Raw genomic sequence first — 56843 nt, 5'->3', positions numbered from 1 at the left:
CCATCACTCGCCAGTTGGTATTGGCGATGGACGGTGAAATCAGCCTGCAAAGCGCGCCGGGGCAGGGTTCCTGCTTTAGCGTGACGCTGCCGGTGCGCGTCATGGCGCAGGTGCAGAGCGAGCCCGACACTGAGGCTCCGCTGCGAAGTGGCGAAGGCCCGGCGGTGTTGATTGTCGAGGACGACAGCAACTTCGCCTCGGTGCTCGCCGACGAGGCGCATGCCCACGGCTTTTCCAGCGTGCATTGCCGCAGTGGCGTGCAGGCGCTCAACCTGTTGCAAGGCGAGCGCTTCAGTGCGGTGATCCTCGATATCCTGCTGCCGGATATCAGTGGCTGGCAGCTGTTCCGTCGCCTGCGCGGGCAAGCCAACCACCGCAGCACGCCGGTGCATATCATCTCCTGCGTGCCGCAGCCGATGGATTGGAACGACGATGGCACGCGCTACCTGGTCAAGCCGATCCAGCGTGCGGACCTGGAACAGGTCTTCGTCGATTTGCAGCAACTCGGGCAGGTGCCGGCGCAGAGCCTGTTACTGGTGGAGGATGTCGAGGTCGAGCGCGAGCACTACCGCAATCACCTGCAGCAGCTGGGGTTCACCGTGCAGGCCTGTGCGCGTGCTGACGAAGCGCATCAGGCCTATGCCCAGGGCGCGTTCAACGCGTTGGTGATCGACCTCGACTTGCCCGATCAGGATGGTTTCGAGCTGTTGGAAAGCCTCGACCGACATCGCCCGCTGAACGGCACGCGGGTGGTGATCAATACCGGGGTCGACGTGACCCGCCAGGCCTTGCAGCGACTGCGCCGCTACAGCGCGGTGGTGGTGCACAAGCATGGCGAGGACATGCAGGAGCTGAGCGAGGCGGTGCAGGGGTTTCTCGGTGGCGTGCGCGGTCCGGAGCAGAGCCTGGCGACACCGCGAGCGGAGAACCCGCTGGAAGGCCGGCGCGTGCTGCTGGTGGATGACGATGTGCGCAATGTCTACGCCCTGACCGCGCTGCTCGATGAGGTGGGGCTGCACATCACCCCGGCCAAGGATGGTCTGGAAGCCATCGACTGTTACCTGCGCGAACCCTTCGACCTGATCCTGATGGACATGGCCATGCCCAATATGGACGGCTATACCGCCACCGGGCTGCTCAAGACCAAGCACGGTTGCAATGTCCCGATCATCGCCCTGACCGCGTATGCGATGAAGGGCGATCGGGAAAAATGCATCACCGCCGGTGCCGACGATTACCTGGCCAAGCCTGTCAGCCGCGATGCCCTGCTGGGCATGCTGGTGCGCTGGCTGGCCAGCGCCGATACACCATCGCGTTCGGCCGCGGGCTCCGGCCTCACGCAGTAGTTTTACCCTGGCCTGCTAACCTGAACCACAACAGGAGCCGTCAGCGCGGCCGCCAGGGACAAGGGAGAGCTCAATGGCACACCTGCAGACGAAGGTCGAGCCCAGTACACAGATTCTTCTGGTAGTGGATGATCGCGCGGAAAACCTTGAAGCCATGGAAGCGCTGCTGGAACAGGGCGACTGGCAGCTGCGTTGCGTCGACTCTGGCGAGGCGGCCTTGCAATGCCTGCTCGAAGAGGATGTCGGCCTGGTGTTGCTGGATGTACAGATGCCGCGCATGGATGGCTTCGAGGTGGCGCGGCTGATGCGTGGCAACCCGCGTACCCGTTACACCCCGATCATCTTCGTTTCCGCCATCGCGCAAACCCAGGACGCGGTACTCAAGGGCTACGCCACCGGCGCGGTGGACTTCATGCTCAAGCCGTTCGACCCCAGCGTCTTGCGCCACAAGATTCATGCCCTGCTCGAGCACGAACGCCATCGCAGCGAGCTGCTGCAACTGACCCAGCAGCTGGATTCGGCGCGCGCCTTCAATGCCTCGGTACTGGACAACGCCGCGGAGGGCATCATGGTGGTCGGCGAGGACGGCCGCATCAACTTCGCCAACCCGGCCATGGCGCGCATGCTGCAGGGTTCGCTGAGTGATCTGGAGGGCAGCGAGATGCTGTCCTACCTGGTCAATCCGCAGGTGACCTGCGAGTGGCGAATGTCCGAGTTCTATCGGCACTGGCGGCGGCATGAGGCCTATCGCCTGCATGACGCCAACCTGCGCACGCTCAATGGCGGCCAGGTGCCGGTGGCCTTGTCCTGTTCGCCTTTGCCGCGCCTGCAACATGCCATGGTGATCATGGCCCTGGATATGTCGGCGGTGCGCGACCTGCATCAGCAGTTGGAGTCGCAGGCGATTACCGATTCCCTGACCGGCCTGCTCAACCGTCGCGGTTTCTACCAAGCACTGGATTCGGCGCTGGCGCGGATCGATCGCAGCGGCCAGCGCATGGCGGTGTTGTACCTCGATCTGGATGGTTTCAAGCGCATCAACGACTCGCTCGGCCATGATGCCGGCGACCGTCTGTTGATACTGGTGGGCGAGCAGCTCAAGACCAGCTTGCGCCCATACGACAGCCTGGCGCGCATTGGCGGTGATGAGTTCACCGCCTTGCTCGACAGCCTGGAGCACCCCGAAGATGCCGCGCGCATCGCCGAAAAGCTGATCGAGCAGGTGTCGGTCAGGCACACCCTTGATGGCGTCGATGTGACCCTGGGCGCGAGTGTCGGCATCGCCTGCTTCCCCGAGTGCGGGCAAACCGTGGAGGGCTTGCTGCGGGCGGCGGATATGGCCATGTACGAGGCCAAGCGCGCGGGCCGCCAGCAATATCGCTTCTTCTCCTCGGAAATGAACGGTCGCGCCCGCTCGCGCCTGATGCTCGAGGAAAGCCTGCGCAGCGCCATCGAGAACGACGACTTCGTGCTGGTCTATCAGCCGCAGATCTACCTCGAAAGCGGTCGCCTGCGCGGCTTCGAGGCCTTGTTGCGCTGGCAGCACCGGGTTGCCGGTACCGTTGCGCCGGGGGTGTTTATCCCGCTGCTGGAAGAGACGCGGCTGATCAACCGCCTGGGCAGTTGGATCTTCCAGGCCGGCGTCGAGCAGTGCCGGCAGATGAGCCAGCAGTTTGGTGCCGAACTGGTGCTCAGCCTGAATGTCAGCCCGGTGCAATTCGGTATGCCGCAGCTGGTCGAGGACCTGCGCCGGGTGCTCGAAACACACCAGTTGAACCCGCAGCAGCTGGAGGTGGAGGTCACCGAAAGTGCGCTGATGCAGGATCTGGAAACCAGCCAGGAACAACTTCGCCAGCTGCGCCAGTTGGGGGTGAAAATCGCCATCGATGACTTCGGCACCGGTTACTCGTCACTGGCCTACCTGCGCCATTTCGAGCTGGATACGCTGAAGATCGACCGCCTGTTTATTGCCAATATGCTCGACTCGCCACGCGACGCCGCCGTGGTCAGCACCATCATCGACCTGGGGCGCAACCTGGGCCTGGAAGTGATCGCCGAAGGGGTGGAGACCATGGCCCAGCGCGATTGGCTGGCGCAGCACAACTGCGCCATCATGCAGGGCTTTCTGGTCGCACCGGGGCTCAGCGCCGAGCAGGTCAAAAGCTTTCCCGCGCAGCTGGATTGGCACAACCTGCCGCGCAATGAAAAGCCCGCCGGTTAGGCGGGCTTGAGCCGAGGCGTCTGGCGGCGCTTCAGCGCGCCGGGAAGCGCCGCTTCAACTCATCGAGCTCGGCATCCTTGTCCAGCCACAGTTGGTTGACCCACTGCTGGAACTGCAGGCGGTAGGCTTCGTCCTGGTCGTAGTTGCCGCCGATAAATTCCTGGGGAATTTCCAGTTCCTGAACGCGCACCACCACCTGGGTGATCAGCCCGCACAGCAGATCCCAGAAGCCCGGGTTGCCTTGTGGGTAGTGGATGGTGACGTTGATGATGCTGTGCAGTTGCTCGCCCATGGCATCCAGCACAAAGGCAATGCCTCCGGCCTTGGGCTTGAGCAGGTGCTTGAACGGCGATTGCTGCTGCGCATGCTTGGCCGGCGACAGGCGCGTGCCTTCGAGGAAGTTGAACACCGACACCGGGTTGGTCTTGTAGCGCGCGCAGGCCTTGCGCGTGGTGGCCAGATCCTGGCCGCGCTTTTCCGGGTGCTTGGCCAGGTATTCCTTGCTGAAACGCTTCATAAAGGGGAATTCCAGCGCCCACCAGCACAGGCCGATCACCGGTACCCAGATCAGCTCGCGCTTGAGAAAGAACTTTAGAAAAGGAGCGCGCCGGTTGAGCTGGTATTGCAGCACCAGAATATCCACCCAGCTCTGATGGTTGCTGGTCACCAGGTAAGAGTGCTGTTTATCGAAGCCCTTGAGCCCTTCAACGTCCCACTCGATATGGCCGACCCAGTCCATCCAGAACTTGTTGGTGGAAATCCAGGCTTCGGCACTCGCGTGCATCAAAAAGCGCAGCAGGCGGTGCACCGCCGGTATGGGTAGCAGCAGTTTCAGCAGGGCGAAGATAAACAGCGGCCAACACCAGAACAGGGTGTTGAGTGCCAATATCAGGCTTGTGAGCAGGCCACGAAGCGGGGCGGGCAGAAAGTGCATAGGGGGCAGATGCCTCCAGAAGGTGGGCGCTTGGCCCGGCTTAATCTATGCCTGTGGTTTGCCACCACAGATCGGTCGGTGCACAGGTTAACGTCTGTGCACTGAACTGCAACCCTTTCGAAACGCTGGTGATCGCCGTGGATCGCCACATTTTGCCGCTATTCGCCGGGTCGGGTCGGTTTGAGCCGGCCCAGCGGCGCGGCTTACTCGGGCAGATCGGCCGCCTGAATCGCGGTCAGGGCGATGGTGTAGACGATGTCATCGACCAGCGCGCCGCGTGACAGGTCATTCACCGGCTTGCGCAAACCTTGCAGCATCGGCCCGACGCTGACGCAATCGGCGCTGCGCTGCACCGCCTTGTAGGTGGTGTTGCCGGTGTTCAGGTCGGGGAAGATAAATACCGTGGCGCGACCGGCCACCGGGCTGTTGGGGGCCTTCTGCTTGCCGACGCTTTCGATCGCGGCGGCGTCGTATTGCAGCGGGCCGTCGAGCAGCAGTTGCGGGTTGCTCGCCTTGGCCAGGCGGGTGGCTTCGCGGACCTTTTCTACTTCCTCGCCACTGCCGGAGTCGCCGGTGGAGTAGCTGAGCATCGCCACTCGCGGAATGATGCCGAAGGCGCTGGCCGAATTGGCGCTTTGCAGGGCGATTTCTGCCAGCTCCACCGCAGTTGGGTCGGGGTTTACCGCACAGTCGCCGTACACCAGCACCTGATCCGGCAGCAGCATAAAGAAGATCGACGACACCAGCTTGTAGCCGGGCGCGGTCTTGATCAGCTGCAGCGCCGGGCGAATGGTGTTGGCGGTGGTGTTGATCGCCCCGGAAACCAGGCCGTCGACCTCATCCAGGGCGAGCATCATGGTGCCCAGCACCACGGTGTCTTCCAGCTGTGCGGCGGCCATCGGCGCGTTCAGACCCTTGCCCTTGCGCAGCTCGACCATGGGCGCGACATAGCGCTCGCGGATCAGATCCGGGTCGAGAATCTCCAACCCTGGCGGCAGCTCGATGCCATGGACGCGTGCGACCGCCTGCACGTCTTCGGGTTTGGCCAGCAACACGCAGCGGGCAATGCCACGTGCCTGGCAAATGGCGGCGGCTTGCACGGTGCGCGGCTCGCTGCCTTCGGGCAGGACGATACGCTTGTTCGCCGCCTTGGCGCGTTGTACCAACTGGTAGCGAAACGCCGGCGGCGACATGCGCAGCTCGCGCGGCGTACCGCAGCGGGCGAACAGCCATTCGTGGTCGATATGGCTGGCGACGAAGTCGGCGACTTTCTCCGCGCGCTCCTTGTCGTCGACCGGGATCTCCTTGTTCAGGCGGTTGAGGTTGGTCGCGGTGTCGTAGGAGCCGGTGCTCACCGTCATCACCGGCAGGCCGCCCTGCAGCGCGCCGCGGCACAGCTCCATGATGCGTGGGTCGGGGACGAAATCGCTGCACAGCAGTAGGCCGGCCAGTGGCATGCCGTTCATCGCCGCCAGGCTGGCGGCGAGGATAATGTCGTCGCGATCCCCCGGCGTAACGACCAACGTGCCGGGCTTGAGCAGCTGTACGGTGTTGGCCACGGCGCGGGCGCAGAGCACGATCTGCAGCATGCGTCGCTGCTCGCAATCGCCAGCATTCAGCACCCGCGCGCCGAGCAGGTCGGCGATGTCGCGGGTGCGTGGGGCATTCAGCTCGTCCTGCCAGGGGATGCAGCCGAGCAGGCGGAAATCGTCACTCTTGAGCAGCGGCGAGAGTTCTTTCAGGCGGTTGGCGAAGGCTTCGATGCCGTCTTCGCTGCGCACCTTGTTGAGGATCACGCCGAGCACTTTCTCGTCCTTCGGTCCGCCAAACAGCTGCGCCTGGATTTCCACCCGGTCACTCAATTCACTGAGGCTTTCCTGTTCCGGCGCGGAAACCAGAATCACCTCGGCATCCACACTCTTGGCCAGGTGGAAGTTGACCCGCGCGGCGTAGCTGGCCTGGCGGGTCGGCACCATGCCTTCGACGATCACCACGTCTTTGCCAGCGGCGGCCTGTTGGTAGAGGCTGATGATCTCTTCCAGCAGTTCGTCCAGCTGACCATCGCCGAGCATGCGCTCGACATGCGCCAGGGCCAGCGGTTTCGGTGAGTTCAGGCCGTGGGTGCGGGCGATCAGCTCACTGGAACGCTCCGGACCCATATCGCCTTGATGCGGCTGGGCGATGGGTTTGAAGAAGCCGACCTTGAGCCCCGCGCGCTCCAGGGCGCCGACCAGCCCCAGGCTGATCGAGGTCAGGCCGACGCCGAAGCCGGTGGGGGCAATAAAGAAGGTGTGCATAGGCGCTCCATGGTAGCAATCTGTGGGCGATCAGGCTTCGAGTAGCGCCAGGGTATCGAGGGCGATCTGCCGTTCTTCGTTGGTGGGCACGACCATCACCCGCGGGTGGCCATACGCCTGGATCGGCCCGGCGACGCCGCGGATGGTGCGGGCGTTGGCCGCTGGGTCGAGCGCCAGGTTGAGCAGCTTGAGGTGGGCGACGGTCTTGCTGCGGATCAGCGGTGAGTTTTCGCCGATTCCGCCGGTGAAGATCAGCCCGTCGAGCCGGGTCAGGGCACAACTCATGGCCGCCAGGGATTTGGCCAGGCGATAACAGAATACTTCGATGGCCAGGGTCGCACCGGCATGCCCCTGTTCGCGGGCCTTCTCCAGGCTGCGCATATCGTTGGACAGCCCGGAAAGCCCGAGCAGGCCACTGTCTTTATTCAACAAGGTTTCGATCTGTTCCAGGCTCCAGCCCAGGGTGCGCGCCAGGTGGCTGTGCAGGTTGGGGTCGACATCACCGCTGCGGGTGCCCATCACCACGCCTTCCAGCGGGGTCAGTCCCATGCTGGTGTCGCGGCTCTGGCCAGCCTCAATGGCGCAGGTCGAGCAGCCATTACCCAGGTGTGCGACCAGCCAGCTGCTGTCGCCAAACGACAGACCGGCCAGCTCGGCGGCGCGTTGGCTGACGAAGCGGTGGCTGGTGCCATGGAAGCCATAACGGCGCACGCCATGTTCGCGGTACAGATGCTCGGGCAGGGCATAGCGGTAGGCGTGTTCGGGTAGGGTCTGGTGGAAGGCGGTATCGAATACCGCGACCTGGGTCAGGCTGGGGAACAGTTTGATCGCCGCTTCGATGCCCAGCAGGTTGGCCGGATTGTGCAGTGGGGCCAGCGGCGCGGTGGCGCGAATCGCATTGAGGCTGGCGTTATCCAGGCGGCAGGCGGCGGTGAAGTGCTCGCCACCATGCACCACCCGGTGGCCAATGCCATGCAGTTCGCCACCTGCCGCAGCCTGCACCAAGGGCAGCACCTGAGCCAGCGCGGCGCGGTGGTCGGCACCTGGCAGCAACAGGCTTTGCTGGCTGCCGCCTTGTTGCCAATGCACTTGCGCCTCGGCGCTGCCCAGGCGCTCGGCCAGGCCACTCAAGGCAAAGTCCGGCAGCGCCTCGTTGACCAGAGCGAACTTGATCGATGAACTGCCGCAGTTGATCACCAGAATGTTGCGTGCCGACATTTACCGCTCCTTGTTCGAATCGTCATCCGCGCGTTCGGCGCTGGCCGCGCACCAACCGCAGGCGAAGGGTTTACCGATGCTGGCCTGACGCTGCACGGCGTCCAGCACCCAGGCGCGGTTCTGCCAGGGCGGCTGATGGCGCAGATGTTGAGTATGGCCGCAGGACAAGACTGCCACCCAGTGGCCGTGCTCGTCCTGACGAAAGTCAACAATGCGCGCCTCGGCCGCACTTGGCCGTCCGTCTGCGTGCGGTTCGCTTTCGCCCGTGCCCTTGGGTAAACTTGCCCGCTCTTTATTTCCAAGCAAAAGGTCTTGCCCCATGCTGATCGCCGCCAATAAGGCTGTCTCCATCGACTATACCCTGACTAACGATGCCGGTGAGGTGATCGACAGTTCCGCAGGCGGCGCGCCGCTGGCTTATCTGCACGGTGCCGGCAACATCATCGGCGGCCTGGAAAAAGCACTGCTGGGCAAGCAGGCGGGTGACGAGCTGGACGTGGCCGTTGAGCCCCAGGATGCCTACGGCGAATACAGCGCCGAGCTGGTAGCTACCCTCAGCCGTTCGATGTTTGAAGGCGTCGACGAGCTGGAAATCGGCATGCAGTTCCACGCTTCCGGCCCGGACGGTGGCATGCAGATCGTTACTATCCGCGAACTGGAAGGCGACGATGTGATTGTCGACGGCAACCACCCACTGGCTGGCCAGCGCCTGCACTTCAAGGTCAAGGTTGTCAGCGTGCGTGACGCCAGCGAAGAAGAGCTGGCCCATGGGCATATCCATGGTGAAGGCGGTCATCACCACTAAGGTTTAGCCTTATGTCGTAGCCGCGAGTCGACTTATGGTCGTATCAACTGCGGGCTCGGCTGCTAAGCTGCAACAGAAGAAAGGCGCCTTCAAATAGGCGCCTTTTTTGTCCGCCATGCGTAATTTGTGTGTTCTCAAGGAGTTAGCCATGAGTGCCTTTCACGACCTCAACCTGCGTGCGCTGGATGGCCAAGAGCTGCCGCTGGCACCCTTCAAAGGGCGGGTAGTGTTGGTGGTCAACGTGGCCTCCAAATGCGGCCTGACGCCACAGTACGCTGCGCTGGAAAATCTCTATCAGCAGTACAAGGCACAGGGCTTCAGTGTGCTGGGCTTGCCGTGCAACCAGTTTGCCGGGCAGGAGCCGGACAGCGAAGAAGCGATTCGCGAGTTCTGCAGCCTCAATTACGGCGTGACCTTTCCGTTGGGTAGCAAGCTTGAGGTCAATGGCCCCGAGCGCCACCCGCTGTACCGTCTGCTGGCGGGCGAGGGTGCCGAGTTTCCTGGCGATATCACCTGGAATTTCGAGAAGTTTCTGGTGGGCCACGACGGCCGCGTGCTGGCGCGCTTCTCGCCACGCACCACCCCGGATGACCCTACGGTGATTCAGGCCATCGAAAAAGCGCTGGGCTGAAAGCATTTCACGATCTTGCGAGCTAGAGATGAGCGGTGGCGAAAACGGCCGAGGAAGCGGAGTTTACGAGCTGTAAATGAGCATTCCGAGGCCGTTTTCAACGCCGTTCAGCCGACGCGCAGCAGATCGTGAACAGGCCATTTGCGCCAAGGCTGCGGACTAAGCCTGTATACGGCTTGTTCGTGGTCGAGCATCGCGGCTTAATCGGGCAACCTGCCGAGGATGTCCCCGATGAGCCTGTTTCCTGCCGACACTGCCATTTCCCCCGCCACTCCAGCCGCGCTGCGTGAGCTGATCGAGAGTCGCCGCGCGGTACGCCGTTTTACCGCCGAAGCGGTGCCCGATGAGGTGGTGCGTGATTGCCTGGAGCTGGCGGTGCTCGCGCCCAATTCCTGCAACCTGCAGCCCTGGAGTTTCCAGGTGATTCGCGATCCGGCGCTGCTGGCCCGTTTGCACCCGGTGTGCATGAGCCAGAACGCGGCCAAGGCGCCCTTGATCATTGCCGTACTGGCACGCCCGGATACCTGGAAACAGGCCTGCCAGAACATCATCGATTATTGGCCGGAGCCCGAAGTGCCGGCGCGGATTCGCAGTTTCTACAACAAGACCGCGCCCTTTCAGTACAACCAGGGGCCATTCGGCCTGCTCGGTCTATTCAAGCGTCAGCTGTTGCGCGTGGCGGCCTGGCGCAAGCCGCTGATGCGCGCGCCCAACAGCCAGGCGCAGATGCGCATCTGGGCGGTGAAGTCCACGGCATTGGCGGCGCAGAACCTGATGCTGGCCTTCCAGAGCCATGGCTATGCCACCTGCCCTATGGAAGGCTTCGATGAAGTGCGCTTGCGCAAGACCCTGAACATTCCGCGCCATGCTCTGCCGATTATGTTGTTGGCGGTGGGCAAGCAGGATGAGAAGGGCGTGTATAACCCGCGCCTGCGTTTTCCGTTGGAGCAGCACGTCACCTGGTTGTGAATCGTGGGCCGGGCCAGCGTTGTGCTTAGATCCTGGCCGGACTCTTACAGCACGCCGGCCTTTTTCCAGGCCAGATAACTGCTCACTAACTGTGGCCCCAATTCGCTTGGGCGCGCATCCAGTACTGGCACCTTGTGGGCGCTCAGGCGCTCGTGCAGGCCGGCGCGAGCATTCAGGTAGTCCAGGGTGCCGCAGTAATCTAGGGCTCCGGCGAAGTCCTGCACGGGTGTGTGGCGCAGGGTATCCAGCACTTCTTCGCGCAGGCTGGCGACCAGCACGCGGTGTTGGCGGCTCAGGCGTTTGACCGCCCCGAGCAGCGCCTGGTCGTCCTCGTCGCGCAGGTTGGTCACCAGCACCACCAGGGCGCGGCGGCGCTGGCGGCTGAGCAGGGCATCCACTGCGGCGGTGAAGTCGGCTGGTTGCTGGGTGCTGCGCAGGTCGTACAGGGCGTTGAGCAGTACATTCAGCTGCGCCTGACCTTTGACCGGGGCGAGGAAGCGGTTCTGCTCGCCGGCGAAGGTCGACAGGCCCACCGCATCGCCCTGGCGCAGCGCCACATAACTGAGCAGCAGGCTGGCGTTGAGGGCGTGGTCGAAGTGCGACAGCTCGCCGTCCTGGCTGCGCATGCGCCGCCCGCAGTCGAGCAGGAAGACGATCTGCTGGTCGCGCTCGTCCTGGTATTCGCGGGCAATCGGCGTGCGTTTGCGTGCGGTGGCTTTCCAGTCGATCTGCCGCAGCGTATCGCCGTCGCGAAACTCGCGCAGTTGATGGAATTCCAGGCCCAGGCCGCGGCGCTGGTGCTGGCGCACGCCGAGCTGGCTGAGCCAGTCGTCCACGGCCATCAATTGCGCGCCGTACAGGCGGGCGAAGTCCGGGTAGACGCGGGTTTCGCCGGCCAGCGGCAGATAACGCCGGGCGCGCCACAGGCGCATGGGACTGGGCAGGCTGATTTCGCACTGGGGGAAGTGGAAGTGCCCGCGCAGCAACGGCCGCACGCGGTAGTTGACCTGGGTCTGTTCGCCCGGGTGCAGATCGACCCTGAGCGGCAGGTGCTCGAAGGCCATATCGCCGGGCAGGTGGTCGAACACCTCCACTTGCAGTGGGCTGCTGTAACTGTGGTGCAGATTTAGCCGCACCTCGCTCCAGCGGCCCAGCGGTAAGTTGCCGGGCAGTTGGCGTTCGATGCGCGGTGACGGCAGCTGGCGCAGGCGCAGCGCGTCTACCAGCGCCAGGCCGAGCAGCAGCAACAGCAAGCCCCAGTAAATCGGGGTGAAGCTGCGCGGCACGGCAACGCCCAGGGCGCTGCAGATACCCAGCGCAATGCCGAGAGCGAACAGACCGGCGAGCAGCGCGAGCAACGCGCGCGAGGGTTTCATGCCGTAGTGCCTTTCAATGCGGGCTTTTTCCAGTTAGGGGTCATAGGCGCGGTGCCGGAACCTGGTCGAGCAGTTGTTGCAGCACCTGATCCACCGACAGCCCTTCGATATCCAGTTCCGGCGACAGCCGCACGCGGTGACGCAACACGGCCAGGGCGCAGCCCTTGATGTCATCCGGCAGGACGAAGTCGCCGCCGCGCAGCAGGGCGCGGGCACGGCCGCAACGGACCAAGGCAATCGAGGCGCGGGGTCCGGCACCGATGGCCAGGCCCGGCCAGCTGCGGGTGGCACGGGCGATGCGCACGGCGTAGTCGAGCACCTGCTCATCGATCGGCAGGTCGCTGGCGATCTTCTGCAGCGCCAGCACGTCGCGGGCCTGCAGCAGGGTGCGCAGCGGGGTAACTTCGAGCATGTCGGCTTTGCTCGAACGGGCGACCTGGCGAACCATGTTCAGCTCTTCGCTTTGCTCGGGGTAATCCATGCGCAGCTTGAGCATAAAGCGGTCGAGCTCGGCTTCCGGTAGCGGGTAGGTGCCTTCCTGCTCGATCGGGTTCTGCGTGGCCAGCACCATAAACGGCTGTGGCACGGCTAGGGCGCGGCCCTCCAGGGTCACCTGACGTTCCTGCATGACTTCCAGCAACGCCGCCTGGGTCTTGGCCGGTGCACGGTTGATTTCATCCGCCAGCAGCAGATTGGTGAATACCGGGCCCTTGCGCAGCTTGAACTGCTCGCTCTGCAGGTCGTAAACGGCGTGGCCGGTGACGTCGCTCGGCATCAGGTCCGGGGTGAACTGGATACGGGCGAACTCGCCGCCAAAGCAGCGAGCCAGGGCGCGTACCAGCAGGGTTTTGCCGAGGCCCGGAACGCCTTCGACCAGCACATGGCCGCCGGCGATCAGGGCGCTGAGCACGTCGTCGATCACCGCGGTCTGACCGATCAGTGCCTTCTGCAGCTCGGCGCGCAGGGTTTGCGCCAGCTGACTGGCGCGCTGGCGCTGAGCGTTCGGGTTGGCCGCAGCGGCTGCCGGTGCAACGGGTGCTGGGGCCGCAGCCGGTGTCTCGGTGACGGGCTCGGTGGTTACGGCAGCAGGTTCGATGGCGCTGTCCGGCTGTTCGGGGATGATTTCGCTCATAGGGCATTCCTGAGGGTTTGCAGGTTGGCGACCTGGCGGGTGAAGTCGGCGGCGGCCAGTCGCTGTTTGGGCAACGGTCGCATGGCTTGGCTGATAACGCTGGAAGGCTGGCGGGTCAGGCGGCTGAGCACTTGCCACTGCTCGGCCACGCCGAGGCGTTCAAAACCGGGGTGACGATGGCGGGCGCGGCGCTGAATATCCTGTTGCAGGCCTTGCAGCAGGCTGTGCTGGCCGTTGTGGCGGAGCAGGAAGTCGGCGCTGCCGCGCAGGTGCTCCTGCAGCTGGCGGCGATTGCGACTGCTGGCCGGCAGCAGTGGGCCCTGGCGCATGCCCAGGTGCCACAGGCCGAACAGAATCAGCAGTGTCAGGGCCGCCAGTGCCTGCGGGAAGTGTTCGAGCAGCAGGCTGAGCAGATCATCGCGGTCGGCGCGGTAGAGCAGCGTCACCTGGCTGTCCTGGGTCATGTACCAGAGCAGCCAGGCGTTGTCGTACTCGCCGATGGCCTGGTTCTGCCAGATCCAGCTGTCGCTGACCACGCTGATCAGGCCATCGCCATGGTAGAGCTGCAGCAGGTGCGTGGCCGCATCGCTGTTGGCCCAGGCGTGGGCGCGATTCTGCGCATCGTACAGATGGAAGTCGGTGTCGAAGTTGAAGTAGGCCGGCGCGTCTTCGTTTTCCAGGAAGAGCTGGGTCAGTTCCGGGTAGGTGTTGGCGGCGTCGGCCTGCTCGTCAGCGGCTGCCGGTTCGGTCTCGGCTACGGCCTCGCTGGCGGGTTCTGGTGGTTCTTCGTTGGCGCTGTCATCGAGCGGCTCGCCGCTTTCGGCGTCTTCTTCGGCGCTGGCGTCCTCGTCGAGTTCTTCGCTTTCGAATTGCTGGATGCCCAGGCTGTCGAGCAGCAGGTCGCCGCTCTTGCCTTCCTCTTCATCCCACAGGCGCTCGGCGACAAACAGCAGGTGGCCACCTTTGGCGGTCCAGGCCAGCAGGCGTTCGGCCTGCTTGGGTGTCATGCGGTTGCGGTCACCGAGCAGCAGCAGGGTCTGCCCGGCGCTCGGCAGGTTTTTCATGACGTCCAGGCCATCGGCACGTTGTACCTGCAGGCCCTGCTTGCGCAGGAAATGCTCGGCGGCCAGATAGGGGTTGGCCTGGGCCTCGGGTGCCGGGCCATGCTCGAGGGTTTCTTCATAAGGCTCGAGCTTGTTGAGGATATAGACCCCGAGCAAGCCGAGGCCGAGCAGCAGGGCGGCCGCGAGAATAAATTGGTTGCGCCGGGTCATGCCTGCGCCCCTTGTTCGAACAGGCGACGCCAGGCATTGCACAGGCCGTGCTTGAGCGCGGCTGGCGGCAGGCGATGGCCGTAGGCGAGGTTCTGCCAGTGGCGGGTCAGCGCCTGGCTGAAGTGGCTGAGGTCTTTTTGCTGCAGCGCCTGCACCAGTTGCAGCACTTCGGCTTCGGTGTGCGCACTTTTCAGTGGCAGGCGCTGTTCATGCAGCATGCGGCTGAGCAGGGCGCGATAGAGCAGGCCGAGGGCCGCGCGCGGTTGTTTATCCCAGAGCCGCTCAACTTCGCCGGGAATATCCGCGGGCAGGCTTTGCGGCGCGACTTCCAGGCCAAACAGCTGCTCCGGTGGCTGGTACTTGCGCACGTGTGGCAGGCGCAGGCGACCGGCGAAGGCACTCAGCCAGTCGCGGTAGCGCCACAACAGCCAGGCGATCAGGCTGAACAGGGCGGCCCACAGCAGCACCTCGAAGAACAAGGCCACGGCATCGATGCTTTTCCACAGTTCGGTGAGTTTGAAGAACTTTTCCAGCAGTTCGATCAGGGCCTTGGCGTCTTTTTCACTGGGCTCTTCAGGCTCGGGGCCGATCCGCCAGCGGGTGACTGTTTCGCGATGTTCGAAAGGGGGCTGGTCGAGCAGCTGGCCGATACTGTCCTGGGCGGCCTGGCTGTTCAGCGGTTGTTTGAGCAGACGCGGTGCTTGCGGGCCCATGGGGTCTTCGATCGGCAGTGGGCAACTGCTCTCTGCGGCCATGGCGCTGCCCGGCAGTTGCATCAGCAGCAGGCCGCAGCCCAGCAGCAGGGCATAGGCGATGCCGGTCAGGCGTTGGCGCAGCTGGCGAAATACCAGCTCGATGTCCCAGGCTTCGAGGGCAGTCCGCCGGTTCAGGTACAGGGTGAAGCCGCAGGCGACGTAGATCGGTTCCCAGACAATCAGCAGCAGGGCGTACAGCAGGTTGGACAGGTGTTCCAGCGACAGCCATTCGCCGGCGGCGGCATTGACCAGGCTTTGCCAGCTCCAGTCCAGCTCGATCTGCGCCGGCAACAGCAGATAGAACAGGCTGATCAAGCCCACCCAGAGCGCCATTTCCAGGTGCACGCCGACCACTGTCAGCCAGCTTGCGCCAGCGGCGTCGCGCTGGCCGAGCACCACCAGGCGCTGGCTACGCGCCTTGCCCGCAAGGCTTTCGAGCTGCAACACCGGCAGGTCGAAACTGCGCGTGGGGCTCAATCTGCGCCAGGTCAGGCTGGCCAGCAGTTGCGGCTTGAGCAGGCCAGGCAGGGCTTTTAGCGCCTGCTTGAGGCTAGGCGTCGCGCCGAACAGGGCGTGCGAGAGGATATACAGCGGCAGGCGTTCGTAAGCCGGTTTCAGCCACCAGAAGATCAGCAGGGCGATGCTCGGGTAATCCCACAGCAGCAGGCACAGCAGGGCGAAGATTGGCAGGGTCACCAGCGCCCAGCTGGCCATCAGCAATCCGGCATGTTGCTTGGCCAGCAGTACGCCGAGGTCGACGGCTTCCCAGGCGCTGCGCGGGCGAATTGCCACGCTGGCATCAGTCAGGCGCATGCGCATCTCGTCCGGCCAGCAGCAGATACGCTAATACCAGCAGCCACAGGCCGGCACCCACCCCGTATTTAACCATCGGGCTGGCCAGACTCATGGAGGACCAGTAGGCCTCGATAAAGGCGGCCAGCAGCAGAAACACGATGACCCCGCCGACCAGCCGTACGCTGCGGGCAGCGGCCAAGCGCAGGGCTTCACTGCGTGGCAGACGACCGGGTACCAGCAGCGCCCAGCCGAGTTTCAAGCCGGCGGCACCGGCCAGGGCGATGGCGGTCAGCTCGAAAGCACCGTGACCGATCACGAATGACCAGAAGGTCTCGCCATAGCCGATCTGGGTCAAATGGCCGGCCACTGCGCCAATCATCAGGCCGTTGAAGAACAGAAAGAACAGGCTGCCGAGGCCAAACAACAGGCCGCTGGCGAAGGTCTGAAAGGCGATGCCGATGTTGTTCATGATGTAGTAGCCGAACATCATCCAGTCGTCGCCGGAGTCGCGTTCACTGAAACGGCCGATGCGCCGGGCATCGGGGTCGTACATCTTTTCCATATTGGCGACCTGGTCGGGCGCCATCACCCCGTAGACCAGATCAGGGAAGTGATAGACCAAGGTGCCCATCAGCAGCAGGCTGCCGAAGAACAGCAGGCTGGAGGCGACGACAAAACGCCATTCGGCGCGGACCAAACGCGGAAAACCGGCCAGGATAAAGCCCAACAGTTGCCCACCCAGTGGGCTGCGATGGCGGTAGAACTGCTGGTGGCCACGCATGGCCAGTTGCTGCAGTTGCTCGATCAGGTGGCTGCTGTAGCCCCGACTCTGCGCCAGGGCCAACTGCTGGCATAAACGCCGGTAGTCGGCGGCAAAGCCTTTGCACTGCGGGCTGTCGGCCTTGCTGCGTTCGAGGGCGTCGAGCAGTGTGCTGAATGCCTGCCAGTCGGCCTGGTGCTGGTGTTCAAACAGGCTCTGTTTCATGTCGGCCCCAACAAGCCACGGGCAATGCCGTGGATCTGCTGCTCGGCGCGTTCGGCCGGTACTTGCAGCGAGTCGGCAAGAATCCCCGCCAGTTCCTGGCGGCGTGCACTGGACAGGCTTTCGGCGCGCTCGGCAAAACCGAGCAGGGCGCGCTGTTCATTGAGGCTCAAAGCCATGGGGGCGCGCAGGGCATCGGCCTCTGGCAGTTTCGGCGGCGGTGCGGGGAGATCGCGGTAGACCACCAGGGTGCCGGCTGCGATATCGCCGAGGCGCTTGAAGGCCGGGTGATTGAGGCAGCTGAGAATGCCCAGGGTGTAGCCGAACGGCAGCATGTCGACAAAACGCAGCAGGTTGCGCGTCAGTGAAGCCGCCCAGCCGATCGGTGTGCCGTCATCATGGATCACCCGCAGGCCCATCATCTGCTTGCCCGGCGAGCGGCCCTGATTGAGTACTTCAAACAGCACCATGTACCACCAGGTCACCAGGAATAGCAGAATGGTGCCCAGGCCCATGCCGAATTGCCCCAGCAGAGCCAGCACGGCAAATAGCACCGCCAGCAGCAGGCCGCGAATCAGCAGGTCGATCGCGAACGCCAGCGCCCGTGGCACTACGCCGGCGGGTCGCAGAATCAGGTCGATGCCTTCTGGTGTCTCCACCCGATAACGGGTGTCCAGCAGCGGGCACTGTGCGGGAGTAGGGGAGGTGGTTGAACTGAGTGACATCGGCAGGCTGCATCGAGGAAAGCCCGATGCTAGCCAGCAGCAGGCGGGTAGGCAACCGCAACAGCCAGTTACCCCGTGATATTCAGCGTCACGTCATGCGCGCTGCCATGCAGGCGCATGGGGTGTCAGCACTGGGGGGCGGGTTGGCTCACTCATGCGGCGTCCTTGTTCGAGAGTGTTCAGCAAGGCCCCCACTCTAATCCCGGGGCGCACGCGCGACAAGGCGCTGGGCGTGCGCGGGTGCAAGGTTCTACGCTTGCCGGTGGACGTGCGAGGCAATGTTAGACTGCCAGCGCCTCAGCATCGGGATATCACTGTGACCTCCAGCCTTTTTTGGTACGACTACGAAACCACCGGTATCGACCCGCGTCGTGACCGGCCCTTGCAGGTGGCCGGGATTCGTACGGACGAGCAGCTCAACGAAATCGGCGAGCCACTGAATATCTATTGCCAGCCCAGTGACGACATCTTGCCGCATCCTGCCGCGTGCCTGGTCACCGGCATCACGCCGAGCAAGCTGGCGGCGCAGGGTTTGGGCGAAGCCGAGTTTATGACCCGGGTGTATGCCGAGCTGTCGCAGCCAGGCACCTGTGGCGTGGGCTACAACAGCCTGCGCTTTGACGACGAGATGACGCGCTACAGCCTGTACCGCAACTTCTTCGACCCCTACGCGCGTGAATGGCAAGGCGGTAACAGCCGCTGGGATCTGATTGACCTGCTACGTACCGCTTATGCATTGCGCCCGGAAGGTATTGTCTGGCCGGAAGAGGAGGGTCGCGTCACTCTCAAGCTGGAACGTCTGACTGCCGCCAATGGCATCGAGCATGGCCAGGCTCACGATGCCTTGTCCGATGTGCGTGCCACTATCGCGTTGGCGCGTTTGCTGCGCAGCAAACAACCCAAACTCTACGACTACCTCTATCAGTTGCGCAGTAAACAGCGTGTGCTCGATCAGATAAAACTGCTGCAGCCCTTGGTGCATATCTCTGGCCGCTTTGCCGGGGCGCGGCATTATCTGGCGGTGGGGCTGCCTTTGGCCTGGCATCCGCGCAATCGCAATGCATTGATCGTTTGTGACCTGCAGGCGGATATCTCGCCGTTGCTCAATGAGTCGGCGCAAACGCTGCGCACGCGCTTATACACACGGCGTGACCAGCTTGCGGCGGATGAACTGCCGGTGCCGCTGAAATTGCTGCATATCAACCGGTGTCCGGTTGTTGCACCCTTGAGTGTATTGCGCGAGCAGGATATCCAACGCTTGCAACTGGATATGCCGGCGCATCAGGCAAATGCCGAACAGTTAAAGGCCAGCCTTACGCAGTGGCAGGACAAACTTGCTGAGGTGTATGGCGAGGAACAGTTCGCGCCGAATGAAGATCCGGAACAACAGCTCTATGCTGGCTTTATTGGCGAGCGTGACCGTCGGTTATGTGAGCAGGTGCGCCGCGCAGAACCTCATCGGTTGGCCAAGGACGCCTGGCCATTTGATGACGGGCGTTTGCCCGAACTGTTGTTTCGTTATCGAGCGCGTAACTTTGCCACGACCTTGAGTGGAGAAGAGCAACAGCGTTGGCGAGTATTCTGCCAGCAGCGCTTACAGCAGCCGGAATACGGTGCGCCCAATACCCTCGGGCAATTCACTCAGGCTCTGGACGCCATATTTGACGGTCTTGCACCGGCGCAGCAGGAGATATTGCAGGAGTGGCGAGAATACGCCGCACAGTTGCAACAACGTTATGCCCTGTAATGGGCGCTGCCGAGCGCTTTAGATGGTCGGCACCGGCGATAAAATCCGCACAATAAAAAACGCCAGCAATGCTGGCGTTTTTTATTCAAGCCTTTAGCGGGTCCGGCAGGCTTAGCCCAGCAGGGTTGCCCAGCTCTCAACTACGTCACCGCCCCACTTGGCTTTCCACTCTTTCAGGGTCTTGTGGTTGCCGCCTTTGGTTTCGATAACTTCACCGGTGTTCGGATTCTTGTACTGCTTAACTTTACGAGCACGCTTGCTGCCGGTGGTTTTGGTCGCGCGGGTGGTTTTGCCGCCTTTGGCTTCCGGGTCAAACATGGCAATGATGTCGCGCAGCGACTTCTGGTATTCACCCATCAGTGCGCGCAGTTTGCCTTCGAATTCCAGTTCTTTTTTCAGCTTGTCGTCTTGCGACAGGTTTTTCAGGCGCTCTTGCAGTTCTTTTATGGCTTCTTCGGTGGCGCGGTATTCGTTGATCAGCGACATGTGACTTACCTGTATTCGGGATGGGGATTAAGTGATAGCAATAGTAGTCAGGCACTTTTCACAAGTAAACCGCTTTGTCGGTATTTTTTTGTGAATTGTATTATTAAGTAACTAGCGCCTGCTTATGGTTATTCACGGAGTTCATTTCAGTGCGTATAGCCTGATAAATACATGGGTTTTTATTGTTGTCGGGTTTGTCCAAGTTGTTCTTGCGCCGCCTGCGGGCCCGGCACAGCGGTGCTGGCGTTGCTTGAGTACTGCAGTTTTTCAGGGCTGTGGCTAGAATGGCCGACTTTATGTAATCGCTGGAGCCGTTTATGCGTACGTTTCGATTGGTCATCGCCTGCCCGGATCGGGTCGGTATCGTGGCCAAGGTCAGTAACTTCCTGGCCACTTATAACGGCTGGATTACCGAGGCGAGCCACCACTCGGATAACCAGAGCGGCTGGTTCTTTATGCGTCACGAGATTCGTGCGGATTCGCTGCCGTTTGATCTGGATGGTTTTCGCCAGGCCTTTGCGCCGATTGCCCGCGAGTTCTCCATGGAGTGGCGCGTCACCGATTCGGCGCAGAAAAAGCGCGTGGTGCTGATGGCCAGCCGTGAGTCGCATTGTCTGGCAGACCTGTTGCACCGCTGGCACAGCGATGAACTGGACTGCGATATTCCCTGCGTGATTTCCAACCATGACGACCTGCGCAGCATGGTCGAGTGGCACGACATCCCGTACTTCCATGTACCGGTCAATCCGCAGGACAAGCAGCCGGCCTTCGATGAAGTGGCGCGCCTGGTCAAGGCTCATGCGGCGGACGCGATTGTGCTGGCGCGCTATATGCAGATTCTGCCGGCACAGTTGTGCGCGGAGTTCTCCCAGCGAGTGATCAATATCCACCACAGCTTTCTGCCCTCGTTTGTCGGGGCCAAGCCGTACCACCAGGCGTCGCTGCGTGGGGTCAAGTTGATCGGTGCCACCTCGCACTATGTCACCGAGGAGCTGGACGCAGGGCCGATCATCGAGCAGGACGTGGTGCGCGTCAGCCATCGACAGAGCATCGAAGAGATGGTCCGCCTGGGTAAGGATGTGGAGAAGATGGTGCTGTCGCGCGGGCTACGCTACCACTTGGAAGATCGTGTGCTGGTGCACGATAACAAGACCGTGGTATTCGACTGAGGCAGATGCAGCAGCAACTGCAGGTTTATCGGAGGCGTGATGAGTGATCCCCTGGAGCGAGCCACCGCCAAAGCGCCACCCGTCGCCGGGCAAGGCTGCGTGCAGCGTTACGATCCGCAGGCATTGCGCCCCGAGGATGGCACCGAGTTTGCCGATGCCGCCGAGTTGTGGCAGCAACTGCAGGAGCAGCCTGAGCAGGAGCCGCCGGTGACCATCAAGCAGAAATAGAAACGGGGCGCTCACTGAGCGCCCCGTTGGTTTTATGGCCTGCCATCCATGGCGGCCACCCTTCGGGCCGTCGCTACGCGACGTTAAAAATGGCTCCCGGCCATTTTTTGCCGCCGGGTTAAATGCGGAAGCTGTCGACCAGGTGCTTGAGGCGCTGGGCCTGCTGCTCCAGGTCGCCACAGGCGCGCAGGGTGGCGTTGAGGTTTTCCACGCCTTCCTGGTTGAGCGTGTTGATTTCGGTGATGTCCATGTTCAGTGCTTCGATCACCGAGGTCTGCTCCTCGGTGGCGGTGGCCACCGACTGGTTCATGCCATCAATTTCACCGATGCGCTCGGTCACGCTGCTCAGGCGCGAACCGGCCTGGTTGGCGATCTCCACGCTCTCTTCGCTGTAGCGCTGGCTTTCGGTCATGGTGGTGACCGATTCGCGCGAGCCCACTTGCAGCTCTTCGATCATCTTCTCGATTTCCTGCGCCGACTCCTGGGTGCGGTGTGCGAGGTTACGCACCTCGTCGGCGACCACGGCGAAGCCGCGCCCGGCTTCGCCTGCGCGCGCCGCTTCGATGGCGGCGTTGAGCGCCAGCAAGTTGGTTTGCTGGGAGATGCTCTTGATCACTTCGAGAATCTGTCCGATGTTCACCGTCTTGCTGTTTAGGGTTTCGATATTGCCGCAGGAGGCGCTGATCTTGCCGGACAGCTCATTCATCGCCTGGATGGTTTTTTCCACCACCTGGCGACCGTCTTCAGCCAGCTGGCGGGCGTCCGAGGCTTGATTCGAGGCGTCGGCGGCGTTGCGTGCGATCTCCTGGGCCGCGGCACCCAGCTCATTGATGGCGGCCGCGACGCTGTTGGTGCGGCTGGCCTGCTCATCCGAGTTGATCATCGACGAGTTGGAGGCCCCGACTACCAGTTTGGCCACTTCATTGACCTGGCTGGTGGCCGACGACACTTCGCGGATCGAGCTGTGGATGCGCTCGACGAACTGGTTGAAGGCTGATGCCAGGCGGCCGAACTCGTCGTTGGACTGGATGGTCAGGCGCTTGGTCAGGTCACCTTCGCCCTGGGCGATATCTTCCATGGCCTTGCCCATCACGTTCAGCGGCTGCATCAGCACGCTGATCAGCATGCTCAGCAGCAGCATGATCAGCACCACGGCAATGATGGTGGCGATGATGGCGGAGGCGCGGAACTCGCTGAGCATGGCGTAGGCTTTGTCTTTATCGACGGACAGGCCGATGTGCCAGTTAACCGAAGGCAGGCCCTTGACCGGGGTAAAGGTCAGAATGCGCTGGCTGCCATCGAGTTCTGCCTCGCTGAACTCGCTGCTGATGCGCGGGGTGTTCTTCGGGTAGACCTCGCTGAGATTTTTCATCACCAGCTCTTTATTCGGATGCACCAGAATCTTGCCGTCCGAGCTGACCAGGAAGGCGTAGCCAATGCCGTCGAAATCCAGTGAGTTGATGATGTCGACCAGGGTCTGCAGGCTCAGGTCGCCCCCGACCACGCCCGCCGATTTGGCGGGCGTGGCGATGGTGATGATCAGCGCGCTGGTGGCGGCGTCGACATAGGGTTCGGTCAGGGTGGTGCCGCCTGCAGCCACGGCATCGGTATACCAGGGGCGTGTGCGCGGGTCGTAGTCTTCCGGCATCTTTTCATCTGGACGCATGGTGAAGCTGCCGTCGGCGTTGCCCAGGTAGGTGAAGGCGAAGCTTGAGGTCAGGGCTTTCTGTTCCAGCAGGCCGGTCAGGCCTTCGGGTGACGGGTCGCGGGCAATCGATTGCGCGGCGCTTTCTACCAGCAAAATCCGACCGGACAACCAGTTGGCAATGTTGCTGGCGGTCACGTTGCCCATTTCATGCAGGTAGCTTTCCAGGTCATCGCGGATGGCGTTGCGTTGCAGGTAGTCGTTGTACAGGGTGAACAGGGAAAAGGCTGCGATCACCACCAGGGAGGCGGCGAGCAGAATCTTGTGGCTGAACTTCAGGTTGTTGGTCATGGCTTCTTGCGTCCGTTAAGTTCTGGCATCAGTCTGGTGCTGATGTGGGGCAATGGCTGCGCCGGCTATGCGACGATGCTGACTATGTCGGCCTAACTGCAGTAAAGCTTTAACCAAGGAGAAGGCAAGATGGCGGAAACTGATCAGTTTGTTGTGGGGGCCGGCCTTGACGGGTTGCCGGTGGGGCAGGCGCTGCGCCTGGCCAATCGTCACGGGCTGATTGCCGGTGCGACTGGAACCGGTAAAACGGTGACCTTGCAGCGCTTGATCGAGACCTTCAGCGATGCCGGTGTGGCGGTGTTTGCCGCCGATGTCAAAGGCGACTTGTGTGGCCTGGGCGCTGCTGGCGCGCCGCAGGGCAAGGTGGCCGAACGCATCGCCAGCATGCCCTGGCTCAAGCACCAGCCGGCAGCGTACCCGGTGACCCTGTGGGATGTGCATGGTCAGAGTGGCCACCCGCTGCGCACCACCCTCAGTGAAATGGGGCCCTTGCTGCTCGGGGCGCTGCTGGAATTGACCGACAGCCAGCAGGCGGCGTTGTATGCCGCGTTCAAGGTGGCAGACCGCGAAGGTTTGCTGCTGCTTGATCTGAAGGACCTCAAGGCGCTGCTCGCGCACCTGAAGAATCAGCCCGAGGTGTTGGGCGAAGACAGTGCGCTGTTCACCGCCACCTCGTCGCAGGCACTGCTGCGCAAGCTGGCGGGGCTCGAACAGCAGGGGGCCGACGCGCTGTTCGGCGAGCCGGCGTTGCAGCTTGAGGACATCTTGCATCCGGATCGTGATGGCCGCGGCCGTGTGCACCTGCTCGATGCCAGTCGTCTGGTGCACGAGGCACCGAAGGTCTACGCGACGTTCCTGCTCTGGTTGCTGGCCGAGCTGTTCGAGCAACTGCCGGAGCGTGGCGATGCCGACAAGCCGGTGCTGGCGCTGTTCTTCGATGAGGCGCACCTGTTGTTTGCCGGCACCCCGAAGGCCTTGCAGGAGCGCCTCGAACAAGTGGTGCGACTGATCCGCTCGAAGGGTGTCGGGGTGTATTTCGTCACCCAGTCGCCGGGCGACCTGCCGGATGACGTGTTGGCCCAGTTGGGGTTGCGTATCCAGCACGGCCTGCGCGCCTTTACCGCCAAGGAACAGAAATCGCTGCGGGCAGTGGCCGATGGCTTCCGCCCGAATCCGGCCATCGACGCCCTGACGGTGCTGACCGAGCTGGGTATCGGCGAGGCCTTGGTCGGTACGCTGGAGGCCAAAGGCACTCCGGCCATGGTGCAGCGGGTGGCGGTTGCGCCGCCGCAATCGCGTATTGGCCCGCTGAGTGAAGCCGAACGGGCGGCGTTGATCCGTCAGTCGCCGCTGCTGGGCCGCTACGACAAACCGATTGATCGTGAGTCGGCCTATGAGCTGCTCAACGCGCGGGTCGAGAAGACCACTGCGCCACAAGCGGAGTCAACCAAGCCGGCGCCTGCCGGCAAGGCGGACGCCAGCTTTGGCAGTGTCGCCGGTGAGTTGCTCGGTGGGCTGGCCAGTCAGGTGGTGAAAACGGCGATGCGCCAAGCCGCCAACCAGATTGGTCGGCAGCTGGTGCGCGGTCTGTTGGGGTCGTTGCTGGGGAGTAAGAAACGCTGATCGGCAGCCGCCGCGCAAGCCCTGTGGGGCTGGCGCGGCTATTGGCCGTGGGCGGGTAGCCCGCACGGCACGCTGCAATGGCGTGCCAGTGGTTTAGCCAGAGGCAGCGGCCGCTTTGTTTATCAGGTCTTTTTCGATTCTTTCGAGTTCTTTTTCAAACGCTTGGTCGAGAAGATTGCTCTTCTTGCGCCAGGGTTTGCGCTCGGGATCCGGTTGAGCGGCGTAGGTAAGGACTTCCCCGCCGTATACATCCTTGTAACGCTGCGCCTGGCGCTCGAGTTCGGCGCGCAGTTCGTCTTTCGTCACGTAGTTACCCATGGTCTTGAAAAGTATGTCGGCCTGGATGCAAGGCATGCCGCCTAAACACCTGATACAGCCAAACAGTTTTAATCTGCGCGGTTATAGGCACTGCAAGTAGTTTTACGGTTCTTGCAGTCAGCCGTTTGGCCATTAAAAACAATTACCTGGCGAATATGTCAGGATTGTTAAGGCGGCTTTGTTATGGGGGCGCCGGGCAATTATGGCGAACTCGAATTAAATGTCCAGTTCAACGCTGGCCGCGGCGGCATTGGCTGCCTGAGGGTGCTCTTGTGCGGGCAGCCAGTTTCATAAGGATTGACGTCAAATGTCCGGCATTGCGTGCCGCAGCGTAACCCTGTGGACGTTTGATGTTTAAGGCACCAGGCGCTATGGCGCTTTACCCAACTACACGACATAGCGCCTAAGTTGCGCTGAGTTATTACTCGAGATGCCTGGGCCATATGTGGCCAAGTGCGCGCCACTATTAATTCTGTGGCGGCGCATTTAGTCAGTGGCGGAGAAGCGTGTTGGCAAGTTCTGCGCCTGGAAGTGTTCGACCAGACTATCGACAAATGCGCGAGTCTTTGCCGGCAACAGGCTGTGTGCGGAGAAGTACACCGAGACATGCCCGGCATCCACATACCAATCGTGCAGCACCCGCTGCAGGCTGCCGCGCTCCAGGTAGGGCAGGGCGTGCGGCAGGCTGACCAGGGCAATGCCCAGGCCCATTTCGGCGGCGCGGCAGGCGGCATCCGGATCGCTCATGGTCATGCGCACCGGCAGTTCGATGGCGGCTTGGGCGTGGTCGCGGTTGTGCAGCGTCCAGGGGCGGACGCGCCCCGTCTGCGGCGAGCGGATCAGGATGCCGAGGTGTTGCGCCAGGTCGCTTGGCACGCGCGGTGTCGGTTGGGCGGTGAGGTAGGCGCTGGAGGCCACCAGGATGCGATGGGCCGGCGCCAGCTTGCGCGCGACCACGCCAGGTGACAGTTCCATCGAGCCGCTGATGGCGGCATCGAAGCCCTGGCCGATCAAATCCACCGGGCTGTTATCGAAGTGCCAGTCCGGTGAGATTGCCGGGAAGCGCTGGAGAAATTCGCCCAACATCGGCAGCACATAGTCGCGGCCAAAGGTCACGCCCATGCTCACCTTCAGTGTGCCGGCGGGTTGCCCGGCGGCGCTGGCCAGGTTGGCCACGGCGTGCTGAATGCTGCTGAGCCCGCCGCGTACTTCCAGCAGAAAACGCTCGCCGGCTTCGGTCAGCGTCAGGCGGCGGGTGCTGCGCTGGAACAGGCGCACGCCGAGGCTGGCTTCCAGCTTGGCCACGTTCTTACCCACGGCTGCAGGCGTTAAACCCAGGCGGCGTGCGGCTTCGGCAAAGCTGGCGGCCTCTGCGCTACGGACGAAACATTCCAGGCTGGCGAGGGTTTGCATGGTTACTCCGTAAACTATTTGGATCGACTGAATATAGCGATTGCTGGCTTATCGGCATGCAATCAGCGGCAGATACTCAGCTCACACCGGGCAAGGCGCCCGCTACTTCGGAGCACGAATATGTCGACCCTGACTCGCAACAGCAGCAACCTGAGCAACAAAGTCGCCCTGATCCAGGGTGGTTCGCGCGGTATCGGTGCCGCCATCGCCAAGCGCCTGGCCGCAGAAGGCGCTGCCGTGGTGATCACCTATATCAGTTCGGCAGAGCAGGCGGCTGATGTTGTCCTGAGCATCGAAAGCGCCGGTGGCCGTGCCCTAGCGATCAAGGCCGACAGCGCCGATGCGGTTGCCGTACGGGCGGCCGTCAGCCGTACCGTGGAGCACTTTGGTCGGATCGATATTTTGGTCAATAACGCCGGAGTGCTGGCAATCGCGCCGATCGAGGAATTCAGCCTGGAGGATTTCGACCGGACCGTGGCGGTTAATGTGCGCAGCGTGTTTGTCGCCAGTCAGGAAGCGGCGCGGCACATGACCGATGGCGGGCGCATCATCACCATCGGCAGCACCAATGCCGAGCGCATGCCGTTCGCTGGCGGCAGCGTGTACGCCATGAGTAAGTCGGCGATTGTCGGTCTGACCCGCGGCATGGCGCGTGATCTCGGCCCGCGTGGCATCACCGTGAACAACGTCCAGCCAGGCCCGGTGGATACCGATATGAACCCGCAAAACAGCGAGTTCGCCGAGAGCCTGATGGGTTTGATGGCGGTCGGCCGTTATGGCCGCGCCGAGGAAATTGCCGCGTTCGTCGCCTACCTGGCCGGCCCGGAAGCCGCCTATGTAACCGGTGCCAGCCTGACCATCGATGGTGGTTTCGCCGCCTAGACAACGCCTGTCACGCAAGCCCCGGGCGCTACCGTTCGGGGGCTTTTTGGCGTGCGTGTTCGGCAGTTGCGTGGTTGGCTGCGAAGTCCAGGTTAGAGGCCTGCGCTGCTGTTTCAGCAGGCCTGACTGGAAATACCTTGCAACCTCTGCGCGATTGAGGAAAACCGCGCACCTCTCTACATTTGCGCCCGCAACGCCGGGCCCCTCTGACAGCTAACCGCTGCCATGTCGGAGTTGCAGTTTGTACAACTTCGACACTATAGAGGAGGGGCTCATGACTGCCCTAGAACCGTTTCTCATGGCCGAGTTTCTCGGCACCGCCACCTGGTTGTGGCTGGTTTTCATCACCATCGTGATTAGCCTGCTGGCCTTCGACCTGGGTGTGCTGCACCGCGAACACCGTGAAATCGGGGTCAAGGAAAGCCTGCTGCTGTCCGCCGGCTATATCAGCGCCGGTTTGTTGTTCGGCCTGTGGGTCTGGCAGGTCAAAGGCGGCGACGCCGGCATGGATTTCTACACCGGCTTTCTGATCGAAAAATCGCTGTCGATGGACAACGTGTTCCTCATGGCGATGATCTTCAGCTTCCTCGCCATCCCGCGTAAGTATCAGCATGAAGTGCTGTTCTGGGGCATCCTCGGGGTGATCGTGCTGCGCGCGATCATGATCGGCCTGGGGGCGGCGCTGATCGCCGAGTTCGACTGGATTCTCTACGTCTTCGGCGCTTTCTTGCTGCTGACCGGGGTGAAGATGCTGTTCAGCAAGGTCGACGATCATCCCGACCTGTCCAAGAACGCCCTGGTGATGTTCCTGCGCAAGCACATGCGGGTGACCGACCGTTTGCACGAAGGCCGTTTCTTCGTGCGTCAGGACGACGCCAGTGGGCGCTCGGTTCGCTGGGCCACGCCGCTGTTTCTGGCGCTGGTGCTGATCGAGTGTGCCGACCTGGTGTTCGCGGTGGACAGCGTGCCGGCGATCTTCGCCATCACCCAGGATCCGTTTATCGTCTACACCTCGAACATCTTCGCCATCCTCGGCCTGCGCGCTTTGTACTTTGCGCTGGCGGCGATGATCCACCGTTTCGCCTACCTCAAGTACGCTCTGGCGCTGGTGCTGGTGTTTATCGGCTGCAAGATCTTCCTGGTCGGCATTATCGGCAAGACCCCGCCGGTGATCTCGCTCAGCGTGACCCTGGGGCTGCTGCTGGGCGGTGTGCTGTTGTCGCTGTGGAAGACCCGTAATGAGCGCCCCGTGGTGAATCAGCAGGGTTGAGCAATCAAGGCGGTGGCCATTGGGCCACCGCTGCAAATCGGGCCGTAATGGCCGTGTAGGGAGAACGTTATGCGTAAGTCGATGCAAATGGGTGTGTTGGGTCTGGTACTGATCGGCCTGGCCGGTTGTGATGCGGCCGAGCAATCGGCGCAGAAACTGGCCGAGAAAGCCGAGCAGACGGTGCAGGACGTCGCCCGCGAGGCGGTCGATGGAACCGTGAAAGAGCTCAACAAGCAGGTAGACGAGGTGCAGCAGTCGACCAACAAGTGGCTGGGCAAACCTGCTGAGGAGGCTGAACAGGCCGAGCCAGCACAACCTGAGCAGCCCGCCACCGAGCTGGCCCCGGCGGCTACCGAGGCCTGAGCCGAGGGTTCAGGGCGTATTGCCGAGTGCCGTGCAACTGGCGGCATAGTTCTGCTTGCAGGCGCTCTGGAATAGCGTCTTGGCTTGCAACGGATCACGCGGTACGCCTTGTGCGCCGTTGAGGTAGAGATTGCCGAGGATATGCTGGGCCATCGGGTTACCGCCCGCGGCAGACTGGTTGAGGTACTTGAGCATGCTGGCCTGGTTGGCAAACTCCGGGTTGTCGCGACCGGTGTACAGATAGGCCAGGCTGACCGCCGCCATGGCGTGGCCCTTGTCGGCGGCGAGTTTCCACCAGTATTCGGCCTGCTTGAGGTCCTTCTGCGGCTTGCCGACAAAATAGCTGCTGCCGAGCTGAAACTGGCTGTCCAGATCGCCGCGATTGGCCTGGCTGCGCAGGTTCGCCTGGGCACTGTCGGTCTGCCCAGGTGTGGTGTTACTGATGGGGGCGGTGGCTGGCGGCGCCGAGTCCGGTGCCTGGCTGGCACAGCCACCGAGCAGCAGAAGGGCGCTCAGGTAGATGCAGTGTGATGGCCGAATGCTCATAGGGATTTCCTGGTAACGGTAGTGGCGAGTACAGCAGACCCTAGAACTGCGTGCGGGTTGCAGGTTGCGGCTAAGCATACCCGGCACAATCCATATCTGTTTGTCGCCTCCGGCGTTTCCCTCGGCGGGCAGAGCTGCGATTCTTGCAGGCAACCGAGTACCGCCCTCCGCAAGCCGTTGAGGTATCCATGCAGATCAACTCCAACTTCGACAGTGGCAATATTGAAGTCATCGACGCCAGCAACCCGCAGCGGGTGCTGCTGGCGATACGCCCGGACCTCAACAGCGCGCATTTTCAGTGGTTCCACTTTCAGGTCAGCGACCTGCAACCGGGGCAGCGCTATGGCTTCAGCCTGAGCAACGCTGGCCAGTCGTCCTATAAGAATGCCTGGAGCGGCTATAACGCGGTGGCGTCGTATGACCAGGTCAACTGGTTCCGCGTGCCCAGCCGCTTTGAAGACGGTGCGCTGAATTTCGACCTCGAAGCGCAACACGCGCAGATCTGGTTCGCCTACTTCGAGCCCTACAGCCGCGCCCGCCATGACCAGCTGATCGCGGATGCGCAGACGCTGGCCGGGGCCGAGCTGTTCGCTTGCGGCAAGAGCATCGAGGGCCGCGACATCCAGTTGCTGCGCGTCAGCCGCAACCCGCAGGCACAGCGCAAGCTCTGGCTGATTGCCCAGCAGCATCCCGGCGAGCATATGGCTGAATGGTTTATGCAGGGGCTGATCGAGCGTCTGCAACGCCGTGACGATGCCGAGCTGAATGCCCTGCTGGAGCAGGCCGATCTGTACCTAGTGCCGAACATGAACCCGGACGGGGCCTTTCGGGGCCACCTGCGCACCAACTTCGCCGGGCGTGACCTTAACCGCGCCTGGCAATCGGCGAATGAGACGGACAGCCCCGAGGTGTATTTCGTCCAGCAGCAGATGCGCACTGTGGGCGTTGACCTGTTTCTGGATATCCACGGCGACGAGGAAATCCCTCACGTATTCACCGCCGGCTGCGAAGGCAATCCAGGCTATGGCCCGCGACTGGAACGCTTGGAAAACCAGTTCAGGCAGTTGCTGATCGATATGGGTGCCGAATTCCAGACTACGTTTGGCTATCCGCGCGACGAGCCGGGGCAAGCCAATACCACCCTGGCCTGCAGCGCGGTGGGGCTGGAGTTCGATTGCCTGGCCTTTACCATCGAGATGCCGTTCAAGGACCACGATGATCGGCCCAATCCGCACACGGGCTGGAACGGTGAGCGTTCCAAACAGTTGGGCAAGGATGTGCTTAGCGTGGCGGCGGCCATGGTGGGTCAATTGCGTTAGTCGCGCTCAGGGAGAAAAGCTATGCAACTTGCTGCACCGATTCCCATCCTGCGCAGCTTCGATGAAGCCAAGGCGCGGGCGTTCTACTGCGAGTTTCTCGGTTTCAGCGAGGATTGGGCGCATCGCTTCGAGGCGGGTTTACCGCTCTATCTGCAACTGTCCAGGGCGGGGTGCGTGCTGCATCTGTCGGAACACCACGGCGATTGCTGCCCTGGGGCGGCGCTGCGTATCAGTGTCGATGATCTGGATGCTTTGCACGCCGAGCTGACAGCGCGGGCGTATGGCAATGCGCGGCCGGGCATTAACAGCCAGCCCTGGGGGCGCGATATGACGGTGACCGATCCGTTTGGCAATCGGCTGATTTTTACTGATATCAACGCTGCATAGCGTTGAGCGCCAGCAGCACCGACCTGGCGGGCGGTGCTGCAGGTCTAGCGGTTAGCCGCGGTAGTAACGCTGCGGCACAAACGGCGTCTTGGCCACTTTCATCGCCACGCGCTTGCCGCGCACCAGAGCCCAGACTGGGGTGTCGATGGCGATATGGCTGTTTTGTACGTAGCCCATGGCCACCGGGGCGGCTAGCGTCGGGCCGAAGCCGCCGCTGCACACTGAACCGATCACGGTGCCGTCGGCATCGACGATTTCCGCACCCTCACGTACCGGCACGCGTTCCAGCGGCAGCAGGCCGACGCGCTTGCTGGCCACACCTTGCTGTTGCTGGGCGAAGATGCGTTCGGCACCTGGGAAGCCGCCAGCCCGTGCGCCATCGGCGCGGCGCAGTTTGGACATGGCCCACAGCAGGCTGGCTTCGATTGGCGTGGTGGCGGTGCTCATGTCATGGCCATACAGGCACAGGCCGGCCTCCAGGCGCAGCGAGTCGCGGGCGCCGAGGCCGATGGCGGCCACTTCCGGTTCGGCCAGCAGGCTGCGCGCCAGGGTTTCGGTGTGAGCGGCCGGTACCGAGATTTCGAAGCCGTCTTCGCCGGTGTAGCCGGAGCGGCTGACGTAGCAGTCGACACCGAGCAGGCGCACCGGGGCGAATTGCATAAAGGTCATCTTGGCGACTTCAGGAGCCAGGCGCGCCAGCACGTCGACGGCTTTCGGGCCTTGCAGGGCGAGCAGGGCGCGCTCTTCAAATAGATTCTCTATCGAGCATTGGTCGCCGATATGTTTTTGCAGGTGGGCCAGGTCCTGGTCCTTGCAGGCGGCGTTGACCACCAGGAACAGGGTGTCGTCACCCAGGTTGGCGACCATCAGGTCGTCGAGGATGCCGCCGTTGTCATCGGTAAACATGGCGTAGCGTTGCATGCCCACGGGCAGGTCGATGATGTCCACCGGCACCAGGGTTTCCAGGGCCTTGGCGGCATCTGCGCCGCGCAGGACGATCTGGCCCATATGCGAGACGTCGAACAGGCCGGCGGCTTCGCGGGTGTGCAGGTGCTCCTTCATCACGCCCAGCGGGTACTGCACCGGCATGTCGTAGCCGGCGAACGGCACCATGCGCGCGCCCAATTCGAGATGCAGGGCATGTAGCGGGGTTTTCGCCAGGGTTTCAGTGGTCATGCGGTTCTCCATGTCGGTAAAGGTTGTTTGTGTAGGCGCGCGGCACCTACAGGGTTATAGGGGGGGCGTGTCAGCACTCGACAATATTGACGGCCAGGCCACCGCGGGCGGTTTCCTTGTACTTGTTGTTCATGTCGGCACCGGTCTGGCGCATGGTGCGGATCACCTTGTCCAGCGAGACGAAATGCTGGCCATCGCCACGCAGGGCCATGCGCGCGGCGTTGATCGCCTTGACCGAGCCCATGGCGTTGCGTTCGATGCAGGGTACCTGCACCAGGCCGCCGATGGGGTCGCAGGTCAGGCCGAGGTTGTGTTCCATGCCGATCTCGGCGGCGTTTTCCACCTGGTTGACGCTGCCGCCGAGCACTTCGCACAGGGCGCCGGCGGCCATCGAGCAGGCCACGCCGACTTCGCCCTGGCAGCCGACTTCGGCACCGGAAATCGAGGCATTTTCCTTGTAGAGGATACCGATGGCGGCGGCGGTGAGCAGAAAGCGCACCACGCCATCGTCGTTGGCCCCGGGGATAAAGCGGCTGTAGTAATGCAGCACCGCGGGCACGATACCGGCCGCGCCATTGGTGGGGGCAGTGACCACGCGGCCGCCGCTGGCGTTTTCCTCATTCACCGCGAGGGCGTAGAGGTTGACCCAGTCGAGCACGCTCAGGGCGTCACGCAGCGCGGCTTCGGGGTTCTTGCACAGCTGGCGGTGCAGGTCGGCGGCGCGGCGTTTGACCTTTAGGCCGCCCGGCATAATGCCCTCGTTGCGGCAGCCGGCTTCGACGCAATCCTGCATCACCTGCCAGATATGCAGCAGGCGCGCGCGGGTCTCGGCTTCCGGCCGCCAGGCGGCCTCGTTGGCCAGCATCACCTGGCTGATCGACAGCTTGTGTTCAGCGCAATGGGCCAGCAGCTGCTTGCCAGTGGTAAAGGGGTATTGCAGCACGGTGCTGTCTTCGACGATGCGGTCGGCACCGGCGGCCTGTTCATCGACGACGAAACCGCCGCCCACCGAGTAGTACTCGCGTGAGCGGATCTGCAAGCCGGCAGCGTCGAAGGCGCGAAATATCATGCCGTTGGGGTGAAAGGGTAGCGGTTTGCGGATCATCGCCAGGTGCTGTTTTTCGACAAAGCGGATGGGCTTTTCGCCGAGCAGATTGAGTTCACCGCTGCTGCGAATCGCTGCCAGGCGGGCGTCAACGCTGCTGGTATCGACCGTGTCCGGCTGTTCGCCTTCCAGACCGAGCAGCACGGCTTTGTCGCTGCCATGGCCCTTGCCGGTCGCGCCGAGGGAGCCGTACAGCTCGACCTTGATGCTGTCGGCGGTGGCCAATAGATCATCGCGGCGCAGGCCTTCGGCAAAGCGCAGGGCAGCCAGCATTGGCCCGACGGTGTGCGAGCTGGATGGGCCGATGCCGATCTTGAAAAGGTCAAAAACGCTAAGTGACATGCTTGCTCCGACTGCGTGCTTTGCTGCCGCCCTTGTGGGGCGGCGATGATGCGGCGCGCTGGATAACCGCGCCGATATTGGCAAAAACTGCGTGCCGTCCTAGTCAGCGTAGACCGGGAAGGTGGCGCACAGGTCGGCGACCTGACCACGGACGCGCTCGATCACCTGCGGGTTTTCCAGCTCGTCGAGGATGTCGCAGATCCAGCCGGCCAGGGTGCGGCACTCGCCCTGCTTGAAACCGCGGGTGGTGACTGCTGGAGTGCCGATGCGGATGCCGGAGGTGACAAACGGCGATTGCGGGTCATTCGGCACGGCGTTCTTGTTTACTGTGATATGCGCCGCGCCTAAAGCTGCGTCGGCGGCCTTGCCGGTGAGGCCTTGCTTGATCAGGCTGACCAGCATCAGGTGGTTGTCGGTGCCGCCGGAGACCACGTCATAGCCGCGCGTAACGAACACTTCGGCCATGGCCTGGGCGTTGTTGATCACCTGTTGCTGGTAGGTCTTGAAGCCTGGTTCCAGCGCTTCCTTGAAGCACACGGCCTTGGCCGCGATCACATGCATCAGCGGACCGCCCTGGCTGCCGGGGAACACCGCGGAGTTGAGCTTCTTCTCGATTTCCTCGTTGCTGCGAGCGAGGATCAAGCCACCACGCGGGCCGCGCAGGGTTTTGTGCGTTGTGGTGGTCACCACATCGGCAAACGGCAGCGGGTTGGGATACAGGCCGGCGGCCACCAGGCCAGCGACGTGGGCCATATCGACAAACAGCAGCGCACCGACCTTGTCGGCGATGGCGCGGAAACGGGCGAAGTCCAGGGTGCGCGAATAGGCGGAGAAGCCGGCGACGATCATCTTCGGCTTGTGCTCGACGGCCAGGCGCTCGACCTCGGCGTAATCAATCAGGCCTTGCTCGTCGATGCCGTACTGCACGGTGTTGTACAGCTTGCCGGAGGACGACACCTTGGCGCCGTGGGTCAGGTGGCCGCCATGCGCCAGGCTCATGCCGAGGATGGTATCGCCAGCATTCAGCAAGGCCAGGTACACCGCGCTGTTGGCGGAAGAGCCGGAGTGCGGCTGCACGTTGGCGTAGTCAGCGCCGAACAACTGCTTGGCGCGTTCGATGGCCAGGGCCTCGACCTTGTCGACATGCTCACAACCGCCGTAGTAACGCTTGCCCGGATAGCCTTCGGCGTACTTGTTGGTCAGGCCGCTGCCCTGGGCCTGCATCACCCGTTGGCTGCAATAGTTCTCCGAGGCAATCAGCTCGATATGGTCTTCCTGGCGCTGCTCTTCGGCGTTGATCGCGGCGAGCAGGGCGTCATCGTAGCCTTGCAGTTGGTCGTGCTTGCTAAACATGGTGAGGCCCTCTGGTTTTTATATGAGGTGCAGCTAACCCGCCTCGGGTAGAGGTGAGTCGAAAATTGGGGAGAAAGCAGTCCTGCGGCCCGGAGGTGTCCGGGCCGCAGACTGTTATCACGCGTCCTGGTACGCCTCGATGGACGGGCAGGCGCAGATCAGGTTGCGGTCGCCGAACACGTTGTCCACGCGGCCGACCGGCGGCCAGTACTTGGCCTCGATCAGGCTGGCCACTGGGTACACGGCCTGCTCGCGGCTGTAGGCGTGAGTCCACTCGCCGACCAGTTCCAGGGCGGTGTGCGGGGCGTTTTTCAGCGGGTTGTCGTTGGCATCCAACTGGCCAGCTTCCACCGCACGAATCTCGTTGCGGATGGCGATCATGGCGTCGCAGAAACGGTCCAGCTCTTCCTTGGATTCGCTTTCGGTCGGCTCGATCATCAGGGTGCCGGCTACCGGGAAGGACATGGTCGGGGCGTGGAAGCCGAAGTCGATCAGGCGCTTGGCCACGTCGTCAACGCTGATGCCGCTGCTGTCCTTGATCGGGCGGATATCCAGGATGCACTCGTGCGCCACCAGGCCGTTGCTGCCCGAGTACAGCACGGGGTAGTGCTCTTCCAGGCGGCGGGCGATGTAGTTGGCGTTGAGGATGGCCATCTGCGAGGCACGCTTGAGGCCTTCGCCGCCCATCATGCTGATATACATCCAGGTGATCGGCAGAATGCTGGCGCTGCCGAACGGCGCGGCGCTGACGGCACCTTCCTTGCGGGCCATATGACCGTGGCCGGGCAGGAACGGGATCAGGTGGGCTTTTACGCCAATCGGACCGACGCCTGGGCCGCCACCGCCGTGGGGGATGCAGAAGGTCTTGTGCAGGTTCAGGTGCGACACGTCGCCGCCGAACTTGCCCGGGGCGCACAGGCCGACCATGGCGTTCATGTTGGCACCGTCGATATACACCTGGCCGCCGTTGTCGTGGACGATCTGGGCGATCTCGCGGATGCCTTCCTCGAACACGCCGTGGGTCGACGGGTAGGTGATCATGATCGCGGCCAGACGCTCTTTATGCTCTTCGGCCTTGGCCTTGAGGTCGGCAATGTCAACGTTGCCGCTGCTGTCGCAGGCGGTCACTACCACGCGCATACCGGCCATGCTGGCGGTCGCCGGGTTGGTGCCGTGGGCCGATTGCGGGATCAGGCAGATGTCGCGCTGATCGTCGCCACGGCTCAGGTGATAGGCGCGGATCGCCAGCAGGCCGGCGTACTCGCCCTGGGAGCCGGCGTTCGGCTGCAGGGAGATGCCGTCGTAACCGGTGGCCGCGCAGAGCATGGCCTCCAGTTCGGTGGTCAGCTGGGTGTAACCCTGGCTCTGTTCGGCCGGGGCGAAGGGGTGCAGGCTGCCGAACTCGGCCCAGGTCACCGGGATCATTTCGCTGGCGGCGTTGAGCTTCATGGTGCAGGAGCCCAGCGGGATCATGCTGCGGTCCAGCGCCAGGTCCTTGTCGGCCAGCTTGCGCAGATAGCGCATTAACTCGGTTTCCGAGTGGTAGCGATTGAACACCGGGTGCGTGAGGATTTCGCTTTCGCGCAGCAGGCCTTTTGGCAGCTGAGCGATTACGCCGGCTGCCAGCTCGGCGAAGGCTGGAACGGCCTTGCCTTCGGCGAATACCGCCAGCAGCGCTTCGACTGCGGCCTGGTCGCTGGTTTCGTCCAGGGACAGACCCAGGCGCTCGCCGTCGACTTCACGCAGATTGATCCCGGCCTTGCGAGCAGCGGCGTGCAGGGCAGCGGTTTTGCCGCCGGTGGCCAGGGTCAGGGTGTCGAAGAAGAATTCCTGCTCGACGCTGTAGCCCAGGGCGCGCAGGCCCTTGGCCAGGATCGCGGTGAACTGATGCACGCGCTGGGCGATCTGCGTCAGGCCTTTCGGGCCGTGGTACACGGCGTACATGCTGGCGATGTTGGCCAGCAGTACCTGGGCGGTACAGATGTTACTGGTGGCCTTCTCGCGGCGGATATGTTGCTCGCGGGTCTGCATGGCCAGGCGCAGGGCCGGCTTGCCGAAACGGTCGATCGACATGCCGACCAGGCGGCCTGGCATATCGCGCTTGAATGCGTCGCGGGTGGCGAAGTAGGCGGCGTGCGGGCCACCGAAGCCCAGCGGCACACCAAAACGCTGCGCGCTGCCCAAGGCCACGTCGGCACCGAACTCGCCCGGCGGAGTGAGCAGGGTCAGGGCCAGCAGGTCAGCGGCGACGGCAACCAGGGCACCGGCGGCGTGGAAGCGCTCGACCAGCTCGCGGTAGTCGAAGATATCGCCATTGCTCGCCGGGTATTGCAGCAGCGCGCCGAAGTAGGCGCTGGCGTCAGTAATCGCGGCTTCGTCGCCGATCACGACTTCAATGCCCAGCGGCTCGGCACGGGTGACCAAGACGTCGAGGGTTTGCGGATGGCAGTGCTTCGAGGCGAAGAAGGCGTTGCTGGCCTTGTTCTTCGACAGGCGCTTGCAGAAGGTCATGGCTTCGGCAGCGGCGGTGGCTTCATCCAACAGGGAAGCGTTGGCGATCTGCATACCGGTGAGGTCGCTGATCAGGGTCTGGAAGTTCAGCAAGGATTCCAGGCGACCCTGGGAAATCTCTGGCTGGTACGGGGTGTAGGCGGTGTACCAGGCCGGGTTTTCCAGCAGGTTGCGCAGGATCGGGCTTGGCGTGTGGGTGCCGTAGTAGCCCTGGCCGATAAAGGTCTTGAGCTGCTGATTCTTGCCGGCGATGGTCTTGATCTTGGCCAGGGCGTCGGCTTCCGACAGGCCCGGCTGGGCGCCCAGCACGCTGGTGCCCTTGATGCTCTCGGGAATGACGTTATCGGTCAGCGCGTCGATGCTGGCGTAGCCGAGCAGTTCGAGCATGGCCGCAGTATCGGCGTCACGTGGCCCGATATGGCGGGCGACAAATTCGTTCTGGGTGGTCAGCTTGGTCATCACAATCTCTCAGGCGTCAGCATTGGCGTTGAGCAGGCGCTCGTAGGCGGCCTGGTCGAGCAGGTCGGCTACCGCGCTGGCATTGGCCGGACGGAAACGGAAGAACCAGCCTTTGCCCAGGGGATCTTCGTTGACCAGCTCAGGGCTGGATTCTAGCTCGCCATTGACCTCAACCACCTCACCGTCCAGCGGCATGGCGATATTGCTCGCGGCTTTTACCGATTCCAGCACGGCCACTTCGTCACCCTCGGCGTAGCTCTGGGCTTCTGGCAGCTGAACGAACACCACGTCACCCAGGGCTTCCTGGGCATAGGCGGTGATGCCCACGGTAACCAGGCCATCGGCATCCTGACGCAGCCATTCGTGCTCAACGGTAAAACGCAATTCGCTCATGTGAACTCCTCAAGGGTGGTGACTCGCCCTTTCTGTTGGGGGCGATGTGCGGGGCGCTCGCGCTGGCGGCGAGCTTGTGGCTAAAGCTATAGCAAGGTAGGTGCCATTGTTATTTTTATCAATAAAATCAATAGCTTAAATATATAGCCGGGTGGTTGTGCGCAGGTCTTTGTAGCGAATTCGATACGATCGGCGCTGCTTGATGCAGAAATGCGCCGCGCAGGGCTCTAACGCCGTGCTCTGTCTGTATTTGTATTGATTTGAATACGATGTATTGAATTGGTTACGATTGCCGGGCGGCGCGCGTGACCCGCTTTGCCGATCGGGGTTCCGTGTGGGCAGCGGTGCGGCATTCACCCACGCTATGGCGGCCTATTGAAACGCTGCATGGGGCGCGCTGCGTGGGCCGTTCTAGAGCCATGTTCACTCCTTCGGCGGATGGGGCAAATACCTCTTTCGGGCGCTTATCCGTCGGCAGGCTGCTGAGTAGCGTGGGGCCTCTACATGAAACCCCGCATTCCAGGAGAGCCGCATGAGAACAAGAACAAGACATGCCATCTTCCAGCCCAGCGTTTTGGCGGTTGCCATTGCTGTTGGCTGTGTCGCGCCTGTCCAGGCCGTAACGTTCAATTTTGGTGAGGTCGAAGCGCAGTTCGACTCATCGCTGTCGGTGGGGGCCAGCTGGGCGCTGCGCAATGCCGATCCGGAGCTGGTCGGCTTGCAGAATGGTGGTGAGGCATCCTCACGGACCAACGACGATGGCCGTCTGAACTTCAAGAAGGGCGAGACCTTCTCGAAAATCTTCAAGGGTGTGCATGACCTGGAACTGCGCTACGGCGATTCCGGGGTGTTTCTGCGCGGCAAGTACTGGTACGACTTCGAGCTGAAGGACGAGCACCGCCTGCTCTACGATATCGACGACTCCGGCCGCGATACCGCGAGCAAGTCCTCGGGGGCCGAGCTGCTCGATGCCTTCGTCTATCACAACTATTCGCTGGGCGAGCTGCCGGGCTCGGTGCGGGTCGGCAAGCAGGTGGTCAGCTGGGGCGAGAGCACCTTTATCGGCAACTCGGTCAATAGCATCAACCCGATCGACGTTGCGGCGTTCCGCCGTCCGGGGGCGGAAATCAAGGAAGGCCTGATTCCGGTCAGCATGTTCTACCTGCAGCAGAGCATCACCGACACCCTGGCGGTCGAGGCGTTCTATCAGCTGGAATGGGAAAAATTTGCCCTGGACAACTGCGGCACCTTCTTCGCCGGCGATACCACCGCCAAGGGCTGTGACCGCAACGTAGTCGGCGGCACGGACCTCGATCCACGCCGCGCCGCCGGTTTCCGCTACCTGCCCCGCGCCGATGATGACGAGGCGCGCGACGGCGGCCAGTGGGGTGTGGCCATGCGCTGGGTGGCGGAAGAGCTGAACAGCACCGAATTCGGCCTGTACGCCATGAATTACCACAGCCGTACGCCGTTCTACAGCACCAAGGTGGCCTACACCGCCACGGCGGCGCTGGATGCCAACGGCGCGGTGGGCGCGGAGTACTTCTTCGAATACCCGGAAGATATCCGCCTGTATGGCCTGAGCTTCCAGAGCAATATCGACGGCACCTCGGTGGGCGGCGAGATCAGCCACCGGCCGAACATGCCGCTGCAGATCAATACCGTCGACATGACCCTGGCCGCGCTGTATCCGCCGGCGTTGGTGCCGGCGTTGCAAAACCCGATCTACACCACCGGGCATGCCCAGGCTGGCGCACCGAAAGGCACTGATATCCACGGTTATGAGCGCAAGCCCTATACCCAGGCGCAGGTCACGGTGGTGCACCTGATCGATCAGGTCATGGGGGCCAGCCGCGTGAGCCTGTTGGGTGAAGTCGGTTTCGGCCATATCAGCAGCATTTCCGAGGGCGCGGGCGATGAGCTGCGCTTTGGTCGGGACTCGGTGTATGGCCTGGGCCAGCTGGAAGGCAGCATTGCCCCTGGCGTGACCTTCAACAATGCGGTGTGCAAGGGCCAGTTCAACGCCGCCAACCCACAGCAGTGCAATGACGACGGCTTCTTCACCGCCAACTCCTGGGGCTATCGCCTGCGGGCATCGGCCGATTACCCCAACGTCTTCGCCGGCATCAACCTGACCCCGAGCATTGCCTGGTCGCATGATGTCGATGGCTACGGCCCGTCCTTTATCGAAGGCTCGAAAGCCGTCAGCCTGGGCCTCAACGCCGACTACGAAAGCACCTACACCGCCAGCCTGTCCTACACCGACTTCTTCGGCGGCGATTACAACACTCAGATTGATCGCGACTTTGTCGCACTCAGCTTCGGCATGAGCTTCTAAGGCCACGTTAAGGATTGAATGCCCATGAAATCACCTCTCGTAAATTCAGCTGCATTGTTTATCTCCTTGCTGGCCAGCAGCGTGATGGCGGCCGTCACCCCGCAGGAAGCCGACCAGTTGGGCACCAGCCTGACGCCGCTGGGGGCGGAAATGGCGGCTAACGCCGATGGCAGTATCCCGGCCTGGACGGGCGGGCAGAGCACCAGCACCGGCCCGGTCGACCCGCGCGGCTTTGTCAGCAATGCCTTTGCGGCGGAGAAACCGCTGTTCGTGATCACCGCGCAAACCGCCGAGCAGTACCGCGACAAGCTTTCCCCCGGGCAGCTGGCGATGTTCAAACGCTACCCGGAAACCTACCGCATACCGGTCTACCCGAGCCATCGCACCATGGCCCACTCGCAGGCGGTGTATGACACCACCAAGACCTGCGCGACCACGGTGAGCGCCATCGACGGCGGTAACGGCCTGCAGAACTACCTGGGCTGCCGTTCCTATGCCTTCCCGATTCCGAAGGACGGTCTGCAGGTGGTGTGGAACCACATCACCCGTTACCGCGGGCAGAACGTGCGCCGCCAGATCATCCAGGCCGCGCCACAGAGCAACGGCTCGTTCACCGTGGTCAAGTTCGAGGACGAGGTCGCCTTCCCGCAGAATGTCGACGGCCTGGACGCCGAGAAGGCCAGCAACATCCTGCTGTTCTTCAAGCAGCGGGTGGTCGCGCCGTCGCGCTTGGCGGGTAACGTGCTGCTGGTGCATGAAACCATCGACCAGGTGCGCGAGCCGCGTCTGGCCTGGATCTACAACGCCGGCCAGCGTCGCGTGCGGCGTGCGCCGCAGGTGGCCTACGACGGCCCGGGTACGGCCTCCGACGGCATGCGCACCACCGACAACTTCGACATGTTCTCCGGCGCGCCGGATCGCTATGACTGGAAGCTGATCGGCAAGAAGGAGATGTATATCCCCTACAACAGCGTGCGCCTGACCCAGCCTGACCTGAAATACGACGACATCCTCCAGGCCGGGCATATCAACCAGGACCTGACCCGCTACGAGCTGCATCGGGTCTGGGAAGTCGAGGCCACGGTGAAGGCGGATGAACGGCATATCTACGCCAAGCGGCGCTTCTTCGTCGACGAGGACAGCTGGCAGATCGCCCTGGCCGACCATTACGACGGCCGTGGCGCGCTGTGGCGGGTAGCGGAAGGGCACCACTACTTCAACTACGCACACCAGCTGGCCGGTTTCGCCACCGAGACGCTGTATGACCTGGTGGCCGGGCGCTACATCGTCACCGGGCTGTTCAACGAAGAGCGCCAGCCGTTGCTGTTCGGCTTCAAGGCTTCGGCGGCCGACTTCACCCCAGCCGCCTTGCGCAGCAGCGGCGTGCGCTAACGCCAGCTGCGTCACCCGCGCTCCGTGATTGGGCGGCCTTCGGGCCGCCTTTTTTATCGGCAGTCATCAGGCTCTGTGATAGAACTGTGAGCCATCTGCATTGCGGTTTAGCCTGCGATGCTTCGGTTCCAGTCAAACAATAATACGAGCCGTCATGAATGCCTTAGCGCCATCCCCGCTGTTTGCCGGGCCGTTCGCCTGCACCAGCGTACAGCGCCCGCCACCCGGGCATATCCAGCGTCAGTCACTGCTCCAGCGGCTGGTGAACCATGACTGCCGCCTGCGCTTGCTGATCGCCCCGGCCGGTTTCGGTAAAACCGTGTTGCTCGCCGATTGCGCGCGCGAATGCCCGCAGGACCGTGAGCTGCTCTGGCTCAATTGCGCAGCCCAGCCGCTGGACGCCACGCAGTTGGCGCAGCTGCTCGGCAAAGCCCTCGATTACCCCACAGAACTGAGCGCTGGTGAGCTGCTCAGCGCGCTGGCGCAGGAACCGCGGCAGCTGTGGATCATGCTCAATGACTACCCGGCGCAACCGGAAAGCGGCCTGGATGTCTACCTCAATCAACTGCTGAATGCCGCCCCCGCTGGCGTCAGCTGGTGGCTGGGCAGTCGCCGCCGGCCGGCGTGCAACCTGTCGCGATTGCTGCTCGAAGGTGAACTGCTCGAGCTCGGGCATGCCGACCTGCGCTTTACCAGTATGGAAGTCGCGGCCTGGCTGCATCAGCTGGAACCTGGGCGAAATGCCTGGGCCGCGGACCTGCATGAGCTGACTCAAGGCTGGCCAGCCGCGCTGCGGTTGCGCCTGCTGGCCGCGCAGGCGGAATGCAGCGCGGTGGATGCTGCGCCGACCGATGAGCACGACCAGTTGCTGCGCGACTATGTCGAACGGGAGGTGCTGCAAGGCCTGCCTGACGAGCTGCTGCAGACCCTCTATCAGTTGGCCCTGCTACCGCGTTTCAACCATGCCCTGTGCGAGCACCTGTTCGGCGTGGGCGAGGGGGGCGGCTGGATGCGTGCGCTGGCCGAGCGTGGGGCCTTTATCCAGGAAGTGGAGACGGCCAAGGGCTGGTTCGCCCTGTTCCCGCCGCTGGCCAAGCTGTTGCGGCGCCATCCGCTGGCGATACCGTGCAGTGGCCTGCATGTGCATGCCAGCCAGTGGTTTGCCGCCCAGGGCGATACGCGCGCGGCGGTAGAACATGCATTGCTGGCCGGCCAGCCCGAAGTCGCCAGCAGCTTTCTTGAGCGCTTCACCGAAGAGCAGTTGCTGCAAGGCCAGGACCTGGCGCTGTTGCTGCGTTGGCGTACGGAGTTGCCGGAAAGCCTGCTGCTGAGCACGCCACGGCTGATCCTGCTGAATGCCTGGGTGTTGCTGCTGGTGGGGCGGTTGGACGAGGCGCAGGCCTGCATCGACCAGCTGGCGCGGTTTCAACCGCGCAGTGATGCCTTGCGCACCCGTGAGCTGTTTGCTCACTGGCAGGCGATTCAGGGCATCATCGCCTACGGTCGCGCCTGCGCTATGGATGCCCGCACTCATCTGCTTGAAGCCCTCGCCGGGCTGCCTGACAGCGCCTGGGCACAAGCCTTGCTCTGTCGTTCGGCGCTGACCCTGGTGGCGATTGGCGAGGGCAATCTGGAACTGGCCCATCGCCTCAGCTATGATGCCCTGAAGCAGGCGCGCTTGTGTGGCAGTCCGGTGTTCGAGGCCCTGCTGGAACTCGACCACGCCTTGCTGTTGGAGGCGCGCGGCGAGTTTGCCCGGGCCGAGACCTTGCTCCTGCGGGTGTTGGCGGCCAGCGATTTGGAAGCCCTGCGCGGTACCCCGGTGTACGGGCGGATGCAGCTGCGTCTGGGTCGCCTGGAGCTGCGCCAGGGGCGGCGCGAGGACGCCGAAAAACGCCTGCGGGCAGGCTTGCACGAGACGCTGCGCTGCGGCGATCCGGGGGCGTTCCATGGTTACCTGGGCCTGGCCGACCTGGCCATGGGGCAGCAGGATATCGCCGGAGCCTTTGCCTATCTGGGCGAGGCGGAACGCCTGATGCAGCGCCAGCGCGTCAATGAAACCCTGTATCGCGGCACGCTGTTGTTGGCCAGCAGCCACCTGTGGGTTGCCCAGGGCCATTGCGGCCGTGCCCGTGAGGCGGCTACCCGGGTGCTCGCCTACGAGCGGCGGGTCAAGGCGATCTTGCCGACGCCGAATTTCCCCGAGCTGATTCCACGCCTGCAGGCATTGCTGCTGCAACTGGACCTGGCCCAGGGCGTGGATGTGCGTGAACCCTTGCGCCAGCTGCTTGATCAGGTGCTCAGCCAAGGCCGCCAGGCGCTCGCCAGCGAACTCTGGCTGCATTACGCCCAGGCGTGCGCGGCCGGTGCCGACCACCAGGCGGCGGAGCAGGCCCGGCAAACCGGGCAGGCGTTGCGCCAGCGTCTGGATTACCAGTGCCTGTGGTTTACCGCCCTCGATGGTCCGGCAGGCGAGGCGGGGGGCAGTCTCGCCAGCAGCAGTGCCACTTCATTGAGTTGCCGCGAACTGGCGGTGCTTGGCCTGATCGCTCAGGGCCTGTCCAATCAGGAAGTCGCCGAGCAGCTGTTTATCTCTCTGCACACGGTGAAAACCCATGCGCGGCGGATCAACGGCAAGCTCGGCGTGGCGCGGCGCACCCAGGCGGTGGCCAAGGCCAAGGCACTCGGCTTCCTGTAGGGTGGGTTAGCGGCGCAAGGCTAGATGCCTGAAGCGACGCCACGCTTGGCGCGCTGCGTAACCCACCATCGGCGCAACGCGGAATGGCGCTTGGTGGGTTACGCGGCGCGCATATTGCGCAGCTGCTCGCCAATCCGGCTCTGCGCCGCTAACCCACCCTACGAGTTTCCCCGCACCAGGCATCGAGGCGTCAACACATAACGGGTATGGCCTTCTTCTCGCTAATGCAGCGCCGGAGTGTCGCTGAGCAGGCGCAGTCGTTGGCTGAGTTGCAGGCGCTGCGCCGGGTCGTCGCATAGCAGCAGCGCGTGCTGCAGGTCGAAACGCTCGCCTTGCGGGCATTCCAGCTGTTGATAAATTTCGGCGCGGGCCAGGTGATCCTGCAGCGTGGGCGCGCTCAGTTGCAGCACCCGTTCGGCATCCTTCAGTGCGGCCAGGTGATCACCGGCCACTTGATGCAGTTGCCGCAGGTTGCGCGACAGGCGTAGCAGCATGCTCGACGCGTCACAGGCCTGCAGGTGGCTGGCGCTCAGTTCGGCGGCCGGTCCCATATGCCGCTGCAGCAGCTCGCGGCATTCGCGGGTGTACAGGCGGCGGCCGCTGCAGGGGTCGAGCAGGTGGTCGGCCCCCGGTACGCGCAACAGGAAATGCCCGGGGAAACTCACCCCTTGCAGTGGAATTTCCAGCCGTTGCGCCAACTCCAGCGCCAGCAGGGCCAATGACAGCGGTTGTCCACGGCGGCTGCGCAACACCAGGTGCAGCAGGGCGGCCTGGGGCCGCAGCGGGCTGCTGTCGTCCTGGTGGAAGTCCAGTTCGCTCAAGCGCCACAGCAGGGGTTGCGCCAGTTCCACCGCCGGTAGCGCGGGCAGGCCCTGGCTGACCTGTTGCTGCAAACTGTCGAGCTGGCGCAGCACCTCGGCCGGTTGCAGTGCCGGGTCATGCTCCGCGGCAATCCACAGCGCCGCCTCGAACGTCGCCGCAGGTTGCTGTTGCAGGCAGGCCAAGCAGGCAGCACGTGGGTTCATGACAATCTCCATGTCTCTCTGGCTTTGTAGCCAAGCGCCTGCGCGGCGTCCAGTAGATTGTTGTGCGCAGGCCATAGCGCCCAGCGCGTCCGGTTGCGCAACCGACCACCGGAGCGGTGCCGCCGGGGTGGCTGCCTATACTGAGGAGCAAATCAGTACGGGAGCCACAGCATGTTCGTCATGATGGAAACCGCCCGGCTGGAGTCGTTGCACTTCGCCGTGGACCCGCTGACCGGTCTGCAGGCCATTATCGCAATTCACAATAGTCGCCTGGGCCCCGCGTTGGGTGGCTGTCGTTATCTCCCTTACGCCGACAGCCAAAGCGCCATTGAGGATGTGCTGCGCCTGGCCAAAGGCATGAGCTACAAGGCGGCGTTGGCCGGCCTGCAACAGGGCGGCGGCAAGGCGGTGATCATCCGTCCCGCGCATGTCGACAATCGCGGCGCGCTGTTTGAAGCCTTCGGGCGGTTTATCGAAACCCTTAACGGCCACTACATCACCGCCATGGACAGCGGCACCTCCAGCGTCGACATGGATTGCATCGCCCAGCACACCCAGCACGTCACCAGCACCACGGCCGAAGGCGACCCGTCGCCACACACCGCCATGGGCGTATTTACCGGGATTCGCGCCACTGCTCTGGCGCGTCTGGGCAGCGATAACCTCGAAGGCTTGCGGGTGGCGATTCAGGGGCTGGGCAATGTCGGTTACGCGCTGGCCGAGCAGCTGCATGCCGCCGGTGCCGAACTGCTGGTCAGTGATCTGGATACCGGTCGGGTGCAGCTGGCAGTCGAGCAATTGGGCGCGCGGCCGGTGGCCAGCGACAGCCTGCTCGGCACCCCGTGCGACATCCTCGCGCCCTGCGGCCTGGGCGGTGTGCTGAATGCCGAAACAGTCGGGCAGTTGCGTTGTTCGGCGGTGGCGGGGGCGGCCAACAACCAGTTGGCTAGCCCGGACATTTCCGACAGCCTGCAGGCACGCGGGATTCTCTATGCGCCGGATTATGTGATCAACGCCGGTGGGCTGATCTACGTGGCACTGAAGCATCAGGGCGAGCCGCTGCCGGCGATCACCGCGCACCTGACTCAGATCAGCCGCCGGCTGACCGAGATATTTGGCCATGCCCAGGCCGACAAACGCTCGCCGGCGAGGGTTGCCGATGCGATTGCCGAACGCTTGCTCTATGGCTGAACTGGCGCGCCGTAGAAATGCAAAACCCCAGTCCATGACTGGGGTTTTGTTGAGCGCTGCGGGTGTTACTCGGCAGCGGGTTCGCTCAGTTCACTCAAGGCGTCGGGCTGGTTCTTGAACGCTTTGGCGAAGACTTCGCGGTTCTTCGCCATATAAATCCCCAGCTCTTCACCCTGGGCTTCATTCAGCGAGGGCACGGCCTTTTGCAACACCTCGGTGAGCAACTCGGCCAGTTCGAGCATTTTGTCATGACGGTCGGCTTCGGCTTTATCCATGAATAAACGCTCCAAATCCCGGCTGCTGCGGTACACCACTTCGACGGCCATTCATCACCTCTACGCCTTCACGCTGATAGGTTGCAATAAACTGTTTATTTGTACAGTGTTTGCGAGCATAAAGAACTCGCCGGCATTTGGCCAGCAGCAATTGCCATGCCGGCTAACACCATAGCCGATTCTTCACCAGGCAGTTGTTCGGGTGCCGCTCTGGCGCGGCGGTTGCAAGTGCTTTTTTGGTGGCTCCGAGCTTCTTCTACTGACACTGTCTTTTGATGGCGCTTCAGGCGTCGTCAGTCGTTTATCTATTTAGGAGGCTACATGGGCAAGCCAAACTGGGCCGAGCAGGCGCGCGAGCGCATGCATGGGTTGGCGGAATCGCTGGGTAATCTGTTGATGGAGGCGTTCCATTACCTGGCGCTGTTCGCCATTGGTGCCATCACCGCCTGGGCCGCGATCATGGCCTTCCTCGGCATGCTGGATAAGGGCCACATCACGGTTGATGACATCCTGCTGCTGTTTATCTACCTCGAATTGGCGGCAATGGTGGGGATCTATTTCAAGACCAACCATATGCCGATCCGCTTCATGATCTATGTGGCGATTACCGCGCTGACCCGCCTGATGATTTCCGACATCTCGCACAACCACAAACCCGACATGGGCGTGGTGATGGTCTCCGGGGCGATTCTGCTGTTGGCGCTGGCGATCTTTGTGGTGCGCTACGCCTCCTCGCGCTTCCCCTCGGTGCAAGCCGGCGGGACCCGCAAAAAGTCCAATCCGGCCGATGAGGCCTCGGAGCGGGATGATACGCAGAGCGATGATTGAAACGGCTCAGTCGCTTAACGGGGTGAAGAGTGCCGGCAGCTCCTCTTCGCTGAGTGGCCACTGGCTTTCAGGCCGATCAAGACAATAGGCAAACACCTGTCTATCACTGCTAGTCGGCAGTCGCGCGGCGATGCGCCAAGGCGCTCCATTTGTCCGGGCGCTGTTGGTCATGCTGGTGGCGTTGGCGAGCATGGCCCTGCGGGCGGCGGCCATGAATTTGTCCAAGCTCAGGACCGCTATTCAGCCTGCGGCATGCTCAATTTCCTTGAGCCTATGGCCTACCGCGACTATGGCCTCGATCGCCGGTTTCAGCTCCAGGCCCAGGTCTGACAGGCTGTATTCGACACTGGGCGGCGAGGTCGGCAGCACCGTGCGGATGACCACCCCTTCACCCTCGAGTTTCTTCAGACGGGCGCTGAGGACCTTGGCCGAGATGCCGGGGATGTCCGCTTTCAATTCGCTGAAGCGGCGTGGCTGCTGGCTCAGGTACCAGATGATATTGGGCGTCCAGAGCCCACCGATGATGCTCAGGCATTCGCTCAGGGGGCAACGAGGATGGGCGACGGGATTGCGCCGTCTCGGCAGCATGTTCAACTCCTTGGCTAGCTAGTTACCAGATGGTTACTGGTAAATCTAACAACTATAAGATTGTAGGTATACATAAGTAACCACGCTTGCCTAGACTGATTCCGCGGCAACCAAACGGCCTGTGTGGAGGCAGCATCGGCCCGCAGGCTAATGACGCTGCTACCTGCGGCCTGTCGGTATCAGCAATATGCCGGGTTTGCAGGCGTGGGTAACAGACATGGACGGCGCGCCCCGCTAGGCGCGTCAATTCGAAGAGCTACAGCTCGAAACCAAGGTAGGAGAACATCATGTACAGACTTTATTACATGCCAGGTGCCTGTTCGCTGGCCATCCATGCCCTGCTCAATGAGCTCAACCAGGACGTCGAGCTGATCGATCGCAACAAGGTCAGCGACTTCGACACGCTGGGCTCGCGCGGCATGGTTCCGGTGCTGGTGGATAACGGCCAAGTCATCCGCGAAGGCGCGGCGATCATTCTCTACCTGCTGGAGAAGCACAAGAGCCAGATGCTGCCCGAGGGTGGCCTGGAAAAAGCCCGCTTTACCGAGTGGCTGATGTTCGCCAACGCCACCCTGCATCCGGCCTATAGCCGCCTGTTCTTTATCGGCAAGACCCTCGCTGATGGCCCGGCCAAGGAGCAGGCGCTGACCGCTGCCAGCGGCATTATCAGCACGCTGTGGTCCTCGCTGGACGCGCAACTGGAAAACTCGACCTTTGTCTTCGGTGAGCGCATTTCCGTGGTCGACATGATGCTGACCGTGTATGCCAGCTGGGGTGCCTACTTCCCGGTCGACATCCTGATGAGCGACAAGGTCAAACGCATGCTCGCGGCGGTGCAGGCTCACCCGGCCTATATCAAGGCTATCGCGGACGAGCAGGTCGCCTCGCAGTAACGGCTCACGCCTCTGTTGCACCAGGCCTTTCGCGCGCGAAAGGCCTGGTTGACTTCCAGACCACAGGACCTGGTTATGCGTTTGTTCAAGGATCTGTCCCTTTCCGCCATCAATGCAGGGTTCGTCACGGTGCTGGTGGGTTTCACCAGTTCCGCCGTGCTGGTCTTCCAGGCCGCCCAGGCCCTGGGTGCCACGCCGACGCAGATCGGCTCGTGGATGCTCGCGCTGTGTATCGGCATGGGCGTGACCGGCATCGCCCTGTCGCTGCGCTACAAGACGCCGATCGCCATCGCCTGGTCCACCTCTGGGGCGGCGATCCTGATCACCAGCGCTTCCAGCGTGACCCTGCAGGAAGCCACCGGTGCCTTCATCGTCTGCGGCGCGCTGATCGCCCTGTGCGGCTTTAGCGGCTGGTTCGAGCGCATCGTCAAACACATCCCCGTGGCCATAGCCGCCGGCATGTTGGCCGGTATCCTGCTGCGCTTCGGCCTGGACGCCTTCAAGGCCATGCAGAGCCAGTTCAGCCTGGTGTTCCCCATGTTCCTCAGCTACCTGCTGGCGCGTCGCCTGCTGCCCAGGTATGCGGTCATACTGCCGCTGCTCGTCGGCACCTGCATCGCCGCAGGCACCGGCATATTGAATTTCCAGGGGATCGATCTGGCCCTGGCCACGCCCGAGTTCGTCGCCCCCAGCTTCAGCCTGCAGGCCATGATCGGGGTCGCCCTGCCGCTGTTCGCCGTGACCATGGCCTCGCAGAACATCCCGGGCCTGACCGTGCTGCGCGCCTCCGGCTACCATACGCCGAGCTCACCGCTGATCGGCTGGACCGGCGTGGCGACCCTGCTGCTGGCCCCCTTCGGCGGCTATGCCTTGAACCTGGCGACCATCACCGCGGCCATCTGCACCGGCAAGGAAGCCCATGAGGACCCGCAGAAACGCTATGCGGCGGCAGTCGCGGCGGGCTTCTTCTATCTGCTGGTGGGCATCTTCGGTGCCACAGTGGGCGCGCTCTTTATGGCGTTTCCCAATGAGCTGATTCTGGCCATCGCCGGCCTGGCCCTGCTCGGCACCCTAGGCAATGGCCTGGCCAGCGCGCTGCTGGAAGAGCAGCACCGGGAAGCGGCCTTGATCACCTTTCTGGTCACCGCCTCGGGGGTTTCCCTGCTGGGCATCGGCTCGGCCTTCTGGGGCATGCTGGCCGGGGCACTGGCCATGCTGTTGCTGCACGCGCGACCGCAACTGCCGGCGGCGTTGCGCTTGCGCGGCCAACAAAGTGACAAACTCGATAAGACCATGGAATAAATCCGCTGGCGTGCCGAGACAGCGGTTATAGGGTGGCTCAGTCGCTTAACGGGGCAAATAGCGCTTGCAGGTCGTCTTCGCTGAGTTGCCACTGCGCCTGGCTGCCGCCGTCCAGTACGCCGCGCGCCAGGCTGGCTTTGGCCTGTTGCAGCTGCTGGATCTTTTCTTCGACGCTGCCGCGGGCGATCAGCTTGTAGACAAACACTGGCTTGTCCTGGCCGATGCGGTAGGCGCGGTCGCTGGCCTGGGCCTCGGCGGCCGGGTTCCACCAGGGGTCGAAGTGGATCACCGTATCGGCGGCGGTGAGGTTGAGGCCCGCACCGCCGGCTTTCAGGCTGATCAGGAAGATCGGCAACTCGCCGGCCTGGAACTGTTGCACCGGGGTGCGCCGATCCTGGGTGCTGCCGGTGAGCTTAGCGTAGGGGATATTGCGCGCCTGCAGTTCGCTTTCGATTAACGCCAGCATCGAGGTGAACTGCGAGAACAGCAGCACCCGCCGGCCTTCGGCGAACAATTCTTCGAGCATCTCCAGCAGGCCGCTGAGCTTGCCGGAATCCTGGCTGGTCAGGCTGTCGTCACTTTCATCACCGAGCAGACGCAGGTCGCAGCAGGCCTGACGCAGGCGCAATAGCGCTTCGAGAATCACGATCTGGCTGCGCGCCAACCCCTGGCGGGCGATTTCTGCGCGCACCTTCTGGTCCATGGCCAGGCGCAGGGTTTCGTAGCGGTCGCGCTGCGCCGCGCTGAGTTCGACCCAGTGGGTAATCTCGGTCTTGGGTGGCAACTCGCTGGCCACCTGCTCCTTGGTGCGGCGCAGGATAAAGGGCTTGATCCGCCCGGTGAGGTGCGCCAGGCGTTGCTGGTTGGCGTTTTTCTCGATCGGTGTGCGGTAGTCGCGGGTAAAGCTTTTGCTGTCGCCGAGCCAGCCGGGCATGAGGAAGTTGAACAGCGACCACAGCTCGCCCAGGTGATTCTCCAGCGGGGTGCCGGTCAGGCACAGGCGCTGCTTGGCCTGTAGCTGGCCGGCGGCGATGGCGGCCTTGCTGCGCGGGTTCTTGATGTTCTGCGCCTCGTCGAGAATCAGCAGGCGATAGCTGTAGGCGGACAGCGCCTTGAGGTCGCGCGGCAGCAGGGCGTAGGTGGTGAGGATGATCTGGTGTTCGCCGATCTGCTTGAACAGTGCGCGGCGTTTCGGCCCGTGCAGGGCCAGCACCTTGAGCTGCGGGGTGAAACGCGCGGCTTCATCCTGCCAGTTGGGAATCAGGCTGGTGGGCATGACGATCAGCGCTGGCTGGTTGAGGCGGCCGGCCTGCTGTTCGCCGAGGATATGCGCCAGGGTCTGCAGGGTCTTGCCCAGGCCCATGTCGTCGGCGAGCAAGCCGCCCACTTCGAGCTCACCGAGGGCCTGCATCCAGGCCAATCCTTGCAGCTGATAGGGGCGCAGCTCGGCCTGTAGATCCTGGGGTGCCTGGGTCTGCTGGCTGTCCAGTTCGTGCAGGCGCTGGGCGAAGCCGCGTACCTGTTCCGCACCTTGCCAGCGCAGCGCCGGGCCTTGTTCCAGCTGGCTCAGTCGGGCGGCATCCAGGCGCGGCAGGCGCAGGCGCTGGCTGGATTCGCCCGGCTCGCGGAAGAACAACTCGCCCAGGGTCGCCAGCAGCGGCTTGAGGCGGGCGAAGGGCAGGGCGGCGCGCTTGTGGCTGCCCGGCAGGCTGACCAACAGCACTTCATCGTCGTCACGCTTGTTCAGCGCTTCGCCGTTAAGCAGCCAGGGCGTACGGCGGATCGCCTGCAACAGAATCGGCAGCAGGCTGATGCGCTGGCCTTCGACTTCGATGCCCAGCTCCAGGTCGAACCAGTTCTGCTCGGGGTCTTCCTCGACCTCGGCATACCAGTCGTCGACCTGCGCCAGGTTGAACTGAAACTCCGGCTGCATGCGGATCTGCCAGCCTTCGGCGCGCAGCAGCGGCAGTTGCTCGCGCATAAACAGCAGCCAGGCCGTTTCGCTGGGCTGCTCATAGGCTTCGCCGGCGCTTTCGGGCAAGGCTTCGCTCTGCCGCAGCGCCACTTGCAGGCCGGTCTGCTCCAGGCGTTTGCGCAGCAGCGCTTCGCTGGCTGGGTCGCGGACGATGCGTAGGGTCAGGCTGGGATTGTGTTTAACCAGCAGGTCCTTGGTGTTCTTGCCTGCCGCCAGATGGTCCTGGTAGTCGAAGGCCAGGGCGGCGCGGTGTTGCGTCTGCTCCTGCATGCGGCCCTTGCGGGCGTCGAAGTGCACGCGCACCAGGCTGCCGAGGCTTAGCACGGGAGCGGGCTGCAGGTTGTCCAGGCGTTCTTCGCGGGCGTCCTGGCTGCTGACGATCAGTGGCGAGAGGTCGACGCCTTGTTCCTGCTGGGTTTGTAGGGTCAGCAGGGCGCTGGCCACGTGCTTGCAGTTGAAACCCACCGGGCAGCTGCAATGACCGGTCACGCCCCAGCCCTGACCGTAGTGGTGCAGGGTGATGCGCTGTTGATAGGTTTGCGCACCGGAGCCCCGGCAGCTGGCCAGCAGGGTGCTGTCCTTGAGGCTGAGCAGGCGACTGCGGCCTTGTGCGGCGTAGCCCAGGCCGCGCTGCAAGTCGCCCGCGCCGAATTCTGCGCGCCAGTCTTCCTGGCGTAACCGCAGGATATCGAGGGGCATTACGTGCACCCTGTGGGCGAATAGGTGATGCGTGGCATGGCGCAGACTTTCTCAAGGGCAGCCGGTGATTCTTGCACAGCCAGCCGCGGATTAGCAGGCCGTTGTGCGCGGCGTGCGGCCGCCCTCTGTGTGCGCTGCTATGGAGTGGTATTTGTCCGCTCGATAAGGCCGGCAGCGGCGGCGCGCCTGGCTATGCTGGGCGCAACAATAAAAAGGAGAACGCCGATGAAACTGCTCAATGCCCTGGCCCTGGCGGCCACCTTTAACAGCCTGGCGGCCATGGCGCAAAGCCCGGCCTTGCCCGCGCCCGATACGGTGCGTCTGGATCGTTTGCAGCTAATGCAGGGGTTTCCGCCGCCGCCTGGCAAGCAGGTCAGCTTCGCCTCCTACCTCAACCAGTACCCGCAGGCGCGTTGGGCGTTTCACCATATGCGCGAGCTGATGCCGAGCCGCAATGTGCCGCGTGGGCAGGGCCCGGTCGCCGTGCTGGTCAAGGGTAAGGACCGTCGCGCGCAGATCGATGCGTTGCGCTTCACCGGCCCGGACGGCGAGCAGAGTTTTGCCGAGTACCTGAATAACAGCTACGCCGACGCCACGCTGATCCTGCACAACGGCAAGCTGATCTACGAGGCTTACCATGAGCAGATGCCGGCCGAGAGCCCGCACATCATGTGGTCGATGACCAAGTCGGTGGTGGGCTTGCTGGCGACTCAGCTGATTCACGAAGGGCGGCTGGATGCGCAGGCAGCGGTAACCGACTACCTGCCCGAGCTGAAGGACAGCGGCTGGAAAGGCGCTACCGTGCAGCAGTTGCTGGATATGACCGCCGACATTGATTACAGCGAGGTCTACAGCGACGCCCAGTCCGATGTGGTCAATTACGCGGTGGCCGCCGGCATGGTTCCGGTTCCAGAAGGCTTTAGCGGGGCGCGCAACCTCTACAGCTACCTGCCGACAATCACCGGCAAGGGCCGCCATGGCCCCGAGTTCCATTACCGCACCGTGCACAGCGAAGTGCTCGGCTGGCTGCTGCGCCGGGTCAGCGGGCAATCGACGGCCGAGCTGATCGGCGAGCGGCTGTGGAGCAAGCTGGGCACCGAACAGGATGCTTATCTGCTGCTCGATTCGGCCGGTACTGAATGGGCTGGCGCAGGGATGAATGCCAACCTGCGTGACCTGGCGCGTTTCGGCGAGATGCTGCGCCTGGATGGCCGCTTCAATGGCCAGCAGGTCATCGCGCCCGAGGTGCTGGCGAGCATTCGCCAGGGGGCCGACCGCGAAGCCTTCAAGGCGGCAGGGCGGCCCTGGCAGGAGGGGTATTCCTACCGCAACCAGTTCTGGATCAGCCACAACGCCGATGGCGCCTATGAGGCACTGGGCGTGCACGGGCAGATGATTCATATCAACCCGAGCGTGGGCCTGGTGGTGGTGCGCCTGTCATCGCACCCGGTAGCCAGCAGCGGCTTTACCTTCCCGCACACCCGGCCGGCGCTGGAGGCCTTGGCCAATCTGCTGCGTGCCGAGCAGGATTAATCAGTCGGTCAGCGCCGCGCGGTATTGCCCCGGCGTGGCGCTGAACGCCTGGCGAAAGCGGTTGCTGAAATGGCTGGCGCTGGCAAAACCGCAGGCCAGGGCAATTTCGCCCAGGGCCAGGGCACTGCCGCTGAGCAGCTGCTGGGCGCGCAACAGGCGCTGCGCGAGCAGATAACGGTGCGGCGGCAGGCCGAAGCTGAGCTGGAACATCCGCGCGAAATGGTATTCGGACAGCGCGCAGAGGCTGGCCAGCTGGCCGAGACTGAGCGGCTGGTCGAGGTGCGCGTCGATAAACTCGCGCACACGCCGGCGTTGCAGTGGGGCCAGGCCGCCGGTCAGGCGCAGACCCTCGCGGCGGCCGACCTGGGACAGCAGCGCATGGCTGACCAGGCCGTGGGCCAGGCTGCTGCTGAGCAGGCGCTCGGCCGGCTCGTTCCAGTCCAACTGGCTGAGTTGGCGAAAGCGTTGGGCCTGCTGCGCATCATCGAGAAAGGTGCCTTCGCGCAGTTCCAGTTCCCGTGGTTCACGATCCAGCAGGCTGACGGCCGCCAGGGCGAACTGCTCCTGGCTGATATACAGGTGGGCCAGCTGGATTTCGCCATTGATCACCCAGGCTGACTGATGCCCGGCCGGGAGGATGCACAGCTTGTCCGGCGCGCCCTTGCTGTGCGGGCTTTCGCGGCGAAAGGTGCCGGTGCCACCAGTCAGGTAGCAGGACAGCGTGTGATGGCTGGGGGCTTGGTAGTCGCGGGCATCATGGCGATTGCTCCATACGGCCGCCGCCAATCCATCACCCAGCTCGGCGCTGCGCTGCAGGCGGGCGTTGGGCGAGCGGTGCAGGCTCTGGAAAACCTGTAGCTGTTCGAGTTGCGACATAAATCCTCCGTTGCCCCATGCTACGCCGGGCGGCATGGGCTGCCAGCCCCCTGTCTGAGAAAAGCGCAAGATTGTGCAAGGCCGCCTGCAGTGCAGTGAATATTCATTTGCCTGCATATGCGGTTATCAATATATTCGCCAAAACGAATGTGTTGACCTGGTCCCTTACCAGGCCGCCGTGTGGAGCGCGCAATGCCCGAACCGATCACTCCTGCCAGTTTGTTCAAATGCCTGGCCGACGAAACCCGTACGCGCATAAGCCTGTTGATCGCCCGCGAAGGTGAGCTGTGCGTGTGCGAGCTGACTGCCGCGTTGGAGCAGAGCCAGCCGAAGATCTCCCGTCATCTGGCGCAGTTGCGCGCCAGCGGCCTGCTGGAGGATCGCCGCGCGGGGCAGTGGGTTTACTACCGCCTGCATCCGCAACTGCCGGCCTGGGTCGGGCAAACCCTGGCGCAGGTGCTGCAGGCGGCGGATGCGCAGCTGGACGCTGACAGCGTGCGCCTGCACAGCATGCGCAACCGCCCCGGCCGTCAATCACTCTGCAGCTGATGCCGGGCATAAGCGCAGCAGACACCCCTTCAAGCGAGTGCTGAAACGATGATCAAGACCTTTGCCTTATTTGCCCTGACCGCCCTGGCCGAAATCATCGGCTGCTACCTGCCGTACCTGTGGCTCAAACAGGGC

48 protein-coding genes and 2 pseudogenes (2 of these 50 only partly in view) are annotated in these 56843 nt (G+C 63.1%); 25 read left to right on the top strand and 25 right to left on the bottom strand.

Annotation, left to right across the window (positions count from 1 at the left end):
• Together WBK23_RS06975 and WBK23_RS06970 are read left to right on the top strand one after the other, a co-directional pair.
• On the top strand, positions 1–1346 hold the 3' end of the coding sequence (locus WBK23_RS06975) for a response regulator (protein WP_424483230.1). The gene continues 2440 nt to the left of window position 1, outside the view; the window shows 1346 of its 3786 coding nt (coding positions 2441–3786); its start codon lies beyond the left edge, outside the window; it ends in the stop codon at positions 1344–1346.
• Between the two features lie 73 nt (positions 1347–1419).
• On the top strand, positions 1420–3567 hold the full coding sequence (locus tag WBK23_RS06970) for a putative bifunctional diguanylate cyclase/phosphodiesterase (RefSeq protein WP_424483229.1): 2148 nt from the start codon (positions 1420–1422) through the stop codon (positions 3565–3567).
• A gap of 31 nt (positions 3568–3598) precedes the next feature.
• Here the strand turns inward: WBK23_RS06970 and WBK23_RS06965 are convergent, their stop codons facing one another.
• The 4 genes from WBK23_RS06965 to WBK23_RS06950 all read right to left on the bottom strand — a co-directional run bounded on the left by WBK23_RS06965 (position 3599) and on the right by WBK23_RS06950 (position 8367).
• Positions 3599–4501 (bottom strand): acyltransferase, encoded by a 903-nt coding sequence (locus WBK23_RS06965; protein ID WP_424483228.1) that lies wholly within the window; start codon positions 4499–4501, stop codon positions 3599–3601.
• Positions 4502–4704: 203 nt separating this feature from the next.
• The gene (gene pta / locus WBK23_RS06960; protein WP_424483227.1) at positions 4705–6798 is read right to left on the bottom strand and encodes a phosphate acetyltransferase; all 2094 of its coding nucleotides are present in this window, start codon (positions 6796–6798) and stop codon (positions 4705–4707) included.
• A gap of 30 nt (positions 6799–6828) precedes the next feature.
• Complete coding sequence (locus WBK23_RS06955) at positions 6829–8016, bottom strand: acetate kinase (protein ID WP_424483226.1); 1188 nt, start codon at positions 8014–8016, stop codon at positions 6829–6831.
• Positions 8017–8367 carry a DUF3565 domain-containing protein gene (locus WBK23_RS06950; protein ID WP_424483225.1) on the bottom strand — a complete coding sequence of 117 codons (351 nt, stop codon included), beginning with the start codon at positions 8365–8367 and terminating at the stop codon, positions 8017–8019.
• Between WBK23_RS06950 and WBK23_RS06945 the strand changes: the two genes are divergently transcribed.
• From WBK23_RS06945 to WBK23_RS06935, 3 genes are all read left to right on the top strand, one after another.
• On the top strand, positions 8336–8821 hold the full coding sequence (locus tag WBK23_RS06945) for an FKBP-type peptidyl-prolyl cis-trans isomerase (protein ID WP_424483224.1): 486 nt from the start codon (positions 8336–8338) through the stop codon (positions 8819–8821). The two genes, WBK23_RS06950 and WBK23_RS06945, sit on opposite strands and share 32 nt — an antisense overlap.
• A 148-nt stretch (positions 8822–8969) precedes the next feature.
• Positions 8970–9452, top strand: coding sequence for a glutathione peroxidase (locus WBK23_RS06940; RefSeq protein WP_424483223.1), 483 nt, complete (start codon positions 8970–8972; stop codon positions 9450–9452).
• Between the two features lie 231 nt (positions 9453–9683).
• Entirely contained in the window at positions 9684–10421 is a 738-nt protein-coding gene (locus WBK23_RS06935; RefSeq protein WP_424483222.1) for a nitroreductase family protein, read from the top strand.
• A gap of 44 nt (positions 10422–10465) precedes the next feature.
• Here WBK23_RS06935 and WBK23_RS06930 read toward each other — a convergent pair whose 3' ends face one another.
• The 6 genes from WBK23_RS06930 to WBK23_RS06905 are packed head-to-tail and all read right to left on the bottom strand — an operon-like array spanning position 10466 to position 17460.
• Positions 10466–11797 (bottom strand): DUF58 domain-containing protein, encoded by a 1332-nt coding sequence (locus tag WBK23_RS06930; RefSeq protein ID WP_424483221.1) that lies wholly within the window; start codon positions 11795–11797, stop codon positions 10466–10468.
• Positions 11798–11837: 40 nt separating this feature from the next.
• Positions 11838–12929: an AAA family ATPase gene (locus WBK23_RS06925; RefSeq protein WP_424483220.1), complete on the bottom strand. Its 1092-nt coding sequence runs from the start codon at positions 12927–12929 to the stop codon at positions 11838–11840.
• The gene (locus tag WBK23_RS06920; RefSeq protein WP_424483219.1) at positions 12926–14203 is read right to left on the bottom strand and encodes a DUF4350 domain-containing protein; all 1278 of its coding nucleotides are present in this window, start codon (positions 14201–14203) and stop codon (positions 12926–12928) included. Before WBK23_RS06920 ends, WBK23_RS06925 begins: the two co-directional genes overlap by 4 nt.
• The gene (locus WBK23_RS06915; protein ID WP_424483218.1) at positions 14200–15771 is read right to left on the bottom strand and encodes a DUF4129 domain-containing protein; all 1572 of its coding nucleotides are present in this window, start codon (positions 15769–15771) and stop codon (positions 14200–14202) included. Before WBK23_RS06915 ends, WBK23_RS06920 begins: the two co-directional genes overlap by 4 nt.
• A complete protein-coding gene (locus WBK23_RS06910) occupies positions 15758–16738 on the bottom strand; it encodes a stage II sporulation protein M (protein ID WP_424483217.1) in 981 nt (326 codons plus the stop codon). The genes WBK23_RS06915 and WBK23_RS06910 overlap by 14 nt, the downstream gene beginning before the upstream one ends.
• Positions 16735–17460, bottom strand: a complete 726-nt coding sequence (locus WBK23_RS06905; RefSeq protein WP_424483216.1) for an RDD family protein — start codon at positions 17458–17460, stop codon at positions 16735–16737. Before WBK23_RS06905 ends, WBK23_RS06910 begins: the two co-directional genes overlap by 4 nt.
• Before the next feature lie 316 nt (positions 17461–17776).
• On the opposite strand from WBK23_RS06905, the gene sbcB reads away from it, so the two are divergent.
• Positions 17777–19207, top strand: a complete 1431-nt coding sequence (gene sbcB / locus WBK23_RS06900) for an exodeoxyribonuclease I (protein ID WP_424483215.1) — start codon at positions 17777–17779, stop codon at positions 19205–19207.
• A gap of 111 nt (positions 19208–19318) precedes the next feature.
• On the opposite strand, the gene mvaT is transcribed toward sbcB, so the two are convergent.
• Positions 19319–19693 carry a histone-like nucleoid-structuring protein MvaT gene (gene mvaT, locus WBK23_RS06895; RefSeq protein ID WP_424483214.1) on the bottom strand — a complete coding sequence of 125 codons (375 nt, stop codon included), beginning with the start codon at positions 19691–19693 and terminating at the stop codon, positions 19319–19321.
• Between the two features lie 317 nt (positions 19694–20010).
• On the opposite strand from mvaT, the gene purU reads away from it, so the two are divergent.
• Entirely contained in the window at positions 20011–20862 is an 852-nt protein-coding gene (purU, locus tag WBK23_RS06890; RefSeq protein ID WP_424483213.1) for a formyltetrahydrofolate deformylase, read from the top strand.
• 39 nt (positions 20863–20901) lie between these two features.
• Positions 20902–21090 carry a hypothetical protein gene (locus tag WBK23_RS06885; protein ID WP_424483212.1) on the top strand — a complete coding sequence of 63 codons (189 nt, stop codon included), beginning with the start codon at positions 20902–20904 and terminating at the stop codon, positions 21088–21090.
• A gap of 118 nt (positions 21091–21208) precedes the next feature.
• On the opposite strand, the gene WBK23_RS06880 is transcribed toward WBK23_RS06885, so the two are convergent.
• Positions 21209–23086, bottom strand: a complete 1878-nt coding sequence (locus WBK23_RS06880; RefSeq protein ID WP_424483211.1) for a methyl-accepting chemotaxis protein — start codon at positions 23084–23086, stop codon at positions 21209–21211.
• A gap of 129 nt (positions 23087–23215) precedes the next feature.
• On the opposite strand from WBK23_RS06880, the gene WBK23_RS06875 reads away from it, so the two are divergent.
• Positions 23216–24709, top strand: coding sequence for a helicase HerA-like domain-containing protein (locus tag WBK23_RS06875; protein ID WP_424483210.1), 1494 nt, complete (start codon positions 23216–23218; stop codon positions 24707–24709).
• A 93-nt stretch (positions 24710–24802) separates the two neighbouring features.
• Here WBK23_RS06875 and WBK23_RS06870 read toward each other — a convergent pair whose 3' ends face one another.
• Complete coding sequence (locus tag WBK23_RS06870) at positions 24803–25015, bottom strand: hypothetical protein (RefSeq protein WP_424483305.1); 213 nt, start codon at positions 25013–25015, stop codon at positions 24803–24805.
• 498 nt (positions 25016–25513) lie between these two features.
• Positions 25514–26440 carry a LysR family transcriptional regulator gene (locus WBK23_RS06865; protein ID WP_424483209.1) on the bottom strand — a complete coding sequence of 309 codons (927 nt, stop codon included), beginning with the start codon at positions 26438–26440 and terminating at the stop codon, positions 25514–25516.
• A gap of 120 nt (positions 26441–26560) precedes the next feature.
• Here WBK23_RS06865 and WBK23_RS06860 point away from each other — a divergent pair, with 120 nt between their 5' ends.
• The 3 genes from WBK23_RS06860 to WBK23_RS06850 all read left to right on the top strand — a co-directional run bounded on the left by WBK23_RS06860 (position 26561) and on the right by WBK23_RS06850 (position 28955).
• A complete protein-coding gene (locus WBK23_RS06860; protein ID WP_424483208.1) occupies positions 26561–27322 on the top strand; it encodes a 3-oxoacyl-ACP reductase family protein in 762 nt (253 codons plus the stop codon).
• Between the two features lie 274 nt (positions 27323–27596).
• On the top strand, positions 27597–28592 hold the full coding sequence (locus tag WBK23_RS06855; protein WP_424483207.1) for a TerC family protein: 996 nt from the start codon (positions 27597–27599) through the stop codon (positions 28590–28592).
• A gap of 69 nt (positions 28593–28661) precedes the next feature.
• Positions 28662–28955: a hypothetical protein gene (locus WBK23_RS06850; RefSeq protein WP_424483206.1), complete on the top strand. Its 294-nt coding sequence runs from the start codon at positions 28662–28664 to the stop codon at positions 28953–28955.
• Positions 28956–28964: 9 nt separating this feature from the next.
• Here WBK23_RS06850 and WBK23_RS06845 read toward each other — a convergent pair whose 3' ends face one another.
• Positions 28965–29507, bottom strand: a complete 543-nt coding sequence (locus tag WBK23_RS06845; RefSeq protein ID WP_424483304.1) for a tetratricopeptide repeat protein — start codon at positions 29505–29507, stop codon at positions 28965–28967.
• 182 nt (positions 29508–29689) lie between these two features.
• Between WBK23_RS06845 and WBK23_RS06840 the strand changes: the two genes are divergently transcribed.
• Together WBK23_RS06840 and WBK23_RS06835 are read left to right on the top strand one after the other, a co-directional pair.
• On the top strand, positions 29690–30820 hold the full coding sequence (locus tag WBK23_RS06840; protein WP_424483205.1) for a M14 family metallopeptidase: 1131 nt from the start codon (positions 29690–29692) through the stop codon (positions 30818–30820).
• 21 nt (positions 30821–30841) lie between these two features.
• Positions 30842–31207 (top strand): glyoxalase superfamily protein, encoded by a 366-nt coding sequence (locus WBK23_RS06835; protein ID WP_424483204.1) that lies wholly within the window; start codon positions 30842–30844, stop codon positions 31205–31207.
• A 51-nt stretch (positions 31208–31258) separates the two neighbouring features.
• Here WBK23_RS06835 and gcvT read toward each other — a convergent pair whose 3' ends face one another.
• The 5 genes from gcvT to gcvH form a co-directional block, all read right to left on the bottom strand.
• Positions 31259–32383, bottom strand: coding sequence for a glycine cleavage system aminomethyltransferase GcvT (gene gcvT / locus WBK23_RS06830; protein WP_424483203.1), 1125 nt, complete (start codon positions 32381–32383; stop codon positions 31259–31261).
• Between the two features lie 70 nt (positions 32384–32453).
• Positions 32454–33830 carry an L-serine ammonia-lyase gene (locus tag WBK23_RS06825; protein ID WP_424483202.1) on the bottom strand — a complete coding sequence of 459 codons (1377 nt, stop codon included), beginning with the start codon at positions 33828–33830 and terminating at the stop codon, positions 32454–32456.
• Positions 33831–33929: 99 nt separating this feature from the next.
• Positions 33930–35183 (bottom strand): serine hydroxymethyltransferase, encoded by a 1254-nt coding sequence (glyA, locus tag WBK23_RS06820; protein ID WP_424483201.1) that lies wholly within the window; start codon positions 35181–35183, stop codon positions 33930–33932.
• Positions 35184–35300: 117 nt separating this feature from the next.
• On the bottom strand, positions 35301–38153 hold the full coding sequence (gene gcvP, locus WBK23_RS06815) for an aminomethyl-transferring glycine dehydrogenase (protein WP_424483200.1): 2853 nt from the start codon (positions 38151–38153) through the stop codon (positions 35301–35303).
• A 9-nt stretch (positions 38154–38162) separates the two neighbouring features.
• Positions 38163–38546, bottom strand: a complete 384-nt coding sequence (gene gcvH, locus WBK23_RS06810; protein ID WP_090248917.1) for a glycine cleavage system protein GcvH — start codon at positions 38544–38546, stop codon at positions 38163–38165.
• Between the two features lie 532 nt (positions 38547–39078).
• On the opposite strand from gcvH, the gene WBK23_RS06805 reads away from it, so the two are divergent.
• The 4 genes and pseudogenes from WBK23_RS06805 to WBK23_RS06790 form a co-directional block, all read left to right on the top strand.
• Positions 39079–40884 carry a DUF1302 domain-containing protein gene (locus tag WBK23_RS06805; protein ID WP_424483199.1) on the top strand — a complete coding sequence of 602 codons (1806 nt, stop codon included), beginning with the start codon at positions 39079–39081 and terminating at the stop codon, positions 40882–40884.
• A gap of 24 nt (positions 40885–40908) precedes the next feature.
• Positions 40909–42276 (top strand): DUF1329 domain-containing protein, encoded by a 1368-nt coding sequence (locus WBK23_RS06800; protein ID WP_424483198.1) that lies wholly within the window; start codon positions 40909–40911, stop codon positions 42274–42276.
• 154 nt (positions 42277–42430) lie between these two features.
• Positions 42431–44650 (top strand): annotated as a pseudogene (locus tag WBK23_RS06795) (hypothetical protein); the annotation flags it as partial.
• 138 nt (positions 44651–44788) lie between these two features.
• Positions 44789–44974 (top strand): annotated as a pseudogene (locus WBK23_RS06790) (response regulator transcription factor); the annotation flags it as partial.
• 221 nt (positions 44975–45195) lie between these two features.
• Here WBK23_RS06790 and WBK23_RS06785 read toward each other — a convergent pair.
• Positions 45196–45999, bottom strand: coding sequence for a SirB1 family protein (locus tag WBK23_RS06785; RefSeq protein WP_424483197.1), 804 nt, complete (start codon positions 45997–45999; stop codon positions 45196–45198).
• A gap of 171 nt (positions 46000–46170) precedes the next feature.
• Here WBK23_RS06785 and WBK23_RS06780 point away from each other — a divergent pair, with 171 nt between their 5' ends.
• The gene (locus WBK23_RS06780) at positions 46171–47190 is read left to right on the top strand and encodes a Leu/Phe/Val dehydrogenase (protein ID WP_424483196.1); all 1020 of its coding nucleotides are present in this window, start codon (positions 46171–46173) and stop codon (positions 47188–47190) included.
• Positions 47191–47255: 65 nt separating this feature from the next.
• On the opposite strand, the gene WBK23_RS06775 is transcribed toward WBK23_RS06780, so the two are convergent.
• Positions 47256–47516, bottom strand: a complete 261-nt coding sequence (locus tag WBK23_RS06775) for a YebG family protein (RefSeq protein ID WP_424483195.1) — start codon at positions 47514–47516, stop codon at positions 47256–47258.
• A gap of 270 nt (positions 47517–47786) precedes the next feature.
• Between WBK23_RS06775 and WBK23_RS06770 the strand changes: the two genes are divergently transcribed.
• Positions 47787–48293, top strand: coding sequence for a phosphate-starvation-inducible protein PsiE (locus WBK23_RS06770; RefSeq protein ID WP_424483194.1), 507 nt, complete (start codon positions 47787–47789; stop codon positions 48291–48293).
• A gap of 240 nt (positions 48294–48533) precedes the next feature.
• Here the strand turns inward: WBK23_RS06770 and WBK23_RS06765 are convergent, their stop codons facing one another.
• On the bottom strand, positions 48534–48881 hold the full coding sequence (locus tag WBK23_RS06765; RefSeq protein ID WP_424483193.1) for a winged helix-turn-helix transcriptional regulator: 348 nt from the start codon (positions 48879–48881) through the stop codon (positions 48534–48536).
• Between the two features lie 287 nt (positions 48882–49168).
• On the opposite strand from WBK23_RS06765, the gene WBK23_RS06760 reads away from it, so the two are divergent.
• Both WBK23_RS06760 and WBK23_RS06755 read left to right on the top strand, forming a co-directional pair.
• Positions 49169–49774: a glutathione S-transferase family protein gene (locus WBK23_RS06760; RefSeq protein ID WP_424483192.1), complete on the top strand. Its 606-nt coding sequence runs from the start codon at positions 49169–49171 to the stop codon at positions 49772–49774.
• Positions 49775–49822: 48 nt separating this feature from the next.
• Entirely contained in the window at positions 49823–51076 is a 1254-nt protein-coding gene (locus WBK23_RS06755; RefSeq protein WP_424483191.1) for a benzoate/H(+) symporter BenE family transporter, read from the top strand.
• Positions 51077–51113: 37 nt separating this feature from the next.
• On the opposite strand, the gene WBK23_RS06750 is transcribed toward WBK23_RS06755, so the two are convergent.
• On the bottom strand, positions 51114–53750 hold the full coding sequence (locus tag WBK23_RS06750) for a DEAD/DEAH box helicase (RefSeq protein WP_424483190.1): 2637 nt from the start codon (positions 53748–53750) through the stop codon (positions 51114–51116).
• 225 nt (positions 53751–53975) lie between these two features.
• On the opposite strand from WBK23_RS06750, the gene WBK23_RS06745 reads away from it, so the two are divergent.
• Positions 53976–55283 carry a serine hydrolase domain-containing protein gene (locus WBK23_RS06745; protein ID WP_424483189.1) on the top strand — a complete coding sequence of 436 codons (1308 nt, stop codon included), beginning with the start codon at positions 53976–53978 and terminating at the stop codon, positions 55281–55283.
• Here the strand turns inward: WBK23_RS06745 and WBK23_RS06740 are convergent, their stop codons facing one another.
• Entirely contained in the window at positions 55284–56159 is an 876-nt protein-coding gene (locus WBK23_RS06740; RefSeq protein ID WP_424483188.1) for a helix-turn-helix domain-containing protein, read from the bottom strand. It abuts the gene before it with no gap.
• Positions 56160–56351: 192 nt separating this feature from the next.
• Between WBK23_RS06740 and WBK23_RS06735 the strand changes: the two genes are divergently transcribed.
• Positions 56352–56708: a metalloregulator ArsR/SmtB family transcription factor gene (locus WBK23_RS06735; RefSeq protein WP_424483187.1), complete on the top strand. Its 357-nt coding sequence runs from the start codon at positions 56352–56354 to the stop codon at positions 56706–56708.
• Between the two features lie 48 nt (positions 56709–56756).
• Positions 56757–56843, top strand: partial view of a YnfA family protein gene (locus WBK23_RS06730; protein ID WP_424483186.1) — the start only. Its footprint extends 240 nt past the window's final position; only the first 87 of its 327 coding nucleotides appear in the window; its start codon is at positions 56757–56759; the stop codon falls past the right edge of the window.

The organism is Pseudomonas sp. (assembly GCF_049653025.1).
GTDB lineage: Bacteria > Pseudomonadota > Gammaproteobacteria > Pseudomonadales > Pseudomonadaceae > Aquipseudomonas.
The sequence above is the reverse complement of the archived record's forward strand: the minus strand, read 5'-3'. Positions and strand labels throughout refer to the sequence as shown.

Bases quoted from the DNA above. Each gene is read 5' to 3' on its own strand.
- WBK23_RS06970 (WP_424483229.1), top strand. From the start codon at position 1,420: ATGGCACACCTGCAGACGAAGGTCGAGCCCAGTACACAGATTCTTCTG.
- WBK23_RS06965 (WP_424483228.1), bottom strand. From the start codon at position 4,501: ATGCACTTTCTGCCCGCCCCGCTTCGTGGCCTGCTCACAAGCCTGATA.
- pta (WP_424483227.1), bottom strand. From the start codon at position 6,798: ATGCACACCTTCTTTATTGCCCCCACCGGCTTCGGCGTCGGCCTGACC.
- WBK23_RS06955 (WP_424483226.1), bottom strand. From the start codon at position 8,016: ATGTCGGCACGCAACATTCTGGTGATCAACTGCGGCAGTTCATCGATC.
- WBK23_RS06945 (WP_424483224.1), top strand. From the start codon at position 8,336: ATGCTGATCGCCGCCAATAAGGCTGTCTCCATCGACTATACCCTGACT.
- WBK23_RS06950 (WP_424483225.1), bottom strand. From the start codon at position 8,367: ATGGAGACAGCCTTATTGGCGGCGATCAGCATGGGGCAAGACCTTTTG.
- WBK23_RS06940 (WP_424483223.1), top strand. From the start codon at position 8,970: ATGAGTGCCTTTCACGACCTCAACCTGCGTGCGCTGGATGGCCAAGAG.
- WBK23_RS06935 (WP_424483222.1), top strand. From the start codon at position 9,684: ATGAGCCTGTTTCCTGCCGACACTGCCATTTCCCCCGCCACTCCAGCC.
- WBK23_RS06930 (WP_424483221.1), bottom strand. From the start codon at position 11,797: ATGAAACCCTCGCGCGCGTTGCTCGCGCTGCTCGCCGGTCTGTTCGCT.
- WBK23_RS06925 (WP_424483220.1), bottom strand. From the start codon at position 12,929: ATGAGCGAAATCATCCCCGAACAGCCGGACAGCGCCATCGAACCTGCT.
- WBK23_RS06920 (WP_424483219.1), bottom strand. From the start codon at position 14,203: ATGACCCGGCGCAACCAATTTATTCTCGCGGCCGCCCTGCTGCTCGGC.
- WBK23_RS06915 (WP_424483218.1), bottom strand. From the start codon at position 15,771: ATGCGCCTGACTGATGCCAGCGTGGCAATTCGCCCGCGCAGCGCCTGG.
- WBK23_RS06910 (WP_424483217.1), bottom strand. From the start codon at position 16,738: ATGAAACAGAGCCTGTTTGAACACCAGCACCAGGCCGACTGGCAGGCA.
- WBK23_RS06905 (WP_424483216.1), bottom strand. From the start codon at position 17,460: ATGTCACTCAGTTCAACCACCTCCCCTACTCCCGCACAGTGCCCGCTG.
- mvaT (WP_424483214.1), bottom strand. From the start codon at position 19,693: ATGTCGCTGATCAACGAATACCGCGCCACCGAAGAAGCCATAAAAGAA.
- purU (WP_424483213.1), top strand. From the start codon at position 20,011: ATGCGTACGTTTCGATTGGTCATCGCCTGCCCGGATCGGGTCGGTATC.
- WBK23_RS06885 (WP_424483212.1), top strand. From the start codon at position 20,902: ATGAGTGATCCCCTGGAGCGAGCCACCGCCAAAGCGCCACCCGTCGCC.
- WBK23_RS06880 (WP_424483211.1), bottom strand. From the start codon at position 23,086: ATGACCAACAACCTGAAGTTCAGCCACAAGATTCTGCTCGCCGCCTCC.
- WBK23_RS06875 (WP_424483210.1), top strand. From the start codon at position 23,216: ATGGCGGAAACTGATCAGTTTGTTGTGGGGGCCGGCCTTGACGGGTTG.
- WBK23_RS06865 (WP_424483209.1), bottom strand. From the start codon at position 26,440: ATGCAAACCCTCGCCAGCCTGGAATGTTTCGTCCGTAGCGCAGAGGCC.
- WBK23_RS06860 (WP_424483208.1), top strand. From the start codon at position 26,561: ATGTCGACCCTGACTCGCAACAGCAGCAACCTGAGCAACAAAGTCGCC.
- WBK23_RS06855 (WP_424483207.1), top strand. From the start codon at position 27,597: ATGACTGCCCTAGAACCGTTTCTCATGGCCGAGTTTCTCGGCACCGCC.
- WBK23_RS06850 (WP_424483206.1), top strand. From the start codon at position 28,662: ATGCGTAAGTCGATGCAAATGGGTGTGTTGGGTCTGGTACTGATCGGC.
- WBK23_RS06840 (WP_424483205.1), top strand. From the start codon at position 29,690: ATGCAGATCAACTCCAACTTCGACAGTGGCAATATTGAAGTCATCGAC.
- WBK23_RS06835 (WP_424483204.1), top strand. From the start codon at position 30,842: ATGCAACTTGCTGCACCGATTCCCATCCTGCGCAGCTTCGATGAAGCC.
- gcvT (WP_424483203.1), bottom strand. From the start codon at position 32,383: ATGACCACTGAAACCCTGGCGAAAACCCCGCTACATGCCCTGCATCTC.
- WBK23_RS06825 (WP_424483202.1), bottom strand. From the start codon at position 33,830: ATGTCACTTAGCGTTTTTGACCTTTTCAAGATCGGCATCGGCCCATCC.
- glyA (WP_424483201.1), bottom strand. From the start codon at position 35,183: ATGTTTAGCAAGCACGACCAACTGCAAGGCTACGATGACGCCCTGCTC.
- gcvP (WP_424483200.1), bottom strand. From the start codon at position 38,153: ATGACCAAGCTGACCACCCAGAACGAATTTGTCGCCCGCCATATCGGG.
- gcvH (WP_090248917.1), bottom strand. From the start codon at position 38,546: ATGAGCGAATTGCGTTTTACCGTTGAGCACGAATGGCTGCGTCAGGAT.
- WBK23_RS06805 (WP_424483199.1), top strand. From the start codon at position 39,079: ATGAGAACAAGAACAAGACATGCCATCTTCCAGCCCAGCGTTTTGGCG.
- WBK23_RS06800 (WP_424483198.1), top strand. From the start codon at position 40,909: ATGAAATCACCTCTCGTAAATTCAGCTGCATTGTTTATCTCCTTGCTG.
- WBK23_RS06785 (WP_424483197.1), bottom strand. From the start codon at position 45,999: ATGAACCCACGTGCTGCCTGCTTGGCCTGCCTGCAACAGCAACCTGCG.
- WBK23_RS06780 (WP_424483196.1), top strand. From the start codon at position 46,171: ATGTTCGTCATGATGGAAACCGCCCGGCTGGAGTCGTTGCACTTCGCC.
- WBK23_RS06775 (WP_424483195.1), bottom strand. From the start codon at position 47,516: ATGGCCGTCGAAGTGGTGTACCGCAGCAGCCGGGATTTGGAGCGTTTA.
- WBK23_RS06770 (WP_424483194.1), top strand. From the start codon at position 47,787: ATGGGCAAGCCAAACTGGGCCGAGCAGGCGCGCGAGCGCATGCATGGG.
- WBK23_RS06765 (WP_424483193.1), bottom strand. From the start codon at position 48,881: ATGCTGCCGAGACGGCGCAATCCCGTCGCCCATCCTCGTTGCCCCCTG.
- WBK23_RS06760 (WP_424483192.1), top strand. From the start codon at position 49,169: ATGTACAGACTTTATTACATGCCAGGTGCCTGTTCGCTGGCCATCCAT.
- WBK23_RS06750 (WP_424483190.1), bottom strand. From the start codon at position 53,750: ATGCCCCTCGATATCCTGCGGTTACGCCAGGAAGACTGGCGCGCAGAA.
- WBK23_RS06745 (WP_424483189.1), top strand. From the start codon at position 53,976: ATGAAACTGCTCAATGCCCTGGCCCTGGCGGCCACCTTTAACAGCCTG.
- WBK23_RS06740 (WP_424483188.1), bottom strand. From the start codon at position 56,159: ATGTCGCAACTCGAACAGCTACAGGTTTTCCAGAGCCTGCACCGCTCG.
- WBK23_RS06735 (WP_424483187.1), top strand. From the start codon at position 56,352: ATGCCCGAACCGATCACTCCTGCCAGTTTGTTCAAATGCCTGGCCGAC.